The sequence below is a fragment of the Ideonella benzenivorans genome, from assembly GCF_020387415.1.
GTDB classification, from domain to species: Bacteria; Pseudomonadota; Gammaproteobacteria; order Burkholderiales; family Burkholderiaceae_C; genus Ideonella; species Ideonella benzenivorans.
The window spans coordinates 620,482-675,406 of record NZ_JAGWCB010000012.1; the positions used below are offsets into that span (position 1 = coordinate 620,482).

Here is a 54,925-nt window from a genome sequence, read left to right on the forward strand (position 1 = left end):
GCCTTGGCGATCTGGGCCGGTGTCAATTCGGTGTTCAGGTTCATCTCGGGGCTGGAAGGCAGCGCCCCGTGCACAGGCTCAGTGGGGCGTTGCCGGATGGGAGGTCGGGGCCGAACCCAGGGCCAGCGGCTCCATGGCCACCATGGCACTGGGGGCCGCCACATGCTGGGCCACCCAGGCCGGCAGGTCGGCGCCGGGCATGGGACGGCTGATCAGGTACCCCTGCATCATGCGGCACTGCAGGCTGCGCAACAGGTTCATCTGCGTGGTGTTCTCCACACCCTCGGCCACCACGCGCAGGCTGAGCGCCTGGGCCAGCGAGATGATCAGGTGGATCACCTCGCTCGCCTTGGGCTCGCGCCCGAGCTTGCTGACAAAGGAACGGTCGATCTTCAGCTCGGAGATCGGCAGTTCGGTCAGATACTGAAGCGAGGAATACCCAGTGCCGAAGTCGTCCACCGAGATCTGCACCCCCACCTCGTTGAGGCGATGCAGCGTGGGCAGAATGCTCTGCAGGTCCTTCATCAGGCTGCTCTCGGTGATCTCGAGCAGCAGCATGCGGTGCGGAATGCCGTAGGGCTTGACGGCGGCATGGATCAGGTCGATCAGGTCCTGACGCAGGAACATGCGGCTGGGCATGTTGACCGCGATCGACTCGGAAAACCCGAAGCCCTGCTGCCATTCATGCGCCTGCCGGGCCGCCTCGCGCAGCGCCCATTCGGACAAGGGCACGATCAGGCCGGTCTCCTCTGCCATCGGAATGAACTCGTTGGGGGGCACCAGCACGTCGCCGCGCTTCCAGCGCATCAAGGCCTCCAGCCCCATCAGCTGGCCGCTCTGCGCATCCACCTTGGGCTGGTAATAGAGCACCAGCTCGTTGCGCTCGATGGCCTTGTGCAGCGCGGTTTCCAGCTCCAGCTTCTCGCGGTCGCGCACCGCCAGGTTGGGGGTGTAGACCACGGCCCCGTTGCGCCCGCGGTCCTTGGCGGCGTACATCGCCACGTCGGCGTTGCGCATCAGGTCGGTCACGGTCTGGCCGTCCCGCGGGTAGATGGCGATGCCCACGCTGGCGGTGGCGAAGAACTCCTGGTCGGCCACGTAGACCGGCTGGCGCAAGGCCTCCAGGATGCGCTGGGCGACCCGGCCGGCATCGCGCTCGTCGTCCACCTCCGGCAGCAGGGCGACGAACTCGTCGCCGCCCAGGCGGCCCACCGCCTCCAGCGCCCGGTGGAAACGGGAACCGACGGCCTCCACCGTGCCATCGAAGATCTGGTCGCTGTGGCGCACGCAGCTGCGCAGCCGCATCGAGACTTCCAGCAGCAGCTCGTCACCCGCGGCGTGGCCCAGGGTGTCATTGATGTTCTTGAACCGGTCCAGGTCGATCAGCAGCAAGGCCATGGAATGGCCCATGCGCCGCGCCTGCTCCAGCGCCCGCTCGGCCCGCCAGTTGAACTGACGCCGGTTGGGCAACTGGGTCAGCGGGTCCTTGTTGGCCAGCTTGCGGATGGAGTCCTCGGCCTGGTGGCGCTCGGTGACGTCCTGCACGATGCCGGTGTAGCCGATGCACTGGCCGTACTCGCCGAACTCGGGCTCGCCCTCGACGTGGATGATGCGGTTGCGCTTGACGCCGCGCGAGAGCGGCACGTCCATCGCAATGCCGAAGACCTGGCGCACGATCTGGCGCATGCCGCGGATCAGCGCGTGGCGCTCCTCCAGCGTCATCATGCGCAGCAGATCCCGGAAACTCAGCTTGTCGTCCGGCGCGCTGCCGAACACCCGCAAGGCCTCCTCGGACAGGTCCAGGCCGCTGGGCAAGCCCCGCTCGGGGTGGTGCCACCACTCGAAGCTGCCCATGCGGGCCAGATCCTGGGCCCGCGCCAGCTTGGCCCGGCTGCGGATCAGTTCCTGCTGGGTGCGGGCCGCGCGCAGCATGTGGCGCAGGCGACCGACCAGCAGGCTCCATTGGGTGGATTTGACGAAGAAATCGGTGGCCCCGGCGTCATAGGCCCGCTTGATCGAGGCCTCGTCGTCCAGGCCGGTCAACATCAGCACGGGCACGTTCTCCAGCCCGTACATGCCGCGCAGCTCCTCGCAGGTCTCGAAACCATCGAGCCCGGGCATGCGGGCGTCCAGCACGACCAGGTCCGGAATCCAGCCCCCCAGGATGCGCAGCGCCTCGTCACCGCTGCTGGCCTGGGTCACGTCGAAACCGTGCTGGGTCAGCGCCGTCGAGACGAGCATCAGGTTGACTTCGTCGTCGTCAACCAGCAGGACTTTCGGCCGCTCCTCGACCAGTTCTTGGAGTGGAGACGTGCCGCCGCCCTTCATGGCAGGCCACCACCGTCCAGCAGTTCGGCCACGGCTGCATGGACCCGGACGGCTTCCGCCCGGAACTGCTCGACCAGCGAGCCCATGTCATCCAGGCGGGCTTCACGCACCCCCTGCTCCATCCTGGCACACAGAGAGGAGAGCTGCAGCGCCCCCACGCTGGCCGAGGCGGACTTGAGCGCGTGGGCGGCGTGCGACAGGGCCTGCCACTCCCCGGCCCCGAAAGCCTGGTCGATGCCCTGCTGCTGCTGCGTCAGGGAGCGCTGATAGGTCTGCAGCACGCGCTTGAGGAAGCTGCCCCCGTGGGGATCGAGCGCCCGCAGCTGATCCAGGCTGGCGTTGTCCAGCACCGGTTCTGAGCGAGCGCCGTCGCCATTGGCGTCGGCTCCTGGATCCCTGTTGGCGTCAAACATCTTGGAATGCGTGTGTCTGCAACCGCGTCGGTCCGTTCAAGTGCATCGCATTGTGCCCCGAACAGCACAGGCCCCTGCGCCTCCCTGGAACAGGGTTGTGCACCGTAGCATCGGACTGCGTTTCTATCACGTCAAGCTGGAATTGGTGGACTTGGGACCGGTTCCTGTGCATTTCTGTCGCGGAAGAACCATGTCAGGCCCCCGCCCGGGGCGGTGAGTCGGGCGCTCCTTACAATCCCTGCATGCCTGTTTTGCCTCCCGCCCGCCGTTTGCACGGCCGCAGCCTCGCGGTCGCCGTCGCAGTGGCGGCCGTCCTGGCGGCCTCGCTGGCGGTGGCGTGGCACCTGGCCGGCGCCCCGACCGGCCCGCAGGAACTCGCCGGCCCCTGGTCCTGGCTGCCCATGCTGGTCTTCGGCGCCGCCTGCGGTCTGGCCGGTTTGCTGTGGGGGCGGCTGGAACGGCATGCCCAGCTGCGTCAGGCCACGCAATCCCAGCAGGCCCTGGCCGAACTGGCCGATGGCTGGATCTGGCGCACCGACGCCCGCCATCAGGTGGTGGCCTGGCGCCCACCCCCCGGCGCCCCCGCCTCGGCCTGGACCGAGCAGCTGCCCACCGGGCAGGCCTTGCACAGCCAGTTCGAGGTGGCCGACCCGCGGCCCAGCCCTGGCGCCCTGCTGGCCCGGCTGGACGCCCAGGCCATGATCGCGTCGCTGCGCGTGCAGCGCCGGGGCAGCCAGCCGCCCACCCACTGGCAGCTGCGCGCCTTGCCCCAGTACGACGTGCGGGGCACGTTTGCCGGCTATGTCGGCACGCTGGTGCCGGTCGACCAGGCGGAACAGCAACGCTTTGACGCCGCCCTGCTGCAGCGGCTGTGGGGCGAGCTGGAAATGCCGGCCTTCGTGCTGCGGCCGCACGAGGCCGCCGCACCGGGCAGCGGCTGGGATCTGGCCGCCCTGTCGCCGGACGCCGCGCGGCTGCTGGGCCCGCGCGGCCAGCAGCGCGACTGGCAGCAGGCGCAGCTGGCCCTGCCCGGCGACGTCCAAAGCGCACTGAAGAAGTTGCCCGAAGGCGAGAGCCGCGTGGCCGGCCCCTGGAAGGTCGATCTGCTGCCCGTCGCCTCGGACGGCGATACCCTGGGCCGGCTGTTGCTGCTGCGCTCGACCCAGGCCGCGGCGGCAGAGACCGCCACCAGCCAGGCCGACCAGGATTCCTTCGTCTACTCGGTCTCGCACGACCTGCGGGCCCCGCTGCGGGTGGTGGATGGCTTTGCCCGCATCCTGAAGGAGGACTACGGCCGTTTCCTGGACCGCATCGGCAACGACCACCTGGACCGCGTGCTGGCCGCCAGCGCCCGCATGAACAGCATGATCGACGCGCTGCTGGCCCTGTCGCGCCTGCAGTCGCAGCCGCTGGCGCGCAAACCGGTGGACCTGTCGCAGCTGGCCACCTACATCATGGAGGACCTGCGCAGCCAGGCGCCCGAGCGCCAGGCCACGATCACGATCGAACCCGGCCTGGTGGTCAATGGCGACCCGACGCTGCTGCGCATCGCGATGGAGAACCTGCTGGGCAACGCCTGGAAGTACAGCGGCCAGTGCGAGCAGACGGTGATCGAGTTCCGCAGCGAGGAGCAGGCCGAGCACGGCCGGGTGTTCGTGGTGGCCGACCGCGGCGCCGGCTTCGACATGCGCTTTGCCGACCGCCTGTTCGGCGTGTTCCAGCGCCTGCACAGCCCCAAGGACTTCCAGGGCACCGGCGTCGGCCTGGCCTCGGTGCGGCGCATCCTGCGCCGGCATGGCGGGGACATCTGGGCGGAATCGGAAGTGGGCAAGGGCGCCCGCTTCTACTTCACGCTGGGCTGAAGCCGCTCAGGGCTGCCCGGGACGGGCCAGCAACTCCACCGCATCCACCAGCGCCGCGGCTTGCGCAGCCAGGCTGCGACCGTCCGTCTGGGCCAGGCGGGTCAGGCGCTGCAACGCCTCGGCGCGCGGCAGCGAATAGCGGTGCATCAGCACCCCCACCGCCAGCGGCACCGGGTCGTTGAGCGGGTCGACCGGCCGGGCCAGCGCTGCCGCCGGGCTGGGGACGACCGGCGCCACCGGCGGCCGCACCACCGGGCTGGCCGCCTCACGGGCGCGCCGGCTGCGGACCGCGGCAACGGCCGCTTCCACGGTCGGTACGATCTGCGCGATGTCCAGCGGCTTGACCAGGTAGGCCACGGCCCCAAGCTCCTTGACCCGGGCCACGGTGGCCGCGTCCGCAAAGGCCGACAGGAACATGAAGGGGGTGCCCAGCGACTCGCGCAGGTAGTCGGCCACGTCGAAGCCGCTCTTGCCCTCCATCCGGATGTCCAGCAGGGCCAGATCCGGGCGGTGCTGGCGAGCCAGCAGGATGGCGTCGTCGCCGTTGTCGGCGTCGATCACGTCGAAACCAGCCTGCACCAGCCCATGCGTCACCGTGGCCAGTACCAACCGGTCGTCGTCGACGACCAGGATCTTGCCCTTGGATTCGGTGGAAGGATCGGGTACAGCCATGAGGGTGATTGTCTCCGAACTGCTCACAGCGGTGTGAGCAGGGCCACCGCTGGCGGGGCCAGACGCAGCCGGGCCACCACGTTCGGCCCCTCCTGCGCCAGCGAAATGACCGCGCCCTTGCGCGGCAGCAGGGCCCGCACCAGTCCCAGGCCGGAGATGCCGGCCGGCACCTGGGTCAGCTCGAAGCCCGGCGCCAGCGCGCCCGGATTGGCCACGCACAGCGCCACGGCCCCGGCCTCGCAGACCATGCGGCAGGCGATCACGCCACCCGCGCTGTGCTTGATCGCGTTGGTCAGCAGCTCGTTGACGGTCAGGGCCACCGGGATGGAATCCGCCTCGGTCAGCGCGAAACGCTGCGGGTCCGGCCCCTCCACCTCCATCGTGATCGGGCGGCCGAACATGCGTTGCACGGACTGGGCGATCGCCTCCATCACCGCCTTGACCCGCAGCGGCCCGGTCATGCCCACCTGCAGCCCGTGCACCTGGGCGATGGCGTGCACATGGCCGACGGCCTCGGCGATCGCGGCGCTGGCCTCCGGGTGGCGCTGGGCGTTCTGCTGCAGCAGGCCGGCCACGCCCTGCAGGTTGTTCTTGATGCGGTGGTGCACTTCCTTGACCAGCATCTCGCGCTGGGCGATGGCCGCGGCCAGGCGGGCGTCTTCGGCCGCCCGCTGCTCGGTCACGTCGCTGGCCACCAGCAGCAGCTGGGTGCCGCCCGCCTCGCCGGCCTCGGCCACCGAGACGATGCGCATGTCCCAGACCTCGGCCGGCTGACCCGTGTCCGGATCCTCCGCGCGGTGCAGCTCGCGCCGAACCGTCTCGTGCGAGCCCACCGCCAGGTGCAGATCGGCCGACAGCGAGGCGGCCTCGATGCCCGGCAGCCACAGGGCCGGCTGCCGGCCCAGGATGGCCTCGGCCGGCCGCCGCGCGAAGGCGCACAGGGTCTGGTTGACCTGCAGCACCTGTTGGTTGGCCGCATCGAACAGCGCAATGGCCAGCGGCGCCGTCTCGATGATGCGCTGCAGGCCCGCCCGCGCCTGGGCGATGCGGTTCTCGGCCTCACGCCGACGCTCGATGTCCAGCAGCGCGAAGGTGAGCTGGCCGGCCTCGCCCTCCAGCCCGTTCTCGCGGCCGGTGACCACCACGTTGCCGACCACCCAGAAGGTCCGGCCGTCCCGCGCCGTCAGACGGCATTCAAAGGTCTCGGCCTGGCCCTCTTCCAAGGTGGACAGCCAGTCGGTGCGGCGCAGCGGGTGGTCGGGTTCGGACGAGGCCACCACGCTGACGGGCAGGCCGATGAAATCGGCCAGCTCACCGCCGAACATGCGCCGCGCCGAGCGGTTCATCCATTCGATGCCCTGCTCGCCCACCGTGACGATGCCCACCAGCACCGAGTCAAGGATGGCCCGGGTGCGGTCGGCCTGGGTCAGCAGGGTTTCGCGCACGCGCCGGCGTTCGTCCACATTGACGAAGGAGGTGATGCTGCCAGCGGCCGGATCGGCCAGGTCCACCATGCGCTGGTGCACCTGCACCCACAGGCCGCTGCCATCGCGGCGCCGCAGCCGGCGCTCGCCATGGGTGCGGCCCTGCAGCGCCAGCTCGCGCCGCTCCTGGGCGGTGTACTGCAGATAGACCGAGTCGTCCTCGTAGAGCTCCGAGAGCGCCAAGCCGCGCAACTGCTCCACGGCATAGCCGGTGAGCTCGGCCATGGCCTGGTTGGCCCGTTCGATGCGGCCTTCGCGCTGGTAGACGATGCCCACGTCGGAGAGGTTGAACATCAGCTCGCGCTCGCGCTCCAGCTCCTCGAGCTCGGCCTGCTGGCGGCGCAGGCGCGACAGGTCGGTCACCACCGCCACCACCTCGTCGGTGCCGGCGGCGCCCGCCCGCCGCAGGGCCAGCGAGCGCCAGCGCTGGTCGTCCTCGCCGCCGGGCTGGAATTCGGTCTCGAAGGCCCCTTGCTGGGCCAGCACCTGCAGTGCCTGCGGCGCGGCGGTGCCATCCAGGCCGGCACGCAGCAGCACCTGTTCCAGCGACAGGCCGGTGCCCCCGCCCGCCGGCAGCCCCAGCAGGGCCTCAAAGCGGCCGTTGCAGCGCACCAGCGCCCCCCGCCGCAGGTAGGCGATGCCCGCCGGGCTCACCTCCAGGATGGTGCCCAGCTCGTGCAGCAGCTGATCGTTGTGGCGGCGTGCGCTTTCTTCCTCCGTCACGTCCAGCGTGACCACGGTGAGGGCCGAACGGCCGCCTGACAGCTCGGCCGGCTCCACCCGGGTCATCAGCCAGCGCAGGCCGGTGTCACGGTGCTGCACCGCATAGCGCACCTCCGTGCGCTGGCGTTGGCGCAGGGCCTGCTGCAGGCGCTCATAGTCGGGCAGCGAGCCAGGGGCGACCACATCCCGCCCGACGGACAGCAGGGCCTGCCCCTGCGAGGGCTTCGGCCCCTGCGGCACGGCCGCCGGTGATTCGACCGGCGGTGGCGGCGCGGCGGTGACCCAGCCGCGGGCCGCGTCATGGGTGGCCACGCCCAGGCCGGCGGTGCCCATCAGGGCGCTGATCTCGATGTGCGCCAGCTCGCGCGCATCCTCCAGCGCCAGATCCTCGAACTGCACCAGCCAGCGTCCGGCGCCACCGGTCACGCCGCGCGAGGTGACCCGCCAATGCCGCAGCAGCCCGCCCTCCCCGGCCACCCAGGCTTCGCGCCGGCGGGATTCACCGCGTGCTGGCATCTGCGCCGGCCAGCCCACCAGTTCGGCCAAGGCCGGCGGCAGCGCGGCCAGCGACTCCAGACGCCCGCCCATCGCCGCCCGCAAGGGTTCGTTGGACGCCTGCACCCGCCCCTGGGCATCGCACAGCAACAGCGGCAAGGGGCTGATGGCCAGGCAATCCGCCAGCATGGAAGGGACGGCCGGCCCGATCTCGGAGTGGGCCTCCCCCGGCATCCGCACGGTGGATGGCAGCTTGGTGTTGATCGACATGGCAACGCAGTTCGACGGTGGGTCGAGTGTAGCGGCCCGCCCCTGGCGCCTGCCGTTCCGAGGGCGATCAGTCGGTCTGCAGCTGCCGGGCGGCCGTCATCGACTTGAGCGCCGCGCGGTTGACCTCGCCCGGGGACAGCAGCATCGCCCCGGCGGCCTCGGCGATGTCCAGGGGCAGCTCGGATTCCACCGCACGGGCCACGGCCAGCGGCAGGCTGTACGGCCCCTCGTTCTGAGCCAGGGTCTGGGCCACGCCATCCCCCACCGGCAGGCTGCCCAGCAGGCGGTCGAAAGGCTGCCCCAGCATGCGGTCCAGCAGCGAGAACACGCCGCAGATGAAGGCCTCGCCCGCGGCGCTGCTGTCCCCCTGGGCACGCAGCAGCTCCTCCATCAACAGGCCACGGCGCACTGCCAGCTGCATCAGCGGCTTGAGGTTGGGGTCGTCCACGGCGTTGGTGACCAGCAGCGCCAGCCAGCGCTTCAGGCGCTGGTAGCCCAGGATCATGATCGCGTGCTGGAAGGAGTTGATCTCGACCGACAGACCGAAGGCGGGCGAGTTGATCAGCCGCATCAGCCGGAAGGCCAGCGTCGGATCGCCGCGCAGCGCGTCCTCCAGCCGGTTGACCGGCTCCTCGCGGTCCACCCGCTGGATCAGGTCCATGACGATCTGCACGCTCGGCGGCACGTCCTTGCGGGGCGCATCGGCCCCGGGGTGTTCGCCCAGCGGCCAGCCCTGCACCGCCAGCGCACCGCGGCGCAGGCTGTCGCCGGCCTGCGCCGGCGTGGTGGCGCCCGCCTGCACCCAGGGGGTGTGCCGGGCCGCACCGCTGGCCGGCGCATCGCCATGGCGGCGGTCGTCGGCCACATCCACGATGACATGGCGAAACCGCGCCAGCAGCTCCGGCGGCAGCGGGCTCAGCGGCCGGCCCTTGAGGGCCATCGCCTGCCCGGCCTGGGCCCGGGCCTCAAGGCGCTGCACCCAGACCGCGTCGGCGGCCAGGAAGGCCGGCACCTCGAGCACCAGATGATCCGGCCGCTCGGCGTCGAGCAGGCCGGCCAGCAAGGACTCGCTGGTGGGGCTCAGACACAGCGGGCCGTTCTCGGCTGGCCAGGCCTCGGCCAGCAGGGCCAGCACGTCGGCGGCCAGGGTGGCCGGCACCTCCGGCAGGGGGTGCAGGGTCAGACGGCCCATCAGGGGCTGGCCGCGCGCGCCGAACAGCGCGCCACAGCCCAGCCACAGGTGATCAAGCACCGAAGCGTTCATCGAGGGTTCCCTGGTTCATTTGATGTAGTCGAACATCGACATCTTCTGCAGCGAGGCATAGGTCTGCAGGGCAGCGCTGTAATTGGTCTGCTGGTTCTGGAAGTCCGAGATGGCCTTGACCATGTCCAGGTCCTCGGCCGCCGAGCGGGTGCCCTCGGCATAGTCCTTCAGGTCCGCCACGCGCCCGGTGACGCCGTCGATGCGGTTGAGGATCTCACCGGCCAGGCTGCGGGTGCCCTGCAACTGGCCGGCGGACGCATCCAGGTCGCGCAGGCCCGACTGCACCGTCTGCGTCACCTCGGCACCGCTCTTGGCAGGGTCCTTCAGGCCGGCGATGATCTTGTCGAGTGCATCAAAGGCCGACAGCTGGGGCTGGGAAGGGGTGACCTTGAAGGTGTCCCCATTGACCGGGGCGCCGCTGACGGTGGTGGCCATGCCGTCGAACTCGATCGCCTTGCCGGTCTCGTAGGGCGCGCCCGAGACGGCGAACGAGCCGTCCTTGCGCATCACGTCGTAGGTGGTGGTGGTGCCGGAGACATTGAACTGGATCGTGTAGTCCATGTCGGCATCGGCCGGCACCTGGGAGGGATCGGTCACCCGGCCGGCGTCGATCCAGGCGTTCGCGCTGTTGCTGCTGGTGACGAACACACCGTTGCCGCTGGGGGCCGACAACCAGGTCTTGTCACCGTCGAAGGTCAGCGGCAGGGCCTCGTCCGAGGCCACCTGCACCTCGCCGCCGATGCCCACGTAGGCCACGCCGCCCGGACGGTCCACGAAGGGAGGCTGGGTGGCGCCCTGGCCGGCGAACACATAGCCACCGGCGCCATCGCCCCGGTTGGCCACGCTCAGCAACTGCTTGCGGATTTCGGTGAGCTGGTTGGCCACGTCCTGGCGCTGGGCGGCACTGTAGCTGGCGTTGCCGGCCGCCACCGTCAGCTCGCGGGCCTGCTGGATCAGCTCGGTGGCATCGCCCAGCGCCGACTCGGTCAGCGTCATGGAGTTCTTGCTGGCATCCACCGCGCGCTGGGTGGCGTCGGCCCGCTGCATCATCGCGCGGGCGCGCTCGGCACGCGCCGCGGCGGCCGGGTCGTCGCTGGGGGCCAGCACCCGCTTCTTGCTCGTGAGGCGCTGCTGCGCCATGCTCAGCTCGTACTGGCGGTTCTGCAGGTTGTCCACCGAGGCGGCGTAGGCATTGGCGGTGGTGATGCGGGTCATCGCTCATTACTCCCTGTCGTGAAGTGCGCTCAACGGCCCAGCTGCAGCATGGTGTCGAAGATGGACTGGGCCACCTGCAGGACCTTGGCCGAAGCCTGGTAGGCCTGCTGGAACTGGATCAGCTTGGAAGCCTCCTCGTCCAGATTGACGCCCGAGGTGGAGGCCAGTGAAGACTCGGCATCCGACTGGCTGGCCTTGGAGATGGCAGCCGCGGACTTGGCGCTCTGCGTCCGCACGCCCACGTCGGCCATGGTGGCGGCATAGGCATCGGTCACGGTGGCACCGTCGGCCAAGGAGCCATCGCTGCGCTGATAGCGGCCGACAAAGGCCTCGTCGCGCAGCGCGGCCATGGCCAGCGCATTGCCGTTGTTGCTGGCCGGGAAGGTCGTCTTGGCCACCTGGATCGTGTCGCCGCTGGCCGGCACGCCGTTCAGGCTCAGCGCGAAGCCGTTCAGGCTGATCGGCTGGCCGGCCGTCCAGGTGCCGGTGCCGCTGCTGACCACGGTGTTGGTGCTGTCGGTCAGGGTCCAGGTGTAGTCGCCGGTGCCACTGGTGAAGCTGATGTTGGCGGTCTGCGTCGGGTCGATGGCGCTGCTGGTCACCTTGAGCAGATCGACCGAGGCCGTGCCGGTGTTGGCCGTGCCCAGGGTGGCGGTGACCGGCGAGGCCGCGGCGATGCCCGCCACGTCGTCCAGCGCGCGGGTCATGCCCCCGGCGGCGGCGGCCACCGGTTGCAGCCGGAAGCTGTCACCGGGCTGCAGGTCCGGCGAGCCGACGCTGAGCTTGAAGCCGTCCACGGTGTCACCGTCGTGGATGGTGCGGGCCAGGCCGTCGGACAGCCGGGTCAGCGTGTACTGGCCGGCCACGCCGCTGCCATCGGGCCGCAGGTCGTAATCGCTGGCCTGCAGCTGGCTGGCATCGGTGATGGACAAGGACACCGAGGCCAGGTAGTTCCCGCTGGCGTCCTTGGCATTGTTCTGATTGGCCTTGGCCACCGGCGCCCCGATCGTGAACAGGGGCGAGCCGGCGCTCGGCGGATCCCGCAGGTCCAGGCCCAGGGCCTGCACATCGTTCACCTTGGAGGCGAAAGCCATGGCCATCTGGCCGACCTGGTTGCGCGCGTCCACCAGATCCTCGTTCTGGAAGGCCATCAGGCCCGCCATCGAGCCGCCGCCCAGCTGGTCGGCGCGCAGGGCCATGGTCTGCCCGCCGGGCAGGCTCATCGACAGCGCGCTGCGGCTGGTGTCGTCAGGGTCCTGCGTGACCTGCAGCTGCGAGGCCTGGTTGCCCAGCACCAGGCTCTGGCCGCTGCCCACGAAGACGCTGATCGTGCCGTCCGAGGCCGACAGGGTGCTGACCTGGATGATGGCGCTCATCTGCTTGATGAGCTGGTCGCGCTGGTCCAGCAGGTCATTGGGCTTCTGGTCCACGCCGTTGTTGGCGGCGATCTGCTGGTTGATCTTGGCCACCTGGGCGGCATAGCCGTTCAGGGTGTCGGCGGTGGTCTTCAGGTCGGCGGTGACGCCCTGCTGCAGGATGTCCAGGCGGTCCGACGCGGTGCGGAACCGCGCGGCCACGTCCGCGGCGCGGGCCAGCAGCACCTGGCGCGCCGAACTGTCAGCCGGGCTGTTGGCCAGGTCGACGGCCGCGTTCATGAAATCCCCCATGGCATAGCCCAGGCCCTGCTCGCCGGCGGGGAACAGCTTCTCGAGCTCCTGCAGCTGGCTGCTGCGGGTGTCGTCCTTGGCCTGCAGGGCGGCAGCGGCCGTGGCCTGCATGCTCAGAAAGGCGTCATGGGCGCGGGTCACGTTGACGACGTTGACGCCCTTGCCGAAGAAGCCCGAGCCGGTGAACTGGCCCACGGCCGTCTCCAGCTCGGCCTGCTGGCGCGAATAGCCTTTGACGCTGGCATTCGCGATGTTGTGCCCCGTCACGTCCAGCGAGGCGGTGGCGGCAAACATGCCGCGCATCCCGATGCTCATCAAGGAAGACATGGTGGGCTCCGGTCCGGTTCAGGCCGTTCAGGCCTGCAGGCTGCGTTGCAGCCGCAGGGTGGTGTTGATGACGCGGCCCAGCTTGTCGGCATAGGCGGGGTCGGTGGCATAGCCGGCCTTTTGCAGGCCATGGGCGAAGGCGTGGGCGTTGTTGCCCGCCGCCACCACCTTCTGGTAGCGCGGGTTGTTGGCCATCAGCTTGGCGTAGTCGGCAAACGACTCGGCATAGCTGCCGTAGGCCCGGAACTTCTGCACCACCTTGCGCGCCACGCCGCCGATGTACTCGGTGGTGGAGACATCGGTGGTGGGACCGGTCCAGTTGGCGCCGGCCTTGATGCCGAACAGGTTGTGGGCCGAGCTGCCGTCCGCGTTCTTGATCTCCTTGCGCCCCCAGCCCGTCTCATGCGCGGCCTGGGCCAGCATGAACGAGGCCGGGATGCCGCTGGCCGCCTCGGCCGCCTGGGCGGCCTCCTGGTGCTGCTGCACGAAGTTGGCGGCGGCCTGCTGGGGCGGGCGCACCGGGGCGTTCGGCTGGGCCAGGTCGACCGGCGTGGTGTTGGCCGTGTCGGCCTTGGCCGCGACCGGCTGGGTGGCCGCCTGCATCTGCTTTTCCATCTGCCGGGCGATCACGTCGGCCAGGCCGCCAGGGCGGCCGGCCAGCTTGGTGGCCCACTGGCTGTCCAGCATCTCGGCGCCCAGCTTGGAGGCGTCGTTGTCCATGCCGTCCTCGTTCTTGGTCGCCTCGCGCATGGACTTCAGCAGCTGCTGCATGAACAGCGTCTCGAACTGCTTGGCGGCCTCCTTGGCCGCGACCTTCGGATCCTGGGCGGCACGCGCGCGCAGCGCCTCCAGCCCGCGGGAATCGCCCAGACCGGCGCTGGCGCCGACGAGCGAGGATGTGGTGGCTGCAACCATCAGATCACCTCCAGTTCCGCCTGCAGCGAGCCGGCGGCCTTCATGGCCTGCAGGATGGCCAGCAGGTCCTGCGGCGTCGCGCCCAGGGCGTTGAGCGCCTTGACCACGTCGGCCAGCTGGGCCCCGGCCGGCAGTTGGATCAACGAGCCGCCCTGCTGCTGCACCGAGATGTCGGTCTTCTGGGTCACGGTGGTCTGGCCGTTGGACAGCGGACCCGGCTGGCTGACCTGCGGCGTCTGGCTGATCGTCACCGTCAGGCTGCCGTGCGCCACGGCGCAGGGCGCCAGCTGCACCGCCTGGTTGAGCACGATGGAGCCGGTACGCGGGTTCAGCACGACCTTGGCCGCCGGCTTGGACAGCTCCAGCGGCAGGTCCTCGATGTCGGCCAGAAAGGACACCCGCAGGTCGGGTTCCCGCGGCGCTCGCACGCGGACCACGCGGCCGTCCATGGCCTGGGCCGTGCCCTGGCCCTTGGCGCGGTTGATGGCATTGGCCACCGCACGGGCGGTGGAGAAGTCCGCGGCGTTCAGGTCCAGCTGCAGCACATCGCCCATCTGCAGCGGCGTGGGCACGGCGCGCTCCACGGAGGCGCCCTGCGGCACACGGCCACCGCTCAGGTGGTTGATCTGCACCTTGGAGCCACCGGCCGACGCGCCGGCACCGCCAACGATCAGGTTGCCCTGGGCCACGGCATAGACCTCGCCGTCGGCGCCCTTGAGCGGCGTGGCGATCAGCGTGCCGCCGCGCAGGCTCTTGGCATTGCCCACCGAGGAAACGGTCACATCGATGGACTGGCCGGGCTGGGCGAAGGGCGGCAGCTCGGCGGTGACCATCACCGCCGCGACGTTCTTGAGCTGCATGTTGGTGCCCGCCGGCACCGTGATGCCGAGCTGCTGCAGCATCGAGGTCAGGCCCTGGGTCGTGAAGGGCACCTGGGTGGTCTGGTCGCCGGTGCCGTCCAGGCCCACGACCAGGCCGTAGCCGATCAGCTGGTTGCTGCGCACCCCCTGGATGGAGGCGACTTCCTTGATGCGCTGGGAGGCCTGGGCCGGCGCCATGGCCGACACCGCGGCCAGCACGACGGCCAGTGGGCCGAGGAGGCGGAGGATGCGGTGTGTGAGAGTGGTCATGGCGTCGAACAGAGAAATCCGGGAGGAGTCCCTGTCGACGATTCTGGAAAACTTTAGATCGGCAGAAGATTCAAAAAGAATCGGCCGAGCCAGCCTATTCCCTGCGTATCCGCCATCTGACCTTCCCCCTTGTGCTGCACACGCACGTTGGCGATGCGTGCGCTCTGCACCACGTTGCCGGTCTGGATGGCCCGCGGATCGACCTCGCCGGTGAAGCGCAGGGTGTCGACGTTGTGGTTCACCCCCACCTGCTTTTCACCAGCCACCATCAGGTGCCCGTTGGGCAGCACGCCGATCACGCTGGCGGTGATGGTGCCGGAAAAGTCGTTGCTGGTGTCGGTGCTGCCCTTGCCTTCGAAGGTGTTGCTGCTGTCGCCCTTGGCCGAGAGCTTGCCCAGCCAGCCGGCATTGACGAAGGGCGCCGCGCTGACCGAGCCGTCGACCGCCCCCTTCTTGCCCAGCGTGCTGGTCGCGCTCTGGCTGGCACTGACCCGCTCGACGATCTGCACCGTCAGCGTGTCCCCCACATGGCGGGCCCGGTAGTCTTCGAACAGTGGCCGGTACTGGGCCGCCTGGTAGATGCCGCCGTTGACCCCAGCCTGTTCGGGCGGGGCCACGGGCAACGGCTGCGGCGCCTGCCAGGCCAGTGGCCCGCTGGCCGGCAGCGCCGGTGCGGTAGCGGTCGGGAACTGCACCTCCGGCACCGGGTAAGGCGTGGTGCAGGCGGCCAGGGCGGCGCAGGCCGTGGCGGCCAGCATGAGTCGGGTGGACATGATCGTCTCCTCGGCCCGGCTGCGGCGGCAGGCTCAGGCCTGTGCGGGTGGCGTGCTTACAACTGCGACAGACGCTGCAGCATCTGGTCGGAGGTGGACACGGCCTTGGAGTTGAGTTCGTAGGCGCGCTGGGTCTGGATCATCTGCACCAGCTCCTCGACCACGTTGACGTTGCTGGTCTCGACGAAGCCCTGCTGCAGGGCGCCCAGGCCATCGGCCTGGGGCGCGCCGCTGTTGGGCGTGCCCGAGGACGCGGTCTCGGCATAGAGGTTCTGCCCCAGCGGGTCCAGCCCCTGCGGGTTGATGAAGCTGGAGATCTGGAACTGGCCGATGGTCTGCGGCGCGGTCTGGCCCGGCACGGTCACGGTCACGGTGCCGTCCGCGCCCACCGTGACGCTTTTCGCATTGGCCGGCACCGTCAGCCCCGGCTGCACCAGGTAGCCGTTGTTGGTGACGATCTGACCCTGGTTGTCCAGCTTGAACGACCCATCGCGCGTGTAGGACGTGGTGCCGTCGGGCATCGTGATCTGGAAGAAGCCCTTGCCGTTGATGGCCACGTCCAGGTTGTTGCCCGTCTGCTGCAGGTTGCCCTGCGTGAAGTCACGGGCCGTGGCCACCGCCCGGGTGCCCAGGCCGACCTGCAAGCCGGTGGGCAGCTGGGTCTGGTCGGAACTGCTGGCGCCGGACTGGCGCAGGTTCTGGTAGATCAGGTCCTCGAACGCCGCGTGCGAGCGTTTGTAGCCGGTGGTGGCCACATTGGAGAGGTTGTTGGAGATGTGGTCCAGCTGGGTCTGCTGGGCTTCCATCCCGGATTTCGAGATCCAGAGCGATCGGAGCATGTCGGTTCTCCCGTCAAGACGGCGTGTCGCCCATGATGGGCCGAACTGAAGGGCGGGCAGCCCAAGAAAAACGGGCCCAAAGGCCCGTGATTCCGAAGTCAGCGCCGGTCAACCGGCTCAGCCCGAGGTGGACAGCAGGCGCGAGGCCGACTGGTCCTGCTTTTCCGAGGTCTGCAGCAGCTTCATCTGCGCGTCGTACTGGCGGGCCGCGGAGATCATGGCCACCATGGTCTGCACCGGGCTGACGTTGGAGCCCTCCAAGGCGCCATCCTGCAGACGGGCGGCGGGGTCGGCCGGCAGATCGCCGTTGCTGCCCCGGAACAGGCCGTCCTCGCCGCGGGTCAGCGGCCCCTCGGGGGTGACCAGCTTCAGGCGGCCGATCTGCTGCGGCGGGGTGCCGGCCGTCTTGGCGCTGATCGTGCCGTCCGAGGCGATCTGCACCTCGGCGTTGGCGGGCACGGTGATAGGCCCGGCATCGCTGGCCACCGGCAGCCCGGACAGCGTCACCAGCTGGCCCTCGGCATTGACATCCAGCGCGCCGGCGCGGGTGTAGGCCTCGGTGCCGTCCAGGCCTTGCACAGCCAGCCAGGCATCGCCCTTCATCGCCACGTCCAGGTTGCGCCCGGTCGCGGTGATGCCACCGCCCGCCGCGTTGTAGCCGATCGTGGTCTCCAGTGCGTAGACGCGGGTGGACGCCCCGTCGCCGCGCACCGGCACGGCGCGAAAGGCCGCCAGCTGTTCGCGAAAGCCGGTGGTCGAGACGTTGGCCAGGTTGTGGCTGATGACCTCCTGGCGCTGCATCGCCGCTTTGGCGCCGGTCATCGTCAGGTAGATCATGCGGTCCATGGTCGACTCCTAGCGGTTCAGGGCGTCAGCGCAGGTTCACCAGGGTCTGCATGACCTGGTCCATCGTCTTGATGGTCTGGGCATTGGCCTGGTAGTTGCGCTGGGCGGTGATCATGTTGACCAGCTCGCCCGTCAGGTCGACGTTGGAATCCTCCACCGCACCGGACTGCAGCACTCCCAGATTGCCCGAGCCCGGCACGCCCTTGATGGCTTGGCCGGAGGCGATGCTGGCGTGCCAGGCATTGCCGCCCGCCGGCGTCAAGCCCTGCACATTGCGGAAGGTGGCGATTTCGATCTGACCGGCCGACTTGGTCTGGCCGTTGGAGTAGCGCGCCAGCACCACCCCGCTCTTGTCGATGGACACGCCGGTCAGTTGGCCCGGTGCGAAACCATCCTGGGTCTGGTCGGTCAGGCCAAAGGCCGAGCCGTACTGGGTCGAGCCGGAGATGTCGAGCGTCACGGGACCGATGGCCAGGGTGGAGGCACCGGCAGCGTTGGTGGACGCCGGGATGTTCAGCGTGGTGGTGCTGGGCGACACGGTCGAGCCGTCTGCCGAGAAGGTCAACGTCTGCACCGGCTGCGGGTTGGCCGCCGTGCCGGCCAGCGGCTCGCCATTGGCCGTGGCGTACAGGTTCCAGGTGTCGTCCCCGGCCTTCTGGTAGTAGTAGCTCAGCGCCACCGGCTGGCCCTTGGCGTCGTAGACGGTCATCGAGCGGGCCTGGTTGAAGGTGCTCGAATCGGTGAAGTCGATGCGCGGCGTGGCGGCGGCGCCGGGGTCGGTCACCTTCTCGCGCGAATCCAGGTTGAACTCCATCCCGATCTTGCTGGTGGCCTGCGGGTTGATGCCGGCCGTGGGCAGCTGCAGGGCACTGGTGGGGCCCTGGATGATGTTGCCGTTGCTGTCGGCCGCGTAGCCCATCAGCTGCTGGCCTTGGTTGTTGACCACAAAGCCTTCGTTGTTCACCTTGAACTGGCCGTTGCGCGAGTAGACCACCTCGCCCTTCGGGTCGTTCATCTGGAAGAAGCCGTTGCCGTTGATCGCCACGTCCATCGCGTTGTCGGTGGCGGTGATGTTGCCCTGCGTGAACTGCTGGGCCACGGCCGCCAGCTGCACGCCGATCCCGATCGGGGCGGCCCCGGAGCCGTTGAGCGCGTTGGCGTACAGATCGGCGAATTCGGCGCGCGAACTCTTGGCGCCGACCGTGCTGGCGTTGGCGATGTTGTTGCCGATGACATCCAGGTTCTTGGACATCACGTTCAGACCGGACAGGCCTTGCTGGAAGCTCATGGGGTTCTCCTAGAAGAGGGGCGGTTGGCGTGCTGCCGTGATGCCGGGTGTCAGTAGTAGGCCCAGACGGCGTCGTAGGCGACGCGCTTGCCGTTGTCCAGATCCAGGGCCATGGTGCTGCCCAGGTTGCTGACCGCCTGGATGGTCTGGTTCTGCAGGCTCAGCGTGTCCACCGCCTGGCCCTTGGCCGTGGCGGTGACCTTGAAGGTCAGCGCATCGCCCTGGCGGGCACTGGGGATGTCCCAGCTGAAGTCATGCTTGCCGGCCTCCTGCGCGCCCAGGTCGATGGTGTCCAGCGTGGTGCCGTCGGGGGTCTGGATCTGCACCTTGACCGAGTCGGCCGCGCTGGCCAGCTCGAAACCGCCATCGCCCTTGCCGGCCTTCTGGCGCAGGGCATTGCCTTCGATCGCCACGTCGTGGCCGACCAGGGCCGCGCCCTGCATGGTCTGGATCTGCAGGAACTGCGAATTGAGGCCGCTGACGGTGGTGTTGAGCTGCTCGATGCCGGTGACGGTGCTGATCTGCGCCATCTGGCTGGTCACCTGGGCGTTGTCCAGCGGGTTGAGCGGGTCCTGGTTCTGCATCTGCGTGACCAGCAGCTTCAGGAAGCGGTCCGACTGATCGGTCGCGCTGGTGCTGGACAGGCCCGAGCTGGACGTGCCGCTGGTGCCCGAGGTGTTGTTGACGGTGTCGACGGCCATGGTGGTCCTTCAATCAGTGGGGGGGTCAGGTTCAACCTTGACCCAGCTGGATGGTCTTGAGCATCAGGCTCTTGGCCGTGTTCATGACCTCGACGTTGTTCTGGTAGGAGCGGGAGGACGAGATCATGTTGACCATCTCCTCCACCGGGTTCACGTTGCTGTAGGTGACATAGCCCTGGGCATCGGCCTCGGGGTGGCTGGGGTCGAAGACGCGGCGCCCGGGGGTCTGGTCCTCCACCACGTTGGACACCCGCACCCCGGCGCTGGTCAGCAGCGGGTTGTCGGCATCGCCCTTGGCGGCTGCGCCGGAGGCGTCCATCAGCACGGTCTGAAAGACCACCTCGTGCGCCTTGTAGGCCTTGCCGTCCGGGCCGGCCACGGTGTCGGCGTTGGCCAGGTTGGAGGCCACGGTGTTCAGACGCTGGCTCTGCGCGCTGATCGCGCTGCCGGAAATGTCGAAGACCTTGAACATGCTCATGGGTTCACCTCGGTGTCAGGGGCCGGCGGCGGCTCAGCCCTGGTTGGCGCTCTTCATCGCGTCCAGCACGTTCTTGATCTGGGAGTTCAGGAACCGCAGCGTGGCCTCGTACTTGACCGAGTTCTCGGCGAAGCTGGCCCGCTCGCGGTCCATGTCCACGGTGTTGCTGTCCAGGCTGGTCTGCGAATTGAGGGCATAGCGCAGCCCGGATTCGCTCAGCGCCCCGGCCGGCGGCTGGATGTGGCCGGCCTGGGTGACGTTCATCTGCCCCGGCACCGGCACGGCCCCGGTGGCCTGGCGCAGGGCCTGCGCAAAGTCCATCTCGCGCGCCACATAGCCCGGCGTGTCCGCGTTGGCGATGTTGCTGGCGAGCAGGCGCTGACGCTCGGCCCGCAGGCTCAGGGCCTGGGCCTGGAAGTCCATGCTCTGTGTCAGGCGGTTCAACATGGCCGGCGTCCTTTGGAACTACAGAACTTCAGTTTTCGGCGAACGCTCCGATCACATTCCGGACACGTCCTCGCTGTGCAGCGATTGTGGGAGTCGCCCTGGGCCCGGAAGTCCCGAATAAGGGGCCACTGCGACCGCATTTCCCGCCACCCACCGCAGGGTCCATGCCTACAGTGCTCTCCTGACCCCACAGGATTGCGCCGTGAACCGACCGTCTGCCTCCCCCCTTCCCATCCTGGCCACCCTGGTGCTGGCCACGGGGATGGTGTCGGGCGCCCGGGCCCAGCAGGCCGATCTGGACGCCGGCCTGCGCGCCGAGGTCAGCCGCCTGGCCCAGGAAGCCGCCGCGCCCACGACCCAGCAGCCCGGCCTGCGGGTCCAGGTGGAGGTGGGTCAGATGGACCCCCGGCTGCACCTGGCCCCCTGCCAGCGCATCCAACCCTATCTGCCCGCCGGCCTGCCAGCCTGGGGGCGCACCCGCATCGGCCTGAAGTGCACCCAGGGCGCCAAGCCCTGGAACATCAGCGTCCCGGTCACGGTGCATGTCTTTCGCCAGGCCCTGGTGCTGCGCGACGCACTGCCCGGCGGCACCGAACTGGAGGCGGGGCAGCTGATGCCCGCCGAGGTGGACGTGGCCGCCGCTCCGGGGGCGGCCGTCCTGGACTTCGCGCAGGCCGTGGGGCGCACCTTGTCCCGTCCCCTGCCCGCAGGCGCCACGCTGCGGGTGACGGATCTGAAGGCACGCCAGTGGTTTGCCGCCGGCGAGACCGTCCGCGTGGTGGCCAACGGGCCCGGCTGGGCCGCGGCCACCGAGGGCCGTGCCATGACCCCCGGCATCGAAGGCCAGCTGGTGCGGGTGCGCGTGGAGAGCGGCAAGCTGCTGACCGGCAAGGCCGTGGCCGACGGGACGGTGGAAATCAACCTGTGAATGCCCCCATTTCCCATGCCATGCCGCCCGCAAAAATCGCTAAAGTTCCCGTCAGAGTCCTCCGATACTGCTTTCACGTGGAAGTGGATCATGAGGCTCGCTGACAGCAGAGCCTGCAGGAGAACATCATGAAGATCGGTTCCCCCGAACATCTCGCCTCGGTGAGTGCCCTCAGCACCGACCGGGCGACGGCCGGCTCGGCCAAGAAGACGAGCTCTGGAGCCCAGAGCAGCGAGAGCGCCACCGTGGCCCTCTCCAGCACCGCAGCGCAGCTGCGTGACTCGGGTGCCCTGGATGGTCCGTTCGATGCCGAGAAGGTGCAGCGCATCGCCCAGGCCATCAAGGACGGCACGTTCCAGATCAATCCGGACAAGATCGCCGACAAGTTGATCTCGAACGCGCAAGAACTGCTCAACGGCAGCAGTTCCTGATCACACCGGCCCGAGCGGGCCCGCCATTCCCCACTTCCCTGTCTGCCCGCACCGAGGCCGGTTCGCCGCCGGCTTCCCGATCACCATGATGAGCACCCCTCTCGAATCCCAGGCCGTGCAAGCCGTCACCGATCTGGAAACGACCGTGGCCGAGGTCGAACATCACCTGGCCACCCTGGGCACCGCCTTGAAGCTGCAGGACGCCAGCGCGGTCGAACTGGCCGCCGCCGGCCTGCAACAGGCCCTGGCCCAGGCGGTCGAGCGCTTCAACCAGGCGGCCCGCACCCAGGCCGGCATTCCGCCGCTGTTGCGCCGCCGGCTGGCGCGCACCAGCAGCCAGGTGGCCGCCCAGCGCGATGCCGTGGCCCGTGCCAACCATGCCCTGGACCGGGTGCTTGATGTGCTGATCCCGAGCGCCGAGCCCGCCGCCGTCTACGGCACCCAGGGCACCCGGCGCGGTGGCACCGGTCTGGCCCAGGTCTGAGCCCCCCCGCACCCGCCCACCGCCCACGGCCCACGGCCCGCCTCTGGCGGGCCGTTGTGCTTTCAGGCCCCTGAAAACGACCAACCCGGCACGGGGCCGGGTTGGATGGAGAAGGAAGGCGCCCGACAGGGGCGCGGAACTCACCACTCGCGCAGCTTGACGCGCAGGCGGGCGATGGCCTGGCTGTGCAGCTGGCAGACGCGCGACTCGGTCACGCCGAGCACGGCCGCGATCTCCTTGAGGTTCATGTCGTGCTCGTAGTACATGCTCATCACGTACTGCTCGCGCTCGGGCAGCTTCTTGATCGCCTCGACCAGGGCCATGCGCATGCGCTGGTCCTGCAGCAAGGCCAGCGGGTTGACCTCGTCGTCCGAGACATGGCGGTCCAGGTACTCGTCACCGCTCTCGTCGCCGGACATGTCCTCCAGGTAGACCAGCTGGGTGCCGCGCACCTTGGTCAGCATGTCCTGGTAGTCCTCCAGCGGCAGGCCCATTTCGTCGGCGATCTCGCGTTCGTGCGGGGCCCGGCCGAGCTTCTGCTCCAGCCGGTGCACCGCCGCCTCGATGTCGCGCTGCTGCTTGCGGTTGCCACGGCTCATCCAGTCGTTGCCGCGCAGCTCGTCGAGCATGGCGCCGCGGATGCGCTGGGTGGCGAAGGTCTCGAACTGCACGCCCTGCGCCACGTCGAAGCGGCCCAGCGCATCGTTCAGACCGATCATGCCGACCTGGATCAGGTCGTCGAGCTCGACGTTGGCCGGCAGCTTGGCGATCATCTGGTGGGCCAGGCGGCGCACCAGCGGGCTGTATTGCTTGAGCAAGGTGCCGGAATCAAGGCGACCGGTGGCGGTGTACATGGTGGTGGTCTCCCGTCATTCAATCCAGAGCCATGGCGTGCCCGTACTGGGCGCGCACAGGAGGCAGACTCAGCGTGGCCTGGCCTTCCAGCGCGGTGAGCTGGTTGGCCGCCAGGCGGCCCAGCTCGGCACTGACCGGCGCGGTGATCGGCTGGTCGCGGTCCACCGCCGCCCAACTGCGCAGCACGGCGGAAAGGAAGTTGTCGGCGCAGCTGGCCAGGCGCTCGGCCACGCGGGCAGCGCGGCGCGGGCGGGAGGCCATGCCCACCAGCAGATCGAAGGCCATCAGCCCGCAGCGCTGCGACAGCAGCTTCATCGCGGCATAGGCCTCGGTCAGGCTTTCGGAGCTGAGCTCGCTCATCAGCACCGGCGCCACCTCGCGCCGGCCCAGCAGGCGGCACAGGTCGCGCGCCTCGGCATGCACGATGACGACGTCGGCCTGCGGCACGCATTCGGCCACGGCGCTGAGCCAGGCCTCGCTGCTGCCGCGGGTGTTGACATGGCGGCGCGGCAGGCCGCGGGCGGCCAGGTAATGCACCCCTGTGCCCAGACGCTCGATGCAGGCCGGCAGGTCGATGTCGACCAGCTCATGCGGCTCGGGGGAGCTGTCGGCGGCGTCGATCACGAAAACCCGCGCGCCCAGCGCGCTGAAGCCCAGGCTCAGGCGCTCCAGCAGCACGCCGGAGCAGTCGATCTGGCGGTTGGCCGGTACCGGCACGATCTGCTGGCGCGGTGCCGCGAAGAGCCGGCGCAGCCCGGCGGCCTGGTCACTGTCTTTGAACGGGGTGGACAACGCAGTCATGGAGGACTCCAACCGGTTCGTTCGTCAGAAATTCAGCCCTTGCAGTCCGGCCGTCGGACGGTGCAGGCCGGAGAGCACCAGCTGCACATCGCTGGTGTCCACCCGGTAGGCGGCGCTGCCACCGCCGCGCATCGCGCGGTGCATCAGCGCATTGGCCGAGAGGCGGTGCCAGTCTTCCGGCACGCGCTGGCCGTTGGCCGCGCCCACCACCTTCAGGCGGTGGCGGATCAGCGCGTCCAGCGCCGGAGCCAGCTTCACGGCCTCGTCGATCTTGGAGAGGATCACGCCCTTGCACTGCGAGGCGCGCCAGGCGGTCATCACATCGTCCAGGGTCTCGCCCTGGGCGGCGGCGTTGACCACCAGCAGGCGCTGGATCGAACGGTGCGACAGCATTTCCAGCAGCTCGCGGCAACGGCTGTCGCGCTGGGCCATGCCGGCGGTGTCGATCAGCACCATCTTCTTGCCCGAGAGCAGCTCCAGCAGGTCTTCCAGCGAGGCGCGGTCGTGCGCGGTGTGCACCGGCACACCCAGGATGCGGCCGTAGGCGCGCAGCTGTTCGTGGGCGCCCATCCGGTAGGCGTCCAGCGTGATCAGGCCCAGCTGGTTGGCACCGTGCGCGGTGGCGAAGGCGGCGGCCAGCTTGGCGGTGGAGGTCGTCTTGCCCACGCCGGTGGAGCCGATCATGGCGTAGACACCGCCCTTGTCTTCCAGCGGCGGCTCGTGCTCACCGGTCAGCAGGTTGCGCTCCAGCACCGAGGTGGCCCAGGCCAGCTCATCGGTGGCGCTGGCCGGCAGGGCTTCCAGCAGCTTGCGGGTCAGCGCCGGGCTGAAGCCGACATCCATCAGCTTTTGCGAGAGCTGGGCCTGGCGCGGTTCGCGCTGCAGCTTCTCCATGAAGGCCAGGGTGCCGAAGCGCTCCTCGATCAGGCCCTTCATGGCGCGCAGCTCGTGCACCATGTCGATCTGTTCCTGCGGGGCCACGTCGCTCAGCGTAGGCACCGGCAGCTCCGGCGCGGGGCCATCGTCCAAGGGGCGGGCCGGGGCGCGGCGGGCCGGCATGGCAGCCCGGGCGGCCAGCGTGGGTTCGGCGGCGGGGGCGCGGCGCGGCGCCGGGGCGGCCGGCGCATCGTCCAGCTCGACCGGCTCATCGACCGGCACGGGCTTGCCGTCCAGCGCGGCCTGACGGCGGCGCAGCATGCGGTCGCGCACATAGTCCTGGAAGGACAGCGTGCTCATCGCCATCCGTTCCACATCGTCGTTCACATCGCCTTCCGTGGCGTCGGCCTGGCGCCGCTGGCCGGCAGCGCTGCGCTCGGCCTGCTGACGCTCGGCGCGGGCCGACAGGCTCTCGCCGCGGGCGGCGCGGGTCGCGGCGGACGGGGCCGCCACCTTCTCCAGCTGGTTGACCGCCTCAGGGGCCATCGCCAGCACCTCGACGCCTTCGGCGCAGGGCTTGGTGGACAGCACCACGGCATCTTCGCCATAGGCCTGGCGAACCAGGGCAAAGGCCTCGCGCGAGGTGCGCGCGGTGAAGCGTTTCACATTCATGCCGTGCCTCCGATGATCGAACCGATCCGGATCGAATGGGTCTCAGGAATCTCGCTGTGCGACAGCACCCGCAGACGGGGCGCGGCGCGCTTGAGCAGTCGGGCCAGGGGGGCGCGCAACGGGTCGGGCACCAGCAGGCAGGCCGGGTGGCCCAGCGTCTCCTGCTTGCGCGCGCTGTCGGCGGCCTGGCGGGTCAGGGTGTCGGCCACGCCGGGGTCCAGCGTCGGGCCGTGCGGCGAGGTCAGGGCCTGGCCCACCAGCCGCTCGAGATCGGGCTCCAGCGCGATCACGTCCAGTTCCTTCACCGGGCCGTAGATCTGCTGCACGATGGCCGGGGCCAGCTGCACGCGCACCCGGGCGGCCAGCTCGGCCGGATCGGTGATCTGCGCGTTCTCGGCCAAGCATTCGACGATACTGCGGAAGTCGCGGACGTGCACGCCTTCGTCCAGCAGCAGCTGGAGCACTTTTTGCAGCGTTGCGATCCCGACCATCTTGGGCACCACGTCTTCCATCAGCTTGGGAGCCAGTTTTGTCACATGTTCGACCAGGGCCTGGGTCTCGGTCCGACCCAGCAGCTTGGCCGCATTCATTTGCATCAAGTGTGAAAGGTGCGTGGCCACCACGGTCGAGCAATCAACGACCGTAAACCCGGCCATTTGGGCCTGCTCCTTCTGGCGCTCCTCGATCCACACCGCCGGCAGGCCGAAGGCGGGGTCGGTGGTCTGGGTGCCCGGCAGCTGCGGCACGCCGCCGCCCGGGTTGATGGCCAGGTACATGCCGGGGAAGGCCTCGCCCTCGCCGATCACGGCGCCACGCAGCAGCACCCGGTAGGCGCTGGGCTTGAGGTCCAGGTTGTCGCGGATGTGCACCGAAGGCGGCAGGAAGCCGACCTCCTGGGCGAACTTCTTGCGCACGCCCTTGATGCGGCTGAGCAGGTCGCCCTGGCGGGTCTTGTCCACCAGGGTGATCAGGCGGTAGCCCACCTCCAGACCCAGGGTGTCGACCGGCTGCAGGTCGTCCCAGCTGGCCTCGGCGTTGGCCGGCTTGGCCTCCTCCACCTTGGGCTTCTCGGGCCGGGCCGCCTCTTCCTTCTGCCGCTTGGCCAGCCACCAGGCGTAGTAGCCGATCAGGCCGGCCATCAGCAGGAAGACGATGTTGGGCATGCCCGGGATCAGGCCCAGCAGGCCGATGATGCCGGCCGTCAGGCCCAGGGCGCGCGGCGAGTTGAAGATCTGCGAACGGATCTGGGTACCGGTGTCCTGCTCGGAGCCGACGCGCGAGACCACCATCGCCGCCGCCACCGAGATCAGCAGGCCGGGGATCTGGGCCACCAGCGCATCACCGACCGCCAGCAGGATGTAGGAGCTGGCCGCATCCGAAACCGACAGGCCGTGCTGGGCCACGCCGATGATGAAGCCGCCGACGATGTTGATCACCAGGATCAGCATGCCGGCCATCGCGTCACCACGCACGAACTTGCTGGCACCGTCCATGGAGCCGAAGAAGTCGGCTTCCTCGGCCACCTCGGCGCGGCGCTTCTTGGCCTGGTCCTCGTTGATCAGGCCGGCGTTCAGGTCGGCGTCGATGGCCATCTGCTTGCCGGGCATCGCGTCCAGGGTGAAGCGCGCGCCGACTTCGGCGATCCGCTCGGCGCCCTTGGTCACCACGACGAAGTTGATCACCACCAGGATGGCGAACACGATCAGGCCGACCGCGAAGTTGCCACCGATCAGGAAGTGGCCGAAGGCCTCGATCACCTTGCCGGCCGCGCCGGTGCCGGTGTGGCCGTTCATCAGCACCACCCGGGCCGAAGCCACGTTCAGCGACAGGCGCAGCAAGGTGGTGATCAGCAACACCGTCGGGAAGGCGCTGAAGTCCAGCGGCTTGACCATGTTGGCAGCCACCAGCATCACCATCAGCGACATCGCGATGTTGAAGGTGAAGAACAGGTCCAGCGCGAAGGGCGGCAGCGGCAGCACCATCATGGCCAGCACCATGATGATGAAGATCGGCGCCATCAGCGCCTTGATCATCGCGGCGTTCTCGCCGAACAGGGTCTTCAACTGGATCTGCAGCGCGTTCATTCCTCAGCTCCGCGGGCAGGGGGTTGGTGATGGGGGTCGAGCTCGGGCGGCACGTCCACCGTGGGCGGCGCCACATCGGCCCGCACACGCAGCTGGTAGACCCAGGCCAACACCTGGGCGACGGCGGCGAACAGCGTGGCCGGCACCTCTTGATCGATCTCGACGTGGGCGTAGAGGGCCCGAGCCAGCGGCGGGGCCTGCAGCACCGGCACCTTGGCATCGCGGGCGATGTCGCGGATCTTCAGCGCCAGCAGGTCGGCCCCCTTGGCGATCACCCGCGGCGCCCCCATCGAGGCCTCGTCGTAGCGCAGCGCCACCGCGTAGTGGGTCGGGTTCATCACCACCAGGTCGGCCTGGGGCACGGCGGCCAGCATGCGCTTGCGGGCCATCTCGCGCATCTTCTGCTTGATCTTGCCCTTGACCTCCATGTTGCCTTCGGCGTCCTTGGCTTCCTGCTTGGCTTCCTCGCGGGTCATCTTCAGGCGTTGCAGCCAGAGGAAGCGCTGCAGCGGCACGTCGATCAGGGCCCAGCCGCCCACCACCAGCATCACCAGGCCGAACCCGGTGGCGATGGTGCGGCCCATCTGGGCGATCGCGCTGGGCAGCGGCACGGCCATCAGTGACACCATGCCCATGAACTGCGCGCTCAGGTACTGGTAGCCCACGGTGCCGATGGCGGCGGCCAGCGCGCTCATCTTCAGCACGTCGACCACGTGCTGCTTGTCGAACAGGCGCCCGAGCCCGGCGATCGGGTTGAAGCGGCCGAAATTGGGCTGCAGGATCTTGAAGCTGAGGTTCCAGCCGCCAGAGAGCAACGCCGTCAGGACGCCGACGCCGATCATCACCAGGCCCAGCGGCACCACCAGCAGCAGCGCCCGCGTGGCCAGCAGCCAGAACAGCTCGCCCATGGCCTGCGGGTTGACCGCCTGCTCGTGGCCGAAGCGCAGGCCGCTGCTCAAGACATCCTGCAGCCAGCCGGCCAGCGGGTGCGACAAGCCGATCAGCAGCGCGCCGCCGGCCGCCAGGGCCGTGAAATGGCCCAGGTCCTTCGAACGAGGAACCTGTCCATCCTCCCGCGCACGGGCCTGCTTCTTGGCACTGGCGGGTAAGTTGCGGTCTTGGGCGGAGTCGGCCATGGTCGGGACCTATGGTGCCCCGACCGCCCCCGGCACTTGAGCCGGATAAGAGGGGAGAAAGCCCGGGTGATCGGACCTAGCCGCCGTGCCTGCCTGGAAGCGCCTCAGCCGGTGGCCGCATCGGTCCGCAGGCGGATGCCCTGGCGGCTCTGCTCGCCCAGGCCGGGCGGCAGGGCCGAGGCCTGCAGCCCGACCCGGCGCGCCACGGTGGCCAGCCGGGCCTGCACCGCCGGCGCGTCGGCCAGCTGTGCGGCGTCACGCGCCACCACCCCACGGGCGGTGTCCAACAGACGGGGGCTCAGGGTGCGCTCGGCCTGGTCCAGCAGGGTCTCGACGGCGGTCTGCGGGTCGCCCGCGGCGCTGTGGCGCAGGGCCTGTTCGGTGATGGCCCCCAGTTCCTGCTGGGCCGCCTGCAGCAGCTCACCCCAGGCCGGCACGGCGGCGACGGTGGGGCTCAGCAGCTCGGCGGCGGTGCGTGAGCCCATGAAGCGCCGCCCCACTGCCCGGATCCAGTCTTCGGCCAAGGGCAGCGCGATGCCTTCGTGGGCGGCGGCGGCCAGCCCGGTGAGCAAGTTCCAGCCCCCTTCCAGGTCGAAGTCGGGGGCTTGGCGGGCCTCGGCCAGCGCGGTCAGCGCGGCCACCGCCTCCTCGGGCTGACGCTGCAGCAGGCGGTCCAGCGCCCGCGCCAGCAGCAGCTGACGGCGGCTGCGCTCGCTGTCGCCGCTCTCCGCGGCCTGCTGCAGGGCGGCCGCGCAGCGGGCCAGGGCCTTGCTGTCACGCTGGCGAAAGCGGGCCACGGCCAGCAGCACCAGGCTCTGGTCGTCAAAGGACTTGGAATTGGCGCCTTGGGCGCGCACATGCTCCAGCGCCCGCGCACCGGCCGCCCAGTCGCCCAGGTAGCAGGACAGCATGCCCAGGCGCTGCTGGCGGCGCAGGTCGCCCGGCGTCAGCTCGACGGCCCGGGCGAAGGCCGCCAGCGCCTCGGCCAACCGGCCCTGACCCAGGTGGGTGCGGCCCAGCAGGTCCTGGGCCTCGACGCAGCCAGGCTCACTGGCGATCAGTGCCTGCAGCTGCTGCATCGCCCCGCCGGCCTGATGGCGGGCCTGCAGGCAGCGCACCTTGTCCAGCCGGGCCCAGGCCGAGGGTTGCAGCGCCAGCACCTCGTCCAGCCAGGGCAAGGCGGCCTCGGCCCGGCCCTGGCGGATCAGCAGTTCGATGCCGACCCGGGTGGCGTAGCGCCAGAACAGCCCGCGCGCCTCGAACCGCTGCCGGCACAGCCCCACGGCCTCGTCGAGACGGCCCGCCTCGATCGCCAGGTAGACCTGCTCGAGCTCGACGCGGCGCTTGTGGGCCTGCATCACCCGCTCGCGCAGCACCTGGGTGGCAATCGGCTTGAGCAGGTAGGCGTCCAGCGCGGATTCCGCCGCCTCCACCACCTTGGCATACGAGCGCTCGTCGGTGACCATGATGAACAGCGTGGACCAGGGCAGGTGCCCGCCGCGCTGCAGTTCGTCGAGCAGGTCCTGCCCGCCATGGCGTCCGCCGGACTCCGGGAAGTCCATCTCGCACAGCACCAGGTCGTAGCAGCCCGTCTCCAGCCGGCGCCGGGCGTCGGCCAGCCGGGCGCACTGCACGACATTGGGCACGCCCAGGTCGCGCAGCTGGGCGGACAGCACGCTGCGGGAACTGGCGCCGGGATCGATGACCAGCGCGGTACAGCCACTCAGGGTCCAGACCATGGGACGGGCTTTCGGGCGGTTGCGGGGTGCCTCAGCCACCAAAGGCCGAGAGCATCTTCTCCAGGGTCGAGAGGAAGGGGGTTTCGAGCATCGGCAGCATGGCCATCATGCCCACCAGGCCCACGCCGATCGTGATCGGAAACCCCAGCGCGAAGATGTTGGATTGCGGCGCCACCCGGGCGATCACCCCCAGCACCAGGTTGACGAACAGCATCACCGCCATCATCGGCAGCGCGATCCACAGCCCCAGGCTGAAGATCTGCGCCCCCCAGGTGGCCGGCTGCACCGCGCGCAGAAAGGCGAAGGGCTCGGGCCCGACCGGGAAGGCCTGCAGGCTGGCCACCACCGCCTCGATGACGCGCAGGTGGCCGTTGGTGACGATGAACAGAAAGCCCACCAGCGTGGCGAAGAAGCGGCTGGCCGCGGTGGACTGGCTGGCCAGCACCGGGTCGAAGAAGCCTGCGAAGTTCATGCCCATCTGCAGGCCGATCAGTTCCCCGGCCAGTTCGACCGCGGCAAACACCAGCCGCACGGCAAAGCCCAGTGTGAGGCCGATCAGCAGTTGCTGGAGCACCAGCACGAAGGCCAGCGGCGAATCCAGCGGCACCGGAGCCACCGGCGGCGCCACGCCGGAGGCGCAGGCCGCGATCAGGAAGGACAGGCCGATGCGCACCCGCATGGGCACGCTGCGCTGGCCCAGCACCGGCAGGATCTGGAACAGCGCCAGCACCCGCAGGAAGGGCCACAGCACCGGCGTGACCCACGCCAGGATCTGGGCCTCGGAGAACGAGATCATCCGCCCGCGGCCATCGGAATGGACAGCAGCATGCTGCGCAGGTAGTCGACCAGCTGGCTGAGCATCCAGGGGCCGGCAATCGCCATCACGGCGACGGCGGCGAGCAGCTTGGGCACGAAGGTCAGCGTGGCCTCGTTGATTGAGGTCGCGGCCTGGAACACGCTGACCAGCACGCCGACGATCAGCACCACGATGAGCATCGGCGCGGAGACCTGCAGCAGCATCAAGAGGCCGCGCTGGCCGATGGTGAAGACCTGGGTCGCATCCATGGAGCAGTCCTTTCAGTTCACTGCGCGAAGCTGGCCGCCAGCGAGCCCAGCAGCAGGTTCCAGCCGTCGGCCAGCACGAACAGCATCAGCTTGAACGGCAGGGCCACCAGCACCGGCGAGAGCATCATCATCCCCAGGCTCATCAGCACGCTGGCGACGATCATGTCGATGACCAGGAAGGGGATGAAGATCAGGAAGCCGATCTGGAAGGCGGTCTTGAGCTCGCTGGTGACGAAGGCCGGCACGATGACCTTGAAGGGCATGTCCTCGCCCTTGACCTTGGGGTCCACCTTGGCCAGCTTGGCGAACAGTTCCATGTCGGACTGGCGGGTCTGCTTGAGCATGAAGGCGCGCATCGGCGCCTGGCCGCGCTGCAGCGCCTCGGTGAAGTCGATCTGGTTGGCCGAGTACGGCGCCCAGGCCTGCTCGTAGACCTTGTCCAGCGTCGGCGACATCACGAAGAAGGTCAGGAACAGCGACAGGCCGATCACCACCTGGTTGGGCGGCGCCGCCTGGGTGCCCATCGCCTGGCGCAGCAGCGACAGCACGATGACGATGCGGGTGAAGCCGGTCATCAGCAGCAGCACCGCCGGCAGGAAGGACAGCGCGGTGAAGAACAGCAGGGTCTGGATCGGCACCGAGTAGCTGGTGCCACCGCCGCCCTGCCCCACCATCAGCGGCAAGGTCGGGCCACTGGGGGCGGCCACCTGGGCCGCCGCCGGCAGGCTGAGCGCCAGCAGACCCAGGGCCGCCAGGCCCAGGCGCACGGCCCGGTGCGGCCGCACGGCACGCGGCTCAGTGCTGGCCATCCTGGCCTCCCTGCCCGCCCTCGCGCGGCTGGCGCCAGCGCTGGATCAGCTGCTGCACCGTCACCGCCTGCGGCTGGGCCAGCTCGCCGGTGGGCAGGCTCAGCGGGGTGTCCAGCGTGTGCAGCGGGGTGATGCGCTCACCGCTGACGCCCAGCACCAGCCACTTGGCGCCCGCGCCCTGGCCCAGTTCCACCACCACCACCTTCTGCGAGGGCGACAGCGACAGGCTGGAGACGGTGCGCATCAGGCCGGGTTGGCCGGTGCCGGCCAGGCCGCTGCGGCGCAGCAGCCACAGGGCCAGCGGGATCAGCGCCACCACCAGCAGGAAGGCCAGCAGCGGCAGCAGAGACGAGGTGATCGAAGTCATGGTGAAACCCGGTGGTGCGGCCCGCTCACAGACGGCTCAGGCGGCGCATGCGCTCGCTGGGGGTGACGATGTCGGTCAGGCGGATACCGAACTTGTCGTTCACCACCACCACCTCGCCCTGGGCGATCAGGAAGCCGTTGACCAGCACGTCCATCGGCTCGCCAGCCAGCGCGTCCAGCTCGACCACCGAGCCCTGGGCCAGCTGCAGGATGTTCTTGATCGGGATGCGGGTGCGGCCCAGCTCCACGGTCAGCTGGACGGGGATGTCCAGGATCATGTTGATGTCGTTGCCGGCCCCCGCCCCGCCCGTGGTGGGCGCGAAGTTGGTGAAGGCGGCCGGCGACACCTGCTCGGGCGCGGGGCTGACCTCGCTGGCCACCGGGCTGGCGGCCTTGGACTCGGCCAGGGCCGCCGCCCAGGCGTCGGCCATGTCGTCCTGGTCGCCGTCCTGCGGGGTGTTCGCTTCTTCAGCTGACATTGTGATCTCCCAGCCAGCCCAGGTTGGAGCCGGTCAGCAAACGTTCGATCTTGATGGCGTAATGCCCGTTGGAGGTGCCGTAGTGGCAGTCGAAGACGGGCACGCCGTCCACCTTGGCCTGGATCTGCGGCTCCAGGTCCAGCTCGATGAAGTCGCCCGGCTTGAGGGCCAGCAGCTGCTCCACCGTGGCCGGGGCCGTGCCCAGCTCGGCCACCAGGTCCACCTCGGCCGCCTGGATCTGCTGCTTGAGCAGCTTGACCCAGCGGTGGTCCACCTCGACGGAATCGCCCTGCATCGACGAATACAACACGTCGCGGATGGGCTCCAGCGTCGAGTAGGGAATGCAGAAGTGCACCGAGCCCGAGGTCTCGCCGATCTCCAGCGTGAAGCTGGTGGCCACGATGATCTCGCTGGGGGTGGCGATGTTGGCGAACTGGGGTTGCATCTCCGAGCGCTGGTAGTCCAGCTCCAGCGGGTAGATGCCGCGCCAGGCGCGCTTGTATTCCTCGGCGATGCAGGCCACCAGGCGTTCGATCACCCGCTGCTCGGTGGCCGAGAAGTCGCGGCCCTCGATGCGGGTGTGGAACTTGCCGGAGCCACCGAACAGCGCGTCGATCACGGCGAACACGATGCTCGGGTCGCAGACGATCAGGCCCGAGCCGCGCAGCGGCCGCACCTGCATCAGGTTGAAGTTGGTGGGCACCACGATCTCGCGCAGGAAGGCGCTGTACTTCTGCACCTTGATGCCGCCGATCGAGACCTCGGGGCTCTTGCGGATCATGTTGAACAGCCCGACGCGGATGTTGCGCGCGAAGCGTTCGTTGATGATCTCCATGGTCGGCATGCGACCACGGACGATGCGCTCCTGGCTCGCCAGGTCGTAGGGGCGCACGCCATCGACGGGCGCCTCCTCCTGCTCGAGCTTCTGGCTTTCGCCGGTGATGCCCTGCAGCAGCGCGTCGACTTCGTCTTGCGAAAGAATCTGCTGGTTCACGGGACGGACCTCGGTAATCCGGTGCGGGCTACTGGATGATGAAGCTGGAGAACTGCACCGCCTTGATCGGCGAGTCGTCGATCGAGTCGTAGCTGCGGCGGCGTTTCTTCTTGCCCGGCGTCGGGGCCTCCTCGACCTCGTCCGGGTCTTCCAGCTCGATGCCCAGCGGCAGAGCCGACTCACGCAGGATCTGCTGGGCCAGCTTTTCCTTGCCGCCCTCGGCCATCAGGTCCTCGGAGCTTTTGTGCCCCAGCAGCAGCAGGATGTTGTTGCGGATGGCCGGCAGATAGGCCTTGATCTCTTCGCTGGCCTTCTCGTCCTCGACCTGCAGGGTCACGCCGATCTGGGCGTAGCGGTCGCTGTCGCGGTCGGCCAGGTTGACGACGAAGGGGTCCAGCGGCACGAACACCGGCGGATGCTTGGGATCCTCCTTCTTGTGTTCACGCTTGGGCTTCTTCTCGACCTGGGCGGTCTCGTCGCCGCCGTCCTCGCCGTCAGCCGATTGCTTTTTCAGCAGCAGGAAGGCGGCCGCCCCCCCACCCAGCACCAGCAGCAGGACAAGCGCGAGCACGATGATGATCAGCTTCTTCTTGCCCTTGGGGGGCGGCGCATCGGCGGCGGGCGCTGCGGCGGACATGGCGGCTCCTTGTTCCCTTTTCTGGGGAGCCCCGCCCCGGACGAGGGACGGAATGCTCCTGACATGAAGGGATTATTGGGAGCGCCGGGGTGGCGCTAAGCCGGGAAAAGCGGGCCTTTTTGCCGCCTGGCCGCGGGGCGGGGCCCCGGGGCGGCAGGCCCGGTTCAGGCGTAGAAGTCGACCAGGCCGCGCTGGCGCACCACCGGCCGGGCCGCCCCGGCCGCGCTGTCATCGGCGCCCGCGACCCCGCCCAGGGCGGTGGTGCTGCGGCCGCGGCCGCTGCCGGCGGCCTGTCCGGAGGGCGAATCGAAGCCACGGCGGCCCTGGTCGGAAACGCTGCCGCCGGCCAGGCTCAGCCCCACGCCGTCGAGCTGGGAGGACAGCTGGGGCAGCGCCAGGTTCAGCGCCTCGCGCGTGCCGGGCACGGCGGAGTTCAGGTCCACCTGGGTCTGGCCATCGCGCACGGCGATGTGCACCTCGATCGGGCCCAGGTCCTGGGGATGCAGTTCCAGCGTGGCGTGCTCGATGCCGTCCTGCACCCAGGTGCTCAGCTGCACCCCCAGCGCCGCCGGGAATTCGGGGTGATCGGGCGCCATCGGCAACTGGGCGGTGGCGCTGGCGGGGGCCGGGGCATCCGGGCTGCCGGCCGCCGGGGCGGCGTTGGGTGCAGCCAGCGCGCCCAGGCTGGCCAGGCCGGGGTCGGCCGTGGCGGCCCCGGGGGCCGGGGTGCTGTCGTGGGTGGCGGCCAGCACGGCGCGCAGGCTGCCGTCGGCCCCGGTCGTGGCATCGCCGGCCTGCTGCAGCGCGGCGGCAAACGCCCCCGGCCCTGCCGCACGCGCCCCTGCGGCCGCGCCCGTCTCGGGGGCAGCGGCCTCGGCCGACCGGTGGCCTGCCGCCGCGGTGTGGCGGCCTTCGCCGCCGCCGGCACGGGCCGTCTGGCCCTGCAGGCCCTCCGGACCGGCGCGCCGGCCGCGCGCGGCGTCGGCGCCGCCACGGACCAGCGCCACGGTGGACGGGCTGGCGGCCTGCGCCGGGGTCTGAGCCTGGGCGGCGGCGGCCTCGGTGTCCTCGGTGGCCGTCTTCCGGGCCGTGGCGTCCTGGCTGGTCCCGGGGGCGGCGCTGGCTTCGGCCTCCTGGCTGGCCTTCTCGGCCTTGCGGGTGGCCGTGTGGCGGGCCTGCAGGCGGGTGTCGGTCTCTTGCCCGCCGGCGTTCTGGCCGGCGTGGCGGTTGCGCAGCATCTGCGCAAAGCTCTTGGCATGCGCGCTCAGGCCGTCCGTCTGGCCGTTGCCGGCCTGGGCCACGTGGCTGGCCGGGGTGCTGTGGCCGGTACGTGACTGTTGCCGCTGCGTGGCCGACTTGGTGGTGGCGAGGCGTTCCAGGGCGGAGGTGCTGGTTTCAGAGGTCAGGGCCATGGCGGGTGCTTTCGACGTCAGACGGGAGGGTTCATCAGATGGCAGCCAGGTCGCGGCGTGCCGCCCAGGCCTTGCGCTGGGCCGCCTCGTCGCTCTGCTTCTGCTCGCGGCGCTCGGCCGCCTGGCGCAGCAGGTGCTGACGGCGTTCGATCAGCCGCTGGACGGTGGCCAGCTTCAGCTCCCGCTGGCGCAGGCGCTCGCGGCCGGCCTGGCAGCGGGTCTCAGCCTGCTGGGCCACCCCCTGCTGGGCGTTGATGGCCTGGTCCAGGCGGCCGACGAAGCCGTGGTAGCAGCGCAGGATCTCGATCGGCGCGGCCTGCCGGAACTGGCCGGACCAGCGCTGCTGGTACTCCAGCCGGTAGTCCTGCAGGGTCTGCACCTGGCCCAGCGCGGCCTGGGCCTGGCGCTCCAGCTCGCGGCATTCCTGCAGGGCCTGGTCGCGGCGCTTGCGCTCACGCTCCAGCAAGGTGCCCAGGATGTGGATGCGGTCCATGGTGGCGTTCCTTCAGCAAAGGGGGTCAGCCGGCGGGGTTCAGCCGCTGCAGCGCACGGCGGCTGGCCTCCAGCGGGGCCTGTTCGTGCATGCCTTGCTGCAGCAGCGCCACCAGCTGCGGATGCACCTTGACGGCGGCGTCCAGCTCCGGGTCGCTGCCGGGCGCATAGGCGCCCAGCTGGATCAGGTCGCGGGCCTTGTTGAACTTGGCCAGCCACTGGCGGGCGCGGCGGGCGGCGTCCAGGTGCTCGCGCGGGGCCACCGAGGTCATCACGCGCGAGATCGACTTCTCGACGTCGATGGCCGGGAAGTGGCCGCTCTCGGCCAGCTCGCGGCTGAGCACGATGTGGCCGTCCAGGATGCCGCGGGCCGAGTCGGCGATCGGGTCCTGCGGGTCGTCGCCCTCGGTCAGCACGGTGTAGAAGGCGGTGATGGAGCCGACGCCGTTCAGGCCGTTGCCCGAGCGCTCGACCAGCTGCGGCAGCTTGGCGAAGCAGCTGGGCGGATAGCCCTTGGTGGCCGGCGGCTCGCCGATGGCCAGGGCGATCTCGCGCTGGGCCATCGCGTAGCGGGTCAGGCTGTCCATCAGCAGCAGCACATGCTGGCCCTTGTCGCGGAAATGCTCGGCGATGGCGGTGGCGTAGCTGGCGCCCTGCATGCGCACCAGCGGCGGCGCATCGGCCGGGGCGGCCACCACCACGGCGCGGGCCAGGCCCTCTTCGCCCAGGATGTCCTCGATGAATTCCTTCACTTCACGGCCGCGCTCGCCGATCAGGCCGACCACGATCACATCGGCCTCGGTGTAGCGGGCCATCATGCCCAGCAGCACCGACTTGCCCACGCCGGTGCCGGCGAACAGGCCCAGGCGCTGGCCGCGGCCCACGGTGAGCAGGCTGTTGATGGCGCGCACGCCGGTGTCCAGCGGCTGGCGCACCGGGTCGCGGTCCATCGCGTTGATCGGGCGGCGTCCCATCGGCTCGTTCTGCACGTTGCGCAGCGGGCCGGCGCGGTCCATCGGCTGGCCCTGGGCATCCACCACCCGGCCCAGCAGGCCGTCGCCCATCGGCAGGTGCAGGCCGCGGTCCTCGCTGCGGCGCCAGGGGTGGTTCTCCAGCCCGAACTGCGGCGGGATCTGCGGCACCGGCAGCGGCGCCACCCGGGCCCCGCTGGCCAGGCCCACCAGGTCGCCAGTGGGCATCAGGTAGGCGCGGTCGCCGTTGAAGCCGACCACCTCGGCCATCACCGGCGGCTCGCTGCCGGTGCCGCCCACGGCGCAGACGGCCCCCACCGGGGCGCGCACACCGGCGGCCTCCAGCACCAGGCCGGTGACGCGCACCAGCGTGCCCTGCATCTCCAGCGGCTGGGGCAGGCCGGCGTACAGCCGCATGTCCTGAAGGAAGCGGTCCCAGCGCTGGCTGCGCTCGACGGGTTGCTGGCCGGCCATCAGACGCTCCCTGCCTCGTGCGGTGTGGTCTCGGCCTCGTCCCAGGCCAGCGGCACGTCGAACACCGCGGCGGCATGCGCCCAGCGGGTCGCGATGCTGGCGTCCACCTGGCCCAGGTCGGATTCGACCCGGCAGCCGCCACGCGCGATCTCGGCATCGGGCACCAGCTGCACCTCGCGGGCCTTCAGATCATCCCCAGCGCCCTGGGCCACCAGCTCGGCATCGTCCGGATTCACCCGCAGCCGCAGGTGACGGGCCGACAGCACCACCGCAGCCGTGGCCTCGCGGGCCACCTGCACGATGCAGTCGGGCCGCTGTTTCAGTTCGCTGCGCACGACCTGGCGGGCCAGCGTCACGGCGGTCTCGACCAGCGTCTCGGCCAACCGGGTTTCCAACAGGCCCAGCTCGTCCTGGAACGCGGCCACCACCTGCGCCACCTGGGCGCTGACCTGCTGGGCGAACTGGCGCTTGGCGGCCTCCAGGGCTTCCAGCCCGTCGCGGTAGCCATCGCTCCAGCCCTGCTGGCGGGCGTCGTGGATGCGGGCCTCCCATTCCTCGGCACTGGGGCCGGTCTCGACCGGTGGCTCCTCGAAGGGCGGCACCTCCGGCTCGGCCGCCTGGGTCGCGGCGGACCAGGGCGCCGGGCGGGCCGGGCCACCAAAGGCGTCCGGCGTCCAGGCGGCGAAGTCCGACAGTTCCTCGCGCGGGATGAAGCGGGTGTAGGCGGAAGCCGGGCGCTGCACGCCCCCCTGGGGCGGTGGCACGGGACGCGGCGGCACCGGTTTAGACGAAGTCATCGCCGCCTCCGGAGGCAATCACGATCTGGCCTTCGTCCACCAGACGGCGCACCACCTTGAGAATTTCCTTCTGCTCGGATTCGACCTCGGCCACCCGCACCGGGCCGCGCGATTCGAGGTCCTCGCGCAGCGATTCGGCCGCGCGGCTGGACATGTTCTTGAAGATGCGCTCGCGCAGCTCCGGCGTGGCGCCCTTGAGGGCGATGATCAGCGAGTCGCCCTGCACTTCCTTGAGCACGGTCTGGATGGCCCGATCGTCCAGCTTGTTCACATCGTCGAAGGTGAACATGTTGTCCATGATCTTCTGGGCCAGGTCGCCATCGGCCTCGCGGATGTAGTCCAGCACCGAGGTCTCGACCGAGGAGCCGAGCATGTTGATGATCTCTGCGGCGGTCTTCACGCCGCCCAGCGTGGCCTTCTTCAGGCGGTCGCCGCCGGCCAGCACCTTGCTGAGCACCTCGTTGAGGTCCTTCAACGCGGCCGGCTGGATGCCGTCGAGCGTGGCGATGCGGATCAGCACTTCGTTGCGCTGCCGCTCGGTAAAGGACTTCAGGACTTGAGAAGCCTGGTCGAAATCCAGATGCACGAGGATGGCGGCAATGATCTGCGGGTGTTCGTTGCGCAGCAGTTCGGCCACCGAGGCGCCGTCCATCCACTTCAGGCTCTCGATGCCGCTGACATCGCTGCCCTGCAGGATGCGGTCGATCAGCAGGTTGGCCTTGTCCTCACCCAGGGCCTTGCGCAGCACCGATTTGACGTACTCGTCGGTGTCGTTGACCAGCATGTGCTGCTCGGAGGCGACGGTGGTGAAGCGGTCGAGCACCTGCTCCACGCGCTCGCGCGGGATGACCTTGAGCCGGGCGATGGTCTCGCCGAGCTTCTGCACTTCCTTGGGGCCCAGGTGCTTGAAGACGTTGGCCGCTTCTTCCTCGCCCAGGGACATCAGCAGGATGGCCGCGTCCTCGACGCTTTGGTCCTCGGTGCTTTCTTTTGCCATGGTCAGTCCCCGTCAGGCGGCCTCGCCGGTCACCCACTCGCGCATGATGTTGGCCACCGCTGCCGGGTTGTCGCGGGCCAGCTGACGCGCCGCCTCCAGCTTGCCGTTGACCGCGGTCGATTCCAGCAGCGGGATCCCGGCCGTCTCGTCCGGCAGAGCCTGCACGTCGTCCACCACCGCGTCGAGCTGGGCCAGCTTGGCCTCGTCCTCGCTGGGCGGCGGGGGCGGCGGCGCAAACACATCCTTCAGCGTGGGCCGGATGACCCCGAAGATCAGGGCCAGCGCCACCAGGGTCAGCGCTGCCGGCACCGCCGCGGTGTGCAGCAGGTCCTTCACCCAGGGCTGTTGCCACAGCGGCAGCTTGTCGTCCTGCGGCTCGGCCGGCGCCTGGAACGGGGCGTTGATGACGCGCACCGAGTCGCCACGGTTCTTGTCGTAGCCCACCGCCTCCTGCACCAGGGCGGTCAGCTTGTCGAGCTCGTCCTGGCTCAGCGGCTGGGTGCTGGTCTTGCCCTTGGCATCGGTGGCGGTGCGGTAGTTGATGACCACGGCCGCATTGAGCCGCTTGATCATGCCGGTGGCGTTGCGGGTCACCCGCACGGTCTTGTCGACCTCGTAGTTGGTGACCGATTCCTTCTTGCTGTTGCCGCCATTGGTGGCGGCATAGGCCGCCTGCAGCGGAGCGGAGGCGCCGTTGATGGGCGCCTGGGCCGGCACCGGCGGCTGGTTGGTGGCGGCGCCGGGCACGCCGGTGGGCACGGTGTTGCCCTGGTTGGTCGATTCGGAGTTCTGCTGGCTGCGCACCGCGGCCGGTTGATCGCCCTGGTTGGGGCGGAACTGCTCAGAGGTGGCTTCGCTCTGGGTGAAGTCGAGCTCGGCCGTCACGGCGGCCCGCAGGTTGTCGTGCCCGACCACCGGCTCCAGGATGTCCTGCACCCGCTTGAGGTAGCTGGACTCGACCTGGTGGACATAGCGCAGCTGCTGCTCGTCCAGGCTTTGCTGCGAGTTCTCGCCGGGGCCGGAGAGCAGGTTGCCGTGCTGATCCACCACGCTGACGGCTTTGGCGTCCAGGTCCGGCACGCTGGAGGACACCAGGTGCACGATGGCAGCAGCCTGGCCCCGGTCCAGGCTGCGCCCGGCGAGCATCGTCAGCATCACACTGGCGCTGGGTTTCTGTTGTTCACGGAAGAAGCCGTTCTGCTGCGGCAAGGCCAGGTGCACGCGGGCATCCTCGACACCATCGAGCTTCAGGATGGTGCGCACCAGCTCGCCTTCGAGGGCGCGCTGCATGTTGCTGCGTTCCTGGCGGTCGGTCTGGCCGAAGCGGGCGTTGTCCAGCAGCTCATTGCCCGCCACGCTGGCCTTGGGCAGGCCGGCGGCGGCCAGCTTCATCTTCAGGTCGTAGAGCTTGTCGGCCGGCACCATGATGGCGGCGCCGCCGTCGCTGTACTTGTAAGGCACGTTCATCTGCTGGAGCTGGGCCAGGATCGCTCCGGCTTCCTTGTCCGGCAGGTTGGCGTAGAGGATCTTCCAGTCGCCCTGCCCGGCCCAGATGGCCATGGCCACGACCGCGGCCAGCACCGCGGCCACCGCGGCGCCCAGCTTCATCTTGGCCGACGAGGGCATGGCAGCCAGCTTGCCCAGGAATTTCTGGGGCGGCTCGGCCGGCTCAAGCGGCTGCAGCGGCGCAGGGGAGGCAACAGCGGTGTCCATGGTGTGGCGACGGATCGACGAAGGTGGACCCACGGGGGGCAGTGCGTCGATTGTTGGACAGGCGCCGGGCCGGCCATGGCGGAAGAAACCGCCCAATCCCGAGGCAGTTCCGTTCTTCGCGCGGGCCGCGGGCCCCTACCATCTCGTCCATCGCTCCCGAAACCGTGGAGGATTTGCCATGGATCTGAAACTCAAGCCCTTCGACTTCAACCAGGCGGTGGCCAAGGCCGGCCTGGCGCCGGACGGCACCCCGCTGGCGCGCACCCGTGCGACCCAGAAGGGTGACTTTCAGACCGCCATGGCCAGCGCGCTGCAGCAGGTCAGCACCGCCCAGAACGAGAGCGCCCGCCTGCAGCGTGAGCTGCAGCTGGACAATCCCTCGGTGTCGCTGGAGGACACGATGGTGGCCATGCAAAAGGCCCAGGTCGGCTTCCAGGCCACGATCTCGGTGCGCAACCGCATGGTGCAGGCCTACACCGACATCATGAACATGCAGGTCTGAGGCTCTTGGCAGCCGTGGCGCCCGCCCCCTGGTCGATGTCCCCGCCCCTGCCCCTGTCGGTGTGCCTGATCGCGCGCGATGAGGAACGCCATCTGGGTCGCCTGATCGGGTCCGTGCGCGGCCTGGCCGCCGAAGTGGTGGTCGTGGACACCGGCAGCCGGGATGCGACCCAGGAGCTGGCCCGCAGCCTGGGCGCGCGGCTCCTGGAGACACCGTGGACCGATGACTTCTCGGCTGCGCGCAATGTCGCCATCGCGGCGGCCACGCAGCCCTGGATCCTGTCGATCGATGCCGACCAGGAACTGGCGGGCGGCAGCCGGCCCGCACTGCAGGCCGCCTTGTCCCGCCCGGTGCAGGCTCAGATCGTGATGATCGACCGCCTGGGACCGGACGGAGCGATCGTGAGCTCGCTGGCCAACCTGCGACTCTGGCGCAACGACCCGCGCATCCGCTTCCAGGGGCGCGTGCACGAGGACATCGCGCCCAGTCTGCTGGCCATGGGCTGCAGCGACTGGCCCGACAGCGGCCTGCGCATCTGTGACCACAGCTATGTCGACGCCGCGGAGCGCCAACGCAAACGGGAACGCAATCTGCGGCTGCTGCGCCAGGCCGTCCTGGAGCAGCCCGACGATCTCTACCTCGCCTACAAGCTGGCCCTCAGCCTGCCCCCGCAGGCGAGCCAGGAACGGGACGCCCAGTTGCTCACGACCCTGCAGCGGGCCCGCCGGCTGCCTGCGGCCCAGCAGCAGGAGCTGCCCTTCCTGCCCCGCCTGTTTGCCGAGGCGCTGAACAGCCTGACCGCGCAAGGGCGGCTCGCCGAGGCGGTCGACCACTGCCAGGGAATGACCGGGCACCTGGGCAGCAGTCTTGATTTCAGTGCCGGTCGCGCCCTGGCGCGGGCCGGCGATGCGCCCGCCGCGACCCATCTGCTGCGCCGCTTTCTGGACCGCCCGCGGGATGACATGGACCTGCTGCAGCACGACCCCGATGCGCAACCCACCCAAGCCTGGTACTGGCTGGGCTGGCTGGCCAGCCAACAGGGGCATGCCGAACAGGCGGAGGCAGCCTGGGCCCGGGGCCTGGAAGAGGCCTCGCCCCGGCAGACCGTCACCCTGGCGTGCGAACTGCTGCGCCTTCACCTGCGGGCCGGTCGCCTCGACACCGTGGCCGAGGGGCTCAACGACCTGGCCGCCACGGCCACGACCATTCCCCATGCGCTGGCGGCCTTGATGCTGCTGAGCGCGGAGTTGTCGCAGGCCACGGGGGACATCGACGGCGCGGCGCAGTTTGCCGACCTCGCCTGCCAGCAACAGGATGACCGGGCCGCCGCCTTGCGCTCGCGGATCGCCCGTGAGCGGGGGGAATCCGATCCCGCGCTGCTGTCCCGGTGCGCCCAGGCGCTGCGGGGCCGTCGCTACGACACGCTGGCCGAGCGGGTGCGCTTGACGCAGCACCGCGGCCTGCCCTGGCGCGACACGCTGCCAGCGGCCACGCGCGCCCTGCTGGCCCGAAGCTGACCGCCGCGCCCTATCAGTCGAGGCTGAGCATGCGCCGGCGCTTCTGCGTGGCGTCGATGTAGCGCTGCAGGGCCCGGCTGGCCGCGGAATCCAGCCCTTGGAGCTCACAGCCCAGCCGCACACCGCGCGCCTCGGGATGGATGGCCGTCACATGGGCAATGTGCAGCTGCGCCGTGAACTGGGTGTCGGCGTCCAGGGCCACGCGCACCCCCTTGATCACCAGGCCCGGCTCCACCGCGGGCACGTCGCTGGGCAGAAACAGCGCGCAGCCGCCGATGCTCACATCCAGCACCCGCAGGTCCAGACGCATGTCCGGCAGCTGGGGGTGACGGAAGGTGGCGGTGGGGGCGCTGCGCTCCAGCGTGCGCACCCGGTAGCTGGCGCGCCGCTGGAAACGGTAGAGCTCGCGCGGCAGGCTGGCTTGCAGCACGCAGGCGCGCGGACCATGCACCAGCACCCGGTCCATCACATCGAACTGGATCTTGATCTGGTCCAGGTAGGCCACGGCCATGGCCTCCTCGGCCTCGACCAGGCCCTGCACGGCGGGCGCCATCATGTCCACGCTGAAGGCCAGCTTGCCATGCTGCGTATCCAGGCTCCAGAGCGTGGAACCGTAGGCGCTGCCATCGGCCGCGCACAGGTTGATCAAGGTACCGCGCTCCATCAGCGATTTGAGCAGGGCACGGATCTCCACCGCGTCACCGATGCGGAAAGCCGAAAACGACGAAGCCCCCGGAGAATCCAGGGGCGCGGGCCGGGTGTCGGAGAACATCGTCAGTCCTGTCGGGCTCGAAGGGTGAGACAAGCGCCTCCGCTCAATGCACCGTCTTGCTGCGACCGTGCATCATGTTGTCCAGATCCTCCAGCCAGGGTTCCGCGAGGTAACGGATCTCGGCGTCGTTGAGGAGGATGCGCTGCATGATACGGGACTTGACCTGGTTTTCCTCCTTCTGGAGGGACTGGTCCTTGGCGACCTGCTTGAGCTGTGAAATCAGCACGGCGCAGGCGCCTTCGAGCTTGACCACCTCGTCCCAATTACCGTCGCGCGCCGCGGTCAGCATGTCGCTGCTGGCACGCTCAATGGCCTCGTAATAGCTCAGCAGGTTCTCGGGCATGATGGGCTCCTTTCTTCCCGAACGTCAGTTCAGGGAGTGGTTGACCTGAGGACCGATGGCTTGCCAGGCCTCGCGCAGCGGTTCCATCAGGTTTTCGCATTCGGCCACGATCCCAAGATCGTTGCGCACGTTGGCCAGCGTCAGACGCAGGGTGAGGTAGGCATAGAGATCGTGCAGATCCTGCGCCAGCCGGCCCCCTTCCTTCAGATTGAGCGCGGCCTTCAAACCCTCGTCGACGATGCGGGCGGCCTTGCTCAGGGCCCGGCTCTTCTGCTCGATCTGGGCATCGGCCATGTAGCCACGGGCCTGGCGCAGCGCTTCCATGTAGCCATCGAAGAGCATCTGGATGAGCTTGTGCGGCGTGGCATCGGCCAGCCCGGTCTCGACACCGACGGTGTGGTACGCACCGGCGAAGGCGGCGGCTTGACCCAGGGAGCGAGAGTAGGCGGGGCTGAACATGGTGCTGTCTCGGTTTCGTTTACGGCGTTGAGACAGTTATCGACGGCCCCCGGCCGTTCTTGAGGAACTTTCTTGCGGCGGTCCCGGGGCCGGTCGGGCGCGCCAAACGACACAGGGCGCCTCCCGGCGCCCCGCGTGTTCATCCCTGGATCGGACGCTTCAGGCCGATGTGTTCAAGGCGGACATCTGCTTGGTCACATAGGCACTCAGGGCGTTCATCGACGCCATCTGGGTGTCCAGCGCGGAAAACTGCGCGCGCAGACGGGTCTCGTAGGACGACAGGCGCTCGGTCAGCTCATCCTGCCGCTGCTGATTGCGCTTGATGGAGGCGTTGATCGCATCCTGGCGCAGCTGCAACGACCCCGCGGTGGGGTCCAGCACCGCATTGCCCAGGTCACGGAAGCGGTCCATGAACCCGGAGCTGGAGGAATCCGCGCCATCGGTGGCCAGGGCCTTGCCCACCTCGTCGGGCTTGGTCAGCGCCGTGTCCAATTTCGTGGCGTCGACGCTCAAGGTCCCGTCGCCGCCGACGCTGATGCCCATGTCCGACAGATGCTGCAGGCTGGCGGAGGCGGTGCTGGGCGCGTTGATGACGCTGCGCAGCCGGTTGAGCAAGCCCACCGTCGTGGCGTCCCCCTGCAGTGGCGAGCTCGTCCCCTGCGTGCCCTTGGCGGTGGGCGGCGTGTACTTGGTCTGGTCCTTGATGTAGCTGACCAGGGCGTTGAAGGCACTGACGAAGGAGTTGATCGACTTCTTCATGGTGTCGGTGTCGCTGGCCACGGTGACTGCCACCGGGCTGGCGCTGACCTTGCCGGCGGTGAAGCTCAGGCCATCCACCACGCTGTCGAACGTGTTGCTGGTGGAGCTCACCTGAATCCCGTTGATCGTGGCCTGGGCGTTGGTCGCCGCCTGGTTGAGCGACATCACCGACGCCGTGCCCGAAGGGGCATACGTCAACGCGGAGAGGCCCGTGCCGGCGTTGCCATCGTCCACGGTTTCGGCGGCGGTGATGCGAAAGCCGTTCTCGGCCCCCGTGGTCGTCGACCGCAGGGACAGCCGCGCCCCGCTGGCGTCGTTGACGATCGAGGCGGTGACCCCGGCATTGGCGCCATTGATCTTGTCCCGGATGGACGCCAAGCTGGTGTCGCCCGGCCCGATGGTGATGCTCACCGGCGAAGAGCCGCTCTTGCCGGTGAAAGTGCTGCCCGACCAGGAGCCCAGCTCCACGGTCAGCGTGCCCTCGCTGAGGGTCGCGCTTGACGCGCTGAAAGTCCCCGAGGTCACCGTCTGCGCGTTGGCCAGGGCCTGCACGGACACGCTGTAGCTGCCCGCGGCCGCGCTGATCCCGGCCGAGCCGCTGATCACCGTGGTGTCGGCCGAGGTGAAGGACTTGGTCTTCCACAGCGAGCTGCTGCTCAGTGAGGCCGCCGCATCCCGCATGGTCGAGGTCAGACTGGCCAGCTTGCCCATCGAGGACAGCTGGGTCTTCATCTGCGACTGTTCGGTCGCCAGCTGGTCGATCGGCTTTTGCTCGCCCGACATCAGCGCCGCGATGATCGATTCCGCCTGGAGCCCGGAGCCAACGCCCAGGGAAGAAATGGGAGCAGAAGAAGACATGGGGCGTTCCTAAGCTGGATGGGCAATGCGGCTCAGGGCGTCCTGAGACGCCGCTGAACCGCGGTCTTGCATCGTGCAGACAGAATCGGCCGCAAACGCGGCCGACTTGAGCGAAGTCTGCGCCGCACGCAGCGCTTTTTGCCTCAACCGCCCAGGAGCTTGAGCACCTGCTGCGGCAGCTGGTTGGCCTGCGCGACCATCGCCGTGCCGGCCTGCTGCAGGATCTGCGCGCGGCTCAGGTTGGCGGTTTCCTGGGCGTAGTCCGCGTCCATGATGCGACTGCGGGCGGCGGCCTGGTTTTCCACCGACTGCTGCAACTGCGAAATGATGGCGTCGAACCGGCTCTGGACGGCGCCGAAGGTGGCGCGGGTGTCGTTGACCAGGTTGATCGCGTTGTCAATGGAGTTGATGACGCTGCCGATCGCCGTGAAGTCGGCCGTGCCATCGATGACCACCGTCGAGACGGTGACGCTGGTCACCGTGGCGTTGGACGTCATGTTGCTGGTGGCCACGGTGATCACGTCGTCGGAGGTCGTGTTGGCCCCGATCTGGAAATTCAGCGTGGTGGCATCGGCCCCGAGGATGTGCTGACCATTGAAGGTCGTTCCGCCCAGCACCCGCGTGATTTCCGCCTGAAGTTGGGCGAATTCCTTGTTCAGCGAGTCCTTGTCGGAGCTGGAATTGGTCGCGTTGCGGGCCTGCACCGCCAGTTCACGCATGCGCTGCAGCGAATCGCCGACCTTGGACAGCGCCCCTTCCGCCGTTTGAGACAGCGAGATGCCGTCGTTGGCGTTGCGCACGGCCACGTTCATGCCGCGCACCTGGGCGTTCATCCGCTCGGCGATGGCCAGACCGGCAGCATCATCCTTGGCGGAATTGACCCGCAGGCCGGACGAGAGCCGCTGCATCGACACGCTCAGCGACGACTGCGATGCGTTCAGGTTGCGCTGAGCATTCAGCGACGCAAGGTTGGTGTTGATGGTCTGTGGCATGCGAGCACTCCTGAAGATTTCACCCATCCGGCGAACATGCCGGTCTTTCCGGGCTCGACGGACTTTTCCGTCGCAACCGCCAAGCCCGGCGCCAGGTCACCGTCGACCCCTGGCCTGCGCCAGGGAGGGTCTCGCCAGTGCCTCCGGACCGCGAACCTTCTGGTGAAGGGTCGTTGGGAGAAATTCTGAAAGGGAGTGCGGCCTGCCGAAGCCGCGAAATAAGGCCGATTCAACGGCCTGTTCCCGCCTGAACGTGAACAGGCCCCACCGGGAAACCGGTGGGGCCTGGCGCTCAGGTCGGCATCAACCCAGCAGCTTCAACACGCTTTGCGGCATTTGGTTGGCCTGGGCCACCATCGCCGTGCCGGCCTGTTGCAGGATCTGCGCGCGGCTCAGGTTGGAGGTTTCCTGGGCGTAGTCCGCGTCCATGATCCGGCTGCGGGCGGCGCTCTGGTTCTCCACCGAGGTCTGCAGGTTCGAGATCACCGCGTCGAACCGGCTCTGCGTCGCGCCGAACATCGCGCGCTGGTTGTTCACCGTGTTGATCGCCGAGTCCAGGTTGTTGATCACGGTGGCGATCGCGCTGGTCGTCGCGGTCGAGCCGATGCCCACGGTGTTGCCCGTCACGGTCGACACGGTGGTCTCGGCCTTCAGGTTGGTCGTCGAGACGGACAGGGTGTCTTCCGCGTTGGTGTTGGCGCCGATCTGGAAGGTCATGGCCCCCGCGTCCGAGCCCAGCATGTACTTGCCGTTGAACGAGGTCCCGCCCAGCACCCGGGTGATTTCCGACTGCAGCTGCGCGTATTCCTGGTTCAGCGAGTCGCGGTCCGCGCTGGTGTTGGTGCCGTTGGCGGCCTGCACCGCCAGTTCACGCATGCGCTGCAGCGAGTCACCGACCTTGGACAGCGCGCCTTCGGCCGTCTGGGCCAGGGAGATGCCGTCGTTGGCGTTGCGGATCGCCACGTTCATGCCACGCACCTGGGCGTTCATGCGTTCGGCGATCGCCAGACCGGCCGCATCGTCCTTGGCCGAGTTCACCCGCAGGCCCGAAGACAGGCGCTGCATGGCGGTCGACAGGGCCGATTGCGAGCCGCTGAGGTTGCGCTGAGCGTTCAGCGAGGCGATGTTGGTGTTGATGGTTTGAGGCATGTTGACACTCCTACAGGGTTACCAAAAGTCTCCGGTTCAAGCACCGACGCGATCTCTCGCTCAGCGCCGGGTGCTCCTCCGATCGGGCCTTGCCTGCTTGGGCGGACCTGACCTTTGGCCATCTCACCGGACCCCAGGATCTGTTTGTCAGCTCCTGTTGAATGGGTTATCGGAGATGCCAATCGCCAACTTGAGAGGAATTTTCGAAGGGCCTCACCCCGGCACCGCGCCACGGCGCGACTCACAGGGCGAGGGCGGTTTCGACCGGCGCCACGGCGCCGGTCTCAGCCTTCAGTGCCCCTTCATCGAAGCAGGGACAGGACGTTCTGCGGCAACTGATTGGCCTGGGCCACCATCGCCGTGCCGGCCTGTTGCAGGATCTGCGCGCGGCTCAGGTTGGAGGTTTCCTGGGCGTAGTCCGCGTCCATGATCCGGCTGCGGGCGGCGCTCTGGTTCTCCACCGAGGTCTGCAGGTTCGAGATCACCGCGTCGAACCGGCTCTGCGTCGCGCCGAACATCGCGCGCTGGTTGTTCACCGTGTTGATCGCCGAGTCCAGGTTGTTGATCACGGTGGCGATCGCGCTGGTCGTCGCGGTCGAGCCGATGCCCACGGTGTTGCCCGTCACGGTCGACACGGTGGTCTCGGCCTTCAGGTTGGTCGTCGAGACGGACAGGGTGTCTTCCGCGTTGGTGTTGGCGCCGATCTGGAAGGTCATGGCCCCCGCGTCCGAACCCAGCATGTACTTGCCGTTGAACGAGGTCCCGCCCAGCACCCGGGTGATTTCCGACTGCAGCTGCGAATATTCCTGGTTCAGCGAGTCGCGGTCCGCGCTGGTGTTGGTGCCGTTGGCGGCCTGCACCGCCAGTTCACGCATGCGCTGCAGCGAGTCACCGACCTTGGACAGCGCGCCTTCGGCCGTCTGAGCCAGGGAGATGCCGTCGTTGGCGTTGCGCACGGCCACGTTCATGCCACGCACCTGGGCGTTCATGCGTTCGGCGATCGCCAGACCGGCCGCGTCGTCCTTGGCCGAGTTCACCCGCAGACCCGAAGACAGGCGCTGCATGGCGGTCGACAGGGCCGATTGCGAGCCGCTGAGGTTGCGCTGAGCATTCAGCGAGGCGATGTTGGTGTTGATGGAGGTGGTCATGAAAGCTCTCCTGCTAAAGCGTTGGGCGAGCCGGGTGGGCTCCGAAGAGGCCCACCGCAGCGGCGATTGGGCCCGTGGACCCTATTTCGGAGCCCCCATCGAAGGACTTGAGGCCTTTTTAGGTCGCTTTTCAAGCGATCACCTTGCCGGCCCAACGCGTGCCGTTCCCAGGCAAACCGCCCCTCCCCCACCCACGGCGGGCCGTCCAGCCGCCCGATCGCTGTGCTTTTCAGCGGATTGACGGCCCGGGTGGCCCCTAAAGTTTTCGGCATGTCTTCCGACCAGACCGCCTCCGCCCCCCTGTGGCGGGTTGCCCTCGTGGTCATCGCACGCGATGAGGCGCCCCGTCTCGCGCGGCTGCTGCAGAGCGTTCGGCCCTGGGTGGACGACATGGTGGTGCTGGACACCGGGTCACGCGACGCCACAGTCGCCATCGCCCAGGACAGCGGCGCCCGGGTGGGGCACTTCCGCTGGTGCGATGACTTCTCCGCCGCCCGGAACGCGGCACTGGACCTGGCCGCCGCCGATTGGCATGTGATCGCCGATGCCGACGAATGGCTGGAAGCCGGCGGCCCGGCCCTGGCCCAACTGCGTCACACCCGGCCCGACTTCGTGGGGCGCCTGGAGATCCACAACCATCAGGGCGACCAGGAGGTTTCCAGCTGGCTGAGCCGCATCCTGCCCGGTCCGGTGCGCTACCAGGGCTTCATCCACGAGCAACCCCGGCACGCCTTGCCAGTGCGCACCTGGCCCGTGACCCTGGGACATGACGGCTACCAGGCCAACGCGCTGCGCGCCAAGGACGGCCGCAACGCACGCCTGCTGAGCGCCGCGCTGGCACGCGCACCGGCCGACGCCTACCTCTGGTACCAGCTTGGCAAGGACCACGATGTCTACCAGCGCTACGGGCCGGCCGTCCAGGCCTTCGACCAGGCGGAGCGCCTCCTGGGTGCCACCGCCGCCCCCGGCTGGCTGCACGATCTGGTGGTTCGGCGCCTGCATGCCCTCAAGCGCTGCAAGCGCCACGCCGAGGCCATTCAGCAGGCTGAGCGCCAGCTGCCGCAGTGGTCCCACTCGCCCGACTACCTGTTCGCCATCGGCGACCTGCTGCTGGACTGGGCCGCCGACGCGCCCGATCTGGCCCCTCAGCTGCTGCCGATGATGGAAGAGGCCTGGCAAGGCTGCCTTCGCCTGGGAGAGCACCCCGAACTGGAAGGCGCCGTGCATGGCCGGGGCAGCCATCTGGCCGCCACCAACCTGGCGCTGCTCTATGACGTGATGGCGCGCCCCGACGACGCCACACGCTACCGCGCCCTGGCGCGCGACCTGGCAATGCCACAAGATGCCCCCGAAGCAGGCCGCTTTTCCTGCAGCGGGCCGGAAAGGCGCCCCCTAGAGTGATCGGCATGAAAAAGCGCCATCACCAGCCATCCCACGCGACCGACCACTGGCAGGCCGGGGTCGAGGCTCTTCAGGCCAAGCAATGGTTGAAGGCCGCGGAGGCATTCGAGCGTGGCGTCCATGCCTCGCCCGAGAACGCCCTCATGTGGCTGTATCAGGCGCGCGCCCTGTATTCCGCCCAACGCTTCGACGATGCCATCGTCGCCGCGCGCGAGGCCTACCGGCTGTTGCCCGACAACGTGCTGGCCATGCGCCTGCTGGCCGATCTGCTGCAGCAACAGCACCGCGGCGAGGAGGCCGTGGCGGTCTTCAAGGCCTATGCGCCCGAAGGCCCCCGCGATGCCGACTGGTACGCCGACTACGGCGTGGCGCTGCACAACACGGGTCAGTACCGAGACGCGATCACCGCTTACTTTCAGTCGCTGGCCTTGAAGCTGGATGCGCCGCTGACGCACTACCGCCTGGGCCTGAGCTTTCGCGAGCTGAACATGTCCTACGAATCCACCGAGTGCTTCCGCACGGCGGTGTCGCTGGACAACCCCGATGTGCGGACCGTGGCCCTGTCGCTGCTGGTGCATGAAGGGCGCCAGAGCTGCAACTGGGCCCACACCGAGCAGGACACCCAGGATCTTCTGGCGGCGGTGGATCTGGCCAATGAAAACACGGGCCAGCTGCTCTCACCCTTCTCCCTGCTGGCGGTGGAAGCCAGCGCCGCGCAGCTGCGCCGCATGGGCGAGGTGCGCTCGCGCAGCCTGACCCGGGGCATCACCCCTTTTCCCGCCCCGGGGCCACGCCGCCCCGGCCGGGTGCGGATCGGCTACCTCTCGAGCGACTTCCACAACCACGCCACCGCCATCCTGATGACCGAGCTGCTGGAGCGGCGCAACACCGAGCAGTTCGAGGTCACGCTGTATTCACACAGCCGTGACGACGGCACCCCGATGATGCACCGGATCCGGGCCGCGGCCGATCACTTCGTCGATGTGAGCCACCTGACCAATCTTCAGGCGGCCCGACGGATGCGCGAGGACGGCATCGACATCGCGGTGGACCTGAAGGGGCACACGGCCAACAGCCGCTTCGAGCTTCTGGCCTATCGGCCGGCGCCCGTGTCGGCGGCCTACCTGGGCTATCCGGAGACCACGGGGGCCAACTTCATCGACTACATCATCGGTGATCAGGTGGTCACCCCCCTGGCGCAGGCCGCGCACTACACCGAACACATCGCCCAACTGCCGTACTGCTACCAGCCCAACGACCGGCAGCGCTACCTGCCGCCCTGCCCCAGCCGCGCGGAACTGGGTCTGCCCGAAGACGCGGTGGTGCTGTGCTGCTTCAACCAGAACTACAAGTACACGCCGCACATGCTGGATCTGTGGGCGGCCATCCTGGCCAAGGCCCCCAAGGCGGTGCTCTGGATGCTGGCCTGGAACCCGATCGCGCAGAGCAATCTGCAGCGTGAGCTGACGGCCCGGGGCGTGCCGCCGGAGCGGGTGTTCTGGGCGCCCAAGCTGCTGGTCAACGCGCACATCGCCCGTTTGCGCGCCGCCGACCTGTTCCTGGACACCTGGCCCTGCAACGCGCACACCACCGCCAGCGACGCGCTGTGGGCCGCCGTGCCGGTGCTGACGGTGCCGGGGGAACGCTTTGCCTCGCGGGTGGCGGCCAGCCTGCTGTGCGCCTGCGGCCTGCCGGACCTGGCCTGCGCCGACGAAGCCACCTATGTGGAAATGGGCGCCTCGCTGGCCAACACCCCGGAGCTGCTCGCATTTCTGAAGCAGGAGCTGGAAAGCCACCGCATGACCCTGCCGCTGTTCGACACCGATCGGTACACGCGCGACTATGAGGCCCTGCTGATGCGCATGTTCGAACGCAGCCAGGCCGGACTGCCGCCCGCCGCCCTTGCGGCCGAGCTGGCTTCTCACTGAGCGGAGCGCCCATGTCGGCCCCCCACGCCACCCGCCCCATCCACACCGGTGGCGCCCTGCTGTGCATGGGGACGCGCCCGGAGATCATCAAGATGATGCCCGTGGCTCAGGCCATGCGGCAGGCCGGGCTCCCCCATGCCGTCTTGCACACCGGTCAGCACCAGGACATGGCCTGGCCCCTGTACGACTTCTTCGGCATCCAGCCCGACCATCGTCTGGCGCTGGAACGGCGGGATTCGGAGCTGGCCACGCTGGCCGCACAGCTGCTGGGGTCGATCACCGCGCTGATCCGCACCGTGCGACCCGACGTCGTCCTGGTGCATGGCGACACCCTGAGCGCCTTCTGCGCCGCCCAGGCCGCGTTCTACCAGCAGATCCCGGTGGCCCATGTCGAGGCGGGACTGCGCACGTACCAGAAGTACGACCCCTTCCCGGAAGAGAAGAACCGCGAGCTGATCGCCCGGCTCGCGGACACCCACTTCGCCCCTACCGAGGCGGCGCGCCAGAACCTGCTCCGGGAGGGCCTGCCGGCGCAGGACGTCCTGGTCACGGGCAACACCATCGTGGATGCCACACACATGGCCTTGGCGCTGATCCGCAAGACCGCCGATCCCTTGGCCAGCCCCTTGCCCGGTGGTGGCACGCGGCCGCTCGTGCTGGTCACCGCGCACCGGCGGGAGAACTGGGAGCGGGGCATCCGGTCCATCGCCCAGGCCCTGGTGCAGTTGAGCAGCCGCCATGCCGTGGACTTTCTCTGGCCGGTCCACCCGAACCCCGTCGTGCGCGATCAGGTCCGCTCGGTCATCGAGGCCGCCCCCCTTTCTGCGCGCCAGCGAATTCACCTGGTGGACCCGATGGATTACCCGGCCCTGATTGATGCGCTGGCCAGAAGCCTGCTGGTGATGACCGACTCCGGCGGCATCCAGGAAGAGGCGGTATCGCTGGGCAAGCCGCTGCTGGTGCTGCGCGACACCACGGAGCGCCCGGAAGTGATTTCCTCTGGCTGCGGCTGGCTCACCGGCACGGCCACCGAAGCCATCGTGGCGAGGTTCGAAGAACTGATCGCCCGCGCCGACCGCCTGCCCGCCGCCGCCCTTGCCGACCGGACCAATCCTTTTGGAGACGGCCAGGCCGGGGCGCGCATTGCCCGCGAGATCGCGCGCAAGCACCTGAGCTGACACCGCCGCCAGAACCACCGAAAGAGACGCACCTCGCCATGAACACCAAGCCCACCCAGAGAGTCCTGATCGCCTCGCCCGTGCGGCAGAAGCCCGCCATCCTGAAAGAGTTCCTGGCCGGGCTGACTCGGCTGGCGCTGGACGGCATCGACTGTGAATTCCTCTTTGCCGACGACAACGACGATCCCGAGTCCAGCGCCGCGCTGAATGAGTTCATGCTGGGCCGGCCAGGCTACTGCGTCAGGCTTGAACGGGAAGAGGAGTCCTATCTCTGCGACGCCGAGACGCACCGCTGGAAGGAGTCGCTGATTCAGCGCGTGGCCGCGGTCAAGACCTTCATGCTCCAGCACACCGTGGAGCAAGGCTTCGACCACATCTTTCTGGTGGATTCCGACATCGTCCTGCACCCGGCCACCCTCCAGCATCTGCTGGCCCAGGACAAGGCGGTGATCAGCGAGGTCTTCTGGACGCAATGGACACCCCAGGACCCCTACCTGCCCCAGACCTGGCTGCTGGACCACTACGCCTTCTACGACCGCTCCTTCGCCAGCGCCCCCGCCGAACAGAAGG

The 54,925-nt window shown here is 69.1% G+C and carries 53 protein-coding genes (2 of these 53 running past the window's edge); 10 read left to right on the forward strand and 43 right to left on the reverse strand.

Annotated elements, in window-relative coordinates:
* The 3 genes in view from KGA65_RS15625 to KGA65_RS15635 are tightly spaced (at most 34 nt apart) and all read right to left on the reverse strand, a layout consistent with a single transcriptional unit that may run on beyond the window.
* Positions 1 to 44, reverse strand: the 5' end (the start) of a protein-coding gene (locus tag KGA65_RS15625; RefSeq protein WP_225864030.1) for a GGDEF domain-containing protein. Its footprint begins 1,726 nt before the window's first position; only the first 44 of its 1,770 coding nucleotides appear in the window; it begins with the start codon at positions 42 to 44; its stop codon lies off the left edge, out of view.
* Between the two features lie 34 nt (positions 45 to 78).
* On the reverse strand, positions 79 to 2,328 hold the full coding sequence (locus tag KGA65_RS15630) for a putative bifunctional diguanylate cyclase/phosphodiesterase (RefSeq protein WP_225864031.1): 2,250 nt from the start codon (positions 2,326 to 2,328) through the stop codon (positions 79 to 81).
* The gene (locus KGA65_RS15635) at positions 2,325 to 2,741 is read right to left on the reverse strand and encodes an Hpt domain-containing protein (protein ID WP_225864032.1); all 417 of its coding nucleotides are present in this window, start codon (positions 2,739 to 2,741) and stop codon (positions 2,325 to 2,327) included. Before KGA65_RS15635 ends, KGA65_RS15630 begins: the two co-directional genes overlap by 4 nt.
* A gap of 242 nt (positions 2,742 to 2,983) precedes the next feature.
* Here KGA65_RS15635 and KGA65_RS15640 point away from each other — a divergent pair, with 242 nt between their 5' ends.
* Positions 2,984 to 4,603, forward strand: coding sequence for a sensor histidine kinase (locus KGA65_RS15640; protein ID WP_225864033.1), 1,620 nt, complete (start codon positions 2,984 to 2,986; stop codon positions 4,601 to 4,603).
* Between the two features lie 6 nt (positions 4,604 to 4,609).
* Here the strand turns inward: KGA65_RS15640 and KGA65_RS15645 are convergent, their stop codons facing one another.
* The 14 genes from KGA65_RS15645 to flgB form a co-directional block, all read right to left on the reverse strand.
* The gene (locus KGA65_RS15645; RefSeq protein ID WP_225864034.1) at positions 4,610 to 5,275 is read right to left on the reverse strand and encodes a response regulator; all 666 of its coding nucleotides are present in this window, start codon (positions 5,273 to 5,275) and stop codon (positions 4,610 to 4,612) included.
* Positions 5,276 to 5,298: 23 nt separating this feature from the next.
* Positions 5,299 to 8,247: a PAS domain-containing sensor histidine kinase gene (locus tag KGA65_RS15650; RefSeq protein WP_225864035.1), complete on the reverse strand. Its 2,949-nt coding sequence runs from the start codon at positions 8,245 to 8,247 to the stop codon at positions 5,299 to 5,301.
* 67 nt (positions 8,248 to 8,314) lie between these two features.
* Complete coding sequence (locus KGA65_RS15655) at positions 8,315 to 9,511, reverse strand: EAL and HDOD domain-containing protein (RefSeq protein WP_225864036.1); 1,197 nt, start codon at positions 9,509 to 9,511, stop codon at positions 8,315 to 8,317.
* Positions 9,512 to 9,526: 15 nt separating this feature from the next.
* Positions 9,527 to 10,726: a flagellar hook-associated protein FlgL gene (gene flgL, locus KGA65_RS15660; protein WP_225864037.1), complete on the reverse strand. Its 1,200-nt coding sequence runs from the start codon at positions 10,724 to 10,726 to the stop codon at positions 9,527 to 9,529.
* 29 nt (positions 10,727 to 10,755) lie between these two features.
* Positions 10,756 to 12,720, reverse strand: a complete 1,965-nt coding sequence (gene flgK / locus KGA65_RS15665) for a flagellar hook-associated protein FlgK (RefSeq protein WP_225864038.1) — start codon at positions 12,718 to 12,720, stop codon at positions 10,756 to 10,758.
* A gap of 27 nt (positions 12,721 to 12,747) precedes the next feature.
* On the reverse strand, positions 12,748 to 13,635 hold the full coding sequence (gene flgJ / locus KGA65_RS15670; RefSeq protein ID WP_225864039.1) for a flagellar assembly peptidoglycan hydrolase FlgJ: 888 nt from the start codon (positions 13,633 to 13,635) through the stop codon (positions 12,748 to 12,750).
* The gene (locus tag KGA65_RS15675; RefSeq protein ID WP_225864040.1) at positions 13,635 to 14,765 is read right to left on the reverse strand and encodes a flagellar basal body P-ring protein FlgI; all 1,131 of its coding nucleotides are present in this window, start codon (positions 14,763 to 14,765) and stop codon (positions 13,635 to 13,637) included. Before KGA65_RS15675 ends, flgJ begins: the two co-directional genes overlap by 1 nt.
* A 53-nt stretch (positions 14,766 to 14,818) precedes the next feature.
* A complete protein-coding gene (locus KGA65_RS15680; protein WP_225864041.1) occupies positions 14,819 to 15,538 on the reverse strand; it encodes a flagellar basal body L-ring protein FlgH in 720 nt (239 codons plus the stop codon).
* 56 nt (positions 15,539 to 15,594) lie between these two features.
* Positions 15,595 to 16,377 carry a flagellar basal-body rod protein FlgG gene (gene flgG / locus KGA65_RS15685; RefSeq protein WP_225864042.1) on the reverse strand — a complete coding sequence of 261 codons (783 nt, stop codon included), beginning with the start codon at positions 16,375 to 16,377 and terminating at the stop codon, positions 15,595 to 15,597.
* A gap of 117 nt (positions 16,378 to 16,494) precedes the next feature.
* Entirely contained in the window at positions 16,495 to 17,223 is a 729-nt protein-coding gene (gene flgF / locus KGA65_RS15690) for a flagellar basal-body rod protein FlgF (protein ID WP_225864043.1), read from the reverse strand.
* A gap of 25 nt (positions 17,224 to 17,248) precedes the next feature.
* Entirely contained in the window at positions 17,249 to 18,511 is a 1,263-nt protein-coding gene (gene flgE, locus KGA65_RS15695) for a flagellar hook protein FlgE (RefSeq protein WP_225864044.1), read from the reverse strand.
* Between the two features lie 50 nt (positions 18,512 to 18,561).
* Positions 18,562 to 19,212 carry a flagellar hook assembly protein FlgD gene (locus tag KGA65_RS15700; RefSeq protein WP_225864045.1) on the reverse strand — a complete coding sequence of 217 codons (651 nt, stop codon included), beginning with the start codon at positions 19,210 to 19,212 and terminating at the stop codon, positions 18,562 to 18,564.
* Positions 19,213 to 19,243: 31 nt separating this feature from the next.
* Positions 19,244 to 19,690 carry a flagellar basal body rod protein FlgC gene (gene flgC / locus KGA65_RS15705; RefSeq protein ID WP_225864046.1) on the reverse strand — a complete coding sequence of 149 codons (447 nt, stop codon included), beginning with the start codon at positions 19,688 to 19,690 and terminating at the stop codon, positions 19,244 to 19,246.
* 33 nt (positions 19,691 to 19,723) lie between these two features.
* Positions 19,724 to 20,137, reverse strand: a complete 414-nt coding sequence (gene flgB / locus KGA65_RS15710) for a flagellar basal body rod protein FlgB (RefSeq protein WP_225864047.1) — start codon at positions 20,135 to 20,137, stop codon at positions 19,724 to 19,726.
* 202 nt (positions 20,138 to 20,339) lie between these two features.
* On the opposite strand from flgB, the gene flgA reads away from it, so the two are divergent.
* From flgA to KGA65_RS15725, 3 genes are all read left to right on the forward strand, one after another.
* Positions 20,340 to 21,065 carry a flagellar basal body P-ring formation chaperone FlgA gene (gene flgA / locus KGA65_RS15715; protein WP_225864048.1) on the forward strand — a complete coding sequence of 242 codons (726 nt, stop codon included), beginning with the start codon at positions 20,340 to 20,342 and terminating at the stop codon, positions 21,063 to 21,065.
* Between the two features lie 128 nt (positions 21,066 to 21,193).
* On the forward strand, positions 21,194 to 21,496 hold the full coding sequence (gene flgM / locus KGA65_RS15720; RefSeq protein ID WP_225864049.1) for a flagellar biosynthesis anti-sigma factor FlgM: 303 nt from the start codon (positions 21,194 to 21,196) through the stop codon (positions 21,494 to 21,496).
* 85 nt (positions 21,497 to 21,581) lie between these two features.
* Positions 21,582 to 21,980 carry a hypothetical protein gene (locus tag KGA65_RS15725; RefSeq protein ID WP_225864050.1) on the forward strand — a complete coding sequence of 133 codons (399 nt, stop codon included), beginning with the start codon at positions 21,582 to 21,584 and terminating at the stop codon, positions 21,978 to 21,980.
* A gap of 140 nt (positions 21,981 to 22,120) precedes the next feature.
* Here KGA65_RS15725 and KGA65_RS15730 read toward each other — a convergent pair whose 3' ends face one another.
* The 19 genes from KGA65_RS15730 to fliF form a co-directional block, all read right to left on the reverse strand.
* Complete coding sequence (locus KGA65_RS15730; protein WP_225864051.1) at positions 22,121 to 22,834, reverse strand: RNA polymerase sigma factor FliA; 714 nt, start codon at positions 22,832 to 22,834, stop codon at positions 22,121 to 22,123.
* 19 nt (positions 22,835 to 22,853) lie between these two features.
* Positions 22,854 to 23,636: a MinD/ParA family ATP-binding protein gene (locus tag KGA65_RS15735; RefSeq protein WP_225864052.1), complete on the reverse strand. Its 783-nt coding sequence runs from the start codon at positions 23,634 to 23,636 to the stop codon at positions 22,854 to 22,856.
* Between the two features lie 24 nt (positions 23,637 to 23,660).
* Positions 23,661 to 25,184 (reverse strand): flagellar biosynthesis GTPase FlhF, encoded by a 1,524-nt coding sequence (gene flhF, locus KGA65_RS15740; protein ID WP_225864053.1) that lies wholly within the window; start codon positions 25,182 to 25,184, stop codon positions 23,661 to 23,663.
* Positions 25,181 to 27,217, reverse strand: a complete 2,037-nt coding sequence (gene flhA / locus KGA65_RS15745) for a flagellar biosynthesis protein FlhA (RefSeq protein WP_375142647.1) — start codon at positions 27,215 to 27,217, stop codon at positions 25,181 to 25,183. Before flhA ends, flhF begins: the two co-directional genes overlap by 4 nt.
* 47 nt (positions 27,218 to 27,264) lie before the next feature.
* Positions 27,265 to 28,404 carry an EscU/YscU/HrcU family type III secretion system export apparatus switch protein gene (locus KGA65_RS15750; protein ID WP_225864055.1) on the reverse strand — a complete coding sequence of 380 codons (1,140 nt, stop codon included), beginning with the start codon at positions 28,402 to 28,404 and terminating at the stop codon, positions 27,265 to 27,267.
* A gap of 104 nt (positions 28,405 to 28,508) precedes the next feature.
* Positions 28,509 to 30,143, reverse strand: a complete 1,635-nt coding sequence (locus tag KGA65_RS15755; RefSeq protein WP_225864056.1) for a response regulator — start codon at positions 30,141 to 30,143, stop codon at positions 28,509 to 28,511.
* Between the two features lie 31 nt (positions 30,144 to 30,174).
* A complete protein-coding gene (gene fliR, locus KGA65_RS15760; protein ID WP_225864057.1) occupies positions 30,175 to 30,939 on the reverse strand; it encodes a flagellar biosynthetic protein FliR in 765 nt (254 codons plus the stop codon).
* Entirely contained in the window at positions 30,936 to 31,208 is a 273-nt protein-coding gene (gene fliQ / locus KGA65_RS15765; RefSeq protein ID WP_225864058.1) for a flagellar biosynthesis protein FliQ, read from the reverse strand. The genes fliR and fliQ overlap by 4 nt, the downstream gene beginning before the upstream one ends.
* Positions 31,209 to 31,225: 17 nt before the next feature.
* Entirely contained in the window at positions 31,226 to 32,017 is a 792-nt protein-coding gene (fliP, locus tag KGA65_RS15770) for a flagellar type III secretion system pore protein FliP (RefSeq protein WP_225864059.1), read from the reverse strand.
* Entirely contained in the window at positions 32,004 to 32,384 is a 381-nt protein-coding gene (locus KGA65_RS15775) for a FliO/MopB family protein (RefSeq protein WP_225864060.1), read from the reverse strand. The genes fliP and KGA65_RS15775 overlap by 14 nt, the downstream gene beginning before the upstream one ends.
* A 25-nt stretch (positions 32,385 to 32,409) precedes the next feature.
* Positions 32,410 to 32,862 (reverse strand): flagellar motor switch protein FliN, encoded by a 453-nt coding sequence (fliN, locus tag KGA65_RS15780; RefSeq protein WP_225864061.1) that lies wholly within the window; start codon positions 32,860 to 32,862, stop codon positions 32,410 to 32,412.
* Positions 32,852 to 33,856 carry a flagellar motor switch protein FliM gene (gene fliM / locus KGA65_RS15785; protein ID WP_225864062.1) on the reverse strand — a complete coding sequence of 335 codons (1,005 nt, stop codon included), beginning with the start codon at positions 33,854 to 33,856 and terminating at the stop codon, positions 32,852 to 32,854. The genes fliN and fliM overlap by 11 nt, the downstream gene beginning before the upstream one ends.
* A gap of 28 nt (positions 33,857 to 33,884) precedes the next feature.
* Positions 33,885 to 34,493 carry a flagellar basal body-associated FliL family protein gene (locus tag KGA65_RS15790; protein ID WP_225864063.1) on the reverse strand — a complete coding sequence of 203 codons (609 nt, stop codon included), beginning with the start codon at positions 34,491 to 34,493 and terminating at the stop codon, positions 33,885 to 33,887.
* A gap of 164 nt (positions 34,494 to 34,657) precedes the next feature.
* Positions 34,658 to 35,905 carry a flagellar hook-length control protein FliK gene (locus KGA65_RS21095; RefSeq protein WP_310740976.1) on the reverse strand — a complete coding sequence of 416 codons (1,248 nt, stop codon included), beginning with the start codon at positions 35,903 to 35,905 and terminating at the stop codon, positions 34,658 to 34,660.
* Between the two features lie 34 nt (positions 35,906 to 35,939).
* Positions 35,940 to 36,398: a flagellar export protein FliJ gene (gene fliJ, locus KGA65_RS15800; RefSeq protein WP_225864064.1), complete on the reverse strand. Its 459-nt coding sequence runs from the start codon at positions 36,396 to 36,398 to the stop codon at positions 35,940 to 35,942.
* A 25-nt stretch (positions 36,399 to 36,423) separates the two neighbouring features.
* A complete protein-coding gene (gene fliI, locus KGA65_RS15805) occupies positions 36,424 to 37,842 on the reverse strand; it encodes a flagellar protein export ATPase FliI (RefSeq protein ID WP_310740977.1) in 1,419 nt (472 codons plus the stop codon).
* Positions 37,842 to 38,639: a FliH/SctL family protein gene (locus tag KGA65_RS15810; protein ID WP_225864065.1), complete on the reverse strand. Its 798-nt coding sequence runs from the start codon at positions 38,637 to 38,639 to the stop codon at positions 37,842 to 37,844. Before KGA65_RS15810 ends, fliI begins: the two co-directional genes overlap by 1 nt.
* Positions 38,626 to 39,636, reverse strand: coding sequence for a flagellar motor switch protein FliG (gene fliG, locus KGA65_RS15815; protein ID WP_225864066.1), 1,011 nt, complete (start codon positions 39,634 to 39,636; stop codon positions 38,626 to 38,628). The genes KGA65_RS15810 and fliG overlap by 14 nt, the downstream gene beginning before the upstream one ends.
* A 12-nt stretch (positions 39,637 to 39,648) precedes the next feature.
* Positions 39,649 to 41,349: a flagellar basal-body MS-ring/collar protein FliF gene (gene fliF / locus KGA65_RS15820; protein WP_225864067.1), complete on the reverse strand. Its 1,701-nt coding sequence runs from the start codon at positions 41,347 to 41,349 to the stop codon at positions 39,649 to 39,651.
* Positions 41,350 to 41,527: 178 nt separating this feature from the next.
* Here fliF and fliE point away from each other — a divergent pair, with 178 nt between their 5' ends.
* Together fliE and KGA65_RS15830 are read left to right on the forward strand one after the other, a co-directional pair.
* Positions 41,528 to 41,851: a flagellar hook-basal body complex protein FliE gene (fliE, locus tag KGA65_RS15825; RefSeq protein ID WP_225864068.1), complete on the forward strand. Its 324-nt coding sequence runs from the start codon at positions 41,528 to 41,530 to the stop codon at positions 41,849 to 41,851.
* 35 nt (positions 41,852 to 41,886) lie between these two features.
* Positions 41,887 to 43,368 (forward strand): glycosyltransferase family 2 protein, encoded by a 1,482-nt coding sequence (locus KGA65_RS15830; protein ID WP_225864069.1) that lies wholly within the window; start codon positions 41,887 to 41,889, stop codon positions 43,366 to 43,368.
* Positions 43,369 to 43,381: 13 nt separating this feature from the next.
* Here KGA65_RS15830 and KGA65_RS15835 read toward each other — a convergent pair whose 3' ends face one another.
* From KGA65_RS15835 to KGA65_RS15865, 7 genes are all read right to left on the reverse strand, one after another.
* Complete coding sequence (locus KGA65_RS15835) at positions 43,382 to 44,140, reverse strand: flagellar brake protein (RefSeq protein WP_225864070.1); 759 nt, start codon at positions 44,138 to 44,140, stop codon at positions 43,382 to 43,384.
* Positions 44,141 to 44,183: 43 nt separating this feature from the next.
* Positions 44,184 to 44,483, reverse strand: coding sequence for a flagellar protein FliT (locus tag KGA65_RS15840; protein WP_225864071.1), 300 nt, complete (start codon positions 44,481 to 44,483; stop codon positions 44,184 to 44,186).
* Between the two features lie 24 nt (positions 44,484 to 44,507).
* Positions 44,508 to 44,942, reverse strand: coding sequence for a flagellar export chaperone FliS (fliS, locus tag KGA65_RS15845; RefSeq protein WP_225864072.1), 435 nt, complete (start codon positions 44,940 to 44,942; stop codon positions 44,508 to 44,510).
* A 159-nt stretch (positions 44,943 to 45,101) separates the two neighbouring features.
* Positions 45,102 to 46,559 (reverse strand): flagellar filament capping protein FliD, encoded by a 1,458-nt coding sequence (gene fliD, locus KGA65_RS15850; protein WP_225864073.1) that lies wholly within the window; start codon positions 46,557 to 46,559, stop codon positions 45,102 to 45,104.
* Between the two features lie 143 nt (positions 46,560 to 46,702).
* Complete coding sequence (locus KGA65_RS15855) at positions 46,703 to 47,551, reverse strand: flagellin domain-containing protein (protein ID WP_225864074.1); 849 nt, start codon at positions 47,549 to 47,551, stop codon at positions 46,703 to 46,705.
* 303 nt (positions 47,552 to 47,854) lie between these two features.
* Positions 47,855 to 48,700, reverse strand: a complete 846-nt coding sequence (locus KGA65_RS15860) for a flagellin domain-containing protein (RefSeq protein WP_225864075.1) — start codon at positions 48,698 to 48,700, stop codon at positions 47,855 to 47,857.
* A gap of 302 nt (positions 48,701 to 49,002) precedes the next feature.
* Entirely contained in the window at positions 49,003 to 49,848 is an 846-nt protein-coding gene (locus KGA65_RS15865) for a flagellin domain-containing protein (RefSeq protein ID WP_225864076.1), read from the reverse strand.
* A gap of 270 nt (positions 49,849 to 50,118) precedes the next feature.
* Here KGA65_RS15865 and KGA65_RS15870 point away from each other — a divergent pair, with 270 nt between their 5' ends.
* The 4 genes in view from KGA65_RS15870 to KGA65_RS15885 are tightly spaced (at most 38 nt apart) and all read left to right on the forward strand, a layout consistent with a single transcriptional unit that may run on beyond the window.
* Positions 50,119 to 51,249 carry a glycosyltransferase gene (locus KGA65_RS15870; protein WP_225864077.1) on the forward strand — a complete coding sequence of 377 codons (1,131 nt, stop codon included), beginning with the start codon at positions 50,119 to 50,121 and terminating at the stop codon, positions 51,247 to 51,249.
* Between the two features lie 5 nt (positions 51,250 to 51,254).
* Complete coding sequence (locus KGA65_RS15875) at positions 51,255 to 53,177, forward strand: O-linked N-acetylglucosamine transferase, SPINDLY family protein (protein ID WP_225864078.1); 1,923 nt, start codon at positions 51,255 to 51,257, stop codon at positions 53,175 to 53,177.
* Positions 53,178 to 53,188: 11 nt separating this feature from the next.
* Positions 53,189 to 54,355, forward strand: a complete 1,167-nt coding sequence (wecB, locus tag KGA65_RS15880; RefSeq protein WP_225864079.1) for a non-hydrolyzing UDP-N-acetylglucosamine 2-epimerase — start codon at positions 53,189 to 53,191, stop codon at positions 54,353 to 54,355.
* 38 nt (positions 54,356 to 54,393) lie between these two features.
* Positions 54,394 to 54,925, forward strand: partial view of a glycosyltransferase gene (locus KGA65_RS15885; protein WP_225864080.1) — the start only. 989 nt of this gene lie beyond the right edge of the window; 532 of the gene's 1,521 nt are visible here — the first part of the coding sequence; its start codon is at positions 54,394 to 54,396; its stop codon lies beyond the right edge, outside the window.

Excerpts from the sequence above, each read along its gene's own strand:
- KGA65_RS15630 (WP_225864031.1), bottom strand. The coding sequence starts at position 2,328 with ATGAAGGGCGGCGGCACGTCTCCACTCCAAGAACTGGTCGAGGAGCGG.
- KGA65_RS15635 (WP_225864032.1), bottom strand. The coding sequence starts at position 2,741 with ATGTTTGACGCCAACAGGGATCCAGGAGCCGACGCCAATGGCGACGGC.
- KGA65_RS15640 (WP_225864033.1), top strand. The coding sequence starts at position 2,984 with ATGCCTGTTTTGCCTCCCGCCCGCCGTTTGCACGGCCGCAGCCTCGCG.
- KGA65_RS15645 (WP_225864034.1), bottom strand. The coding sequence starts at position 5,275 with ATGGCTGTACCCGATCCTTCCACCGAATCCAAGGGCAAGATCCTGGTC.
- KGA65_RS15650 (WP_225864035.1), bottom strand. The coding sequence starts at position 8,247 with ATGTCGATCAACACCAAGCTGCCATCCACCGTGCGGATGCCGGGGGAG.
- KGA65_RS15655 (WP_225864036.1), bottom strand. The coding sequence starts at position 9,511 with ATGAACGCTTCGGTGCTTGATCACCTGTGGCTGGGCTGTGGCGCGCTG.
- flgL (WP_225864037.1), bottom strand. The coding sequence starts at position 10,726 with ATGACCCGCATCACCACCGCCAATGCCTACGCCGCCTCGGTGGACAAC.
- flgK (WP_225864038.1), bottom strand. The coding sequence starts at position 12,720 with ATGTCTTCCTTGATGAGCATCGGGATGCGCGGCATGTTTGCCGCCACC.
- flgJ (WP_225864039.1), bottom strand. The coding sequence starts at position 13,635 with ATGGTTGCAGCCACCACATCCTCGCTCGTCGGCGCCAGCGCCGGTCTG.
- KGA65_RS15675 (WP_225864040.1), bottom strand. The coding sequence starts at position 14,765 with ATGACCACTCTCACACACCGCATCCTCCGCCTCCTCGGCCCACTGGCC.
- KGA65_RS15680 (WP_225864041.1), bottom strand. The coding sequence starts at position 15,538 with ATGTCCACCCGACTCATGCTGGCCGCCACGGCCTGCGCCGCCCTGGCC.
- flgG (WP_225864042.1), bottom strand. The coding sequence starts at position 16,377 with ATGCTCCGATCGCTCTGGATCTCGAAATCCGGGATGGAAGCCCAGCAG.
- flgF (WP_225864043.1), bottom strand. The coding sequence starts at position 17,223 with ATGGACCGCATGATCTACCTGACGATGACCGGCGCCAAAGCGGCGATG.
- flgE (WP_225864044.1), bottom strand. The coding sequence starts at position 18,511 with ATGAGCTTCCAGCAAGGCCTGTCCGGTCTGAACGTGATGTCCAAGAAC.
- KGA65_RS15700 (WP_225864045.1), bottom strand. The coding sequence starts at position 19,212 with ATGGCCGTCGACACCGTCAACAACACCTCGGGCACCAGCGGCACGTCC.
- flgC (WP_225864046.1), bottom strand. The coding sequence starts at position 19,690 with ATGAGCATGTTCAAGGTCTTCGACATTTCCGGCAGCGCGATCAGCGCG.
- flgB (WP_225864047.1), bottom strand. The coding sequence starts at position 20,137 with ATGTTGAACCGCCTGACACAGAGCATGGACTTCCAGGCCCAGGCCCTG.
- flgM (WP_225864049.1), top strand. The coding sequence starts at position 21,194 with ATGAAGATCGGTTCCCCCGAACATCTCGCCTCGGTGAGTGCCCTCAGC.
- KGA65_RS15725 (WP_225864050.1), top strand. The coding sequence starts at position 21,582 with ATGATGAGCACCCCTCTCGAATCCCAGGCCGTGCAAGCCGTCACCGAT.
- KGA65_RS15730 (WP_225864051.1), bottom strand. The coding sequence starts at position 22,834 with ATGTACACCGCCACCGGTCGCCTTGATTCCGGCACCTTGCTCAAGCAA.
- KGA65_RS15735 (WP_225864052.1), bottom strand. The coding sequence starts at position 23,636 with ATGACTGCGTTGTCCACCCCGTTCAAAGACAGTGACCAGGCCGCCGGG.
- flhF (WP_225864053.1), bottom strand. The coding sequence starts at position 25,184 with ATGAATGTGAAACGCTTCACCGCGCGCACCTCGCGCGAGGCCTTTGCC.
- flhA (WP_375142647.1), bottom strand. The coding sequence starts at position 27,217 with ATGATCAAGGCGCTGATGGCGCCGATCTTCATCATCATGGTGCTGGCC.
- KGA65_RS15750 (WP_225864055.1), bottom strand. The coding sequence starts at position 28,404 with ATGGCCGACTCCGCCCAAGACCGCAACTTACCCGCCAGTGCCAAGAAG.
- KGA65_RS15755 (WP_225864056.1), bottom strand. The coding sequence starts at position 30,143 with ATGGTCTGGACCCTGAGTGGCTGTACCGCGCTGGTCATCGATCCCGGC.
- fliR (WP_225864057.1), bottom strand. The coding sequence starts at position 30,939 with ATGATCTCGTTCTCCGAGGCCCAGATCCTGGCGTGGGTCACGCCGGTG.
- fliQ (WP_225864058.1), bottom strand. The coding sequence starts at position 31,208 with ATGGATGCGACCCAGGTCTTCACCATCGGCCAGCGCGGCCTCTTGATG.
- fliP (WP_225864059.1), bottom strand. The coding sequence starts at position 32,017 with ATGGCCAGCACTGAGCCGCGTGCCGTGCGGCCGCACCGGGCCGTGCGC.
- KGA65_RS15775 (WP_225864060.1), bottom strand. The coding sequence starts at position 32,384 with ATGACTTCGATCACCTCGTCTCTGCTGCCGCTGCTGGCCTTCCTGCTG.
- fliN (WP_225864061.1), bottom strand. The coding sequence starts at position 32,862 with ATGTCAGCTGAAGAAGCGAACACCCCGCAGGACGGCGACCAGGACGAC.
- KGA65_RS15790 (WP_225864063.1), bottom strand. The coding sequence starts at position 34,493 with ATGTCCGCCGCAGCGCCCGCCGCCGATGCGCCGCCCCCCAAGGGCAAG.
- KGA65_RS21095 (WP_310740976.1), bottom strand. The coding sequence starts at position 35,905 with ATGGCCCTGACCTCTGAAACCAGCACCTCCGCCCTGGAACGCCTCGCC.
- fliJ (WP_225864064.1), bottom strand. The coding sequence starts at position 36,398 with ATGGACCGCATCCACATCCTGGGCACCTTGCTGGAGCGTGAGCGCAAG.
- fliI (WP_310740977.1), bottom strand. The coding sequence starts at position 37,842 with ATGGCCGGCCAGCAACCCGTCGAGCGCAGCCAGCGCTGGGACCGCTTC.
- KGA65_RS15810 (WP_225864065.1), bottom strand. The coding sequence starts at position 38,639 with ATGACTTCGTCTAAACCGGTGCCGCCGCGTCCCGTGCCACCGCCCCAG.
- fliG (WP_225864066.1), bottom strand. The coding sequence starts at position 39,636 with ATGGCAAAAGAAAGCACCGAGGACCAAAGCGTCGAGGACGCGGCCATC.
- fliF (WP_225864067.1), bottom strand. The coding sequence starts at position 41,349 with ATGGACACCGCTGTTGCCTCCCCTGCGCCGCTGCAGCCGCTTGAGCCG.
- fliE (WP_225864068.1), top strand. The coding sequence starts at position 41,528 with ATGGATCTGAAACTCAAGCCCTTCGACTTCAACCAGGCGGTGGCCAAG.
- KGA65_RS15830 (WP_225864069.1), top strand. The coding sequence starts at position 41,887 with ATGTCCCCGCCCCTGCCCCTGTCGGTGTGCCTGATCGCGCGCGATGAG.
- KGA65_RS15835 (WP_225864070.1), bottom strand. The coding sequence starts at position 44,140 with ATGTTCTCCGACACCCGGCCCGCGCCCCTGGATTCTCCGGGGGCTTCG.
- KGA65_RS15840 (WP_225864071.1), bottom strand. The coding sequence starts at position 44,483 with ATGCCCGAGAACCTGCTGAGCTATTACGAGGCCATTGAGCGTGCCAGC.
- fliS (WP_225864072.1), bottom strand. The coding sequence starts at position 44,942 with ATGTTCAGCCCCGCCTACTCTCGCTCCCTGGGTCAAGCCGCCGCCTTC.
- fliD (WP_225864073.1), bottom strand. The coding sequence starts at position 46,559 with ATGTCTTCTTCTGCTCCCATTTCTTCCCTGGGCGTTGGCTCCGGGCTC.
- KGA65_RS15855 (WP_225864074.1), bottom strand. The coding sequence starts at position 47,551 with ATGCCACAGACCATCAACACCAACCTTGCGTCGCTGAATGCTCAGCGC.
- KGA65_RS15860 (WP_225864075.1), bottom strand. The coding sequence starts at position 48,700 with ATGCCTCAAACCATCAACACCAACATCGCCTCGCTGAACGCTCAGCGC.
- KGA65_RS15865 (WP_225864076.1), bottom strand. The coding sequence starts at position 49,848 with ATGACCACCTCCATCAACACCAACATCGCCTCGCTGAATGCTCAGCGC.
- KGA65_RS15870 (WP_225864077.1), top strand. The coding sequence starts at position 50,119 with ATGTCTTCCGACCAGACCGCCTCCGCCCCCCTGTGGCGGGTTGCCCTC.
- KGA65_RS15875 (WP_225864078.1), top strand. The coding sequence starts at position 51,255 with ATGAAAAAGCGCCATCACCAGCCATCCCACGCGACCGACCACTGGCAG.
- wecB (WP_225864079.1), top strand. The coding sequence starts at position 53,189 with ATGTCGGCCCCCCACGCCACCCGCCCCATCCACACCGGTGGCGCCCTG.